At 61.3% G+C, this 57,671-nt stretch carries 49 protein-coding genes (1 of these 49 running past the window's edge); 29 read left to right on the top strand and 20 right to left on the bottom strand.

From position 1 onward, the window contains the following. The 7 genes in view from Q8O96_RS10605 to argS are tightly spaced (at most 54 nt apart) and all read left to right on the top strand, a layout consistent with a single transcriptional unit that may run on beyond the window. Positions 1-821, top strand: the 3' portion of a protein-coding gene (locus Q8O96_RS10605) for a CoA ester lyase (protein ID WP_123393369.1). The gene continues 43 nt to the left of window position 1, outside the view; 821 of the gene's 864 nt are visible here — the last part of the coding sequence; its start codon lies off the left edge, out of view; it ends in the stop codon at positions 819-821. Further along, entirely contained in the window at positions 818-1,345 is a 528-nt protein-coding gene (locus Q8O96_RS10600; RefSeq protein WP_207816244.1) for a MaoC family dehydratase, read from the top strand. The genes Q8O96_RS10605 and Q8O96_RS10600 overlap by 4 nt, the downstream gene beginning before the upstream one ends. Continuing rightward, complete coding sequence (locus tag Q8O96_RS10595) at positions 1,342-2,331, top strand: ornithine cyclodeaminase family protein (RefSeq protein WP_305948770.1); 990 nt, start codon at positions 1,342-1,344, stop codon at positions 2,329-2,331. The genes Q8O96_RS10600 and Q8O96_RS10595 overlap by 4 nt, the downstream gene beginning before the upstream one ends. 41 nt (positions 2,332-2,372) lie before the next feature. After that, positions 2,373-3,140 carry an SDR family NAD(P)-dependent oxidoreductase gene (locus tag Q8O96_RS10590; RefSeq protein ID WP_102861672.1) on the top strand — a complete coding sequence of 256 codons (768 nt, stop codon included), beginning with the start codon at positions 2,373-2,375 and terminating at the stop codon, positions 3,138-3,140. 49 nt (positions 3,141-3,189) lie between these two features. Beyond that, on the top strand, positions 3,190-4,503 hold the full coding sequence (locus tag Q8O96_RS10585; RefSeq protein ID WP_305948769.1) for a hypothetical protein: 1,314 nt from the start codon (positions 3,190-3,192) through the stop codon (positions 4,501-4,503). Positions 4,504-4,554: 51 nt separating this feature from the next. Then, the gene (locus Q8O96_RS10580) at positions 4,555-5,757 is read left to right on the top strand and encodes an MFS transporter (protein ID WP_102861674.1); all 1,203 of its coding nucleotides are present in this window, start codon (positions 4,555-4,557) and stop codon (positions 5,755-5,757) included. A gap of 54 nt (positions 5,758-5,811) precedes the next feature. Beyond that, complete coding sequence (gene argS / locus Q8O96_RS10575; RefSeq protein ID WP_305948768.1) at positions 5,812-7,524, top strand: arginine--tRNA ligase; 1,713 nt, start codon at positions 5,812-5,814, stop codon at positions 7,522-7,524. Positions 7,525-7,575: 51 nt separating this feature from the next. On the opposite strand, the gene Q8O96_RS10570 is transcribed toward argS, so the two are convergent. Then, positions 7,576-7,977 carry a DUF4440 domain-containing protein gene (locus tag Q8O96_RS10570; RefSeq protein WP_305948767.1) on the bottom strand — a complete coding sequence of 134 codons (402 nt, stop codon included), beginning with the start codon at positions 7,975-7,977 and terminating at the stop codon, positions 7,576-7,578. Further along, positions 7,958-9,325, bottom strand: a complete 1,368-nt coding sequence (locus tag Q8O96_RS10565) for an MFS transporter (protein WP_305948766.1) — start codon at positions 9,323-9,325, stop codon at positions 7,958-7,960. Before Q8O96_RS10565 ends, Q8O96_RS10570 begins: the two co-directional genes overlap by 20 nt. A 226-nt stretch (positions 9,326-9,551) precedes the next feature. Here Q8O96_RS10565 and Q8O96_RS10560 point away from each other — a divergent pair, with 226 nt between their 5' ends. Continuing rightward, positions 9,552-10,457, top strand: a complete 906-nt coding sequence (locus Q8O96_RS10560) for a LysR family transcriptional regulator (RefSeq protein WP_115581826.1) — start codon at positions 9,552-9,554, stop codon at positions 10,455-10,457. Between the two features lie 85 nt (positions 10,458-10,542). Continuing rightward, complete coding sequence (locus tag Q8O96_RS10555; RefSeq protein ID WP_115581827.1) at positions 10,543-11,667, top strand: GNAT family N-acetyltransferase; 1,125 nt, start codon at positions 10,543-10,545, stop codon at positions 11,665-11,667. 16 nt (positions 11,668-11,683) lie between these two features. Here the strand turns inward: Q8O96_RS10555 and aqpZ are convergent, their stop codons facing one another. The 5 genes from aqpZ to Q8O96_RS10530 all read right to left on the bottom strand — a co-directional run bounded on the left by aqpZ (position 11,684) and on the right by Q8O96_RS10530 (position 16,977). Next, a complete protein-coding gene (gene aqpZ, locus Q8O96_RS10550) occupies positions 11,684-12,382 on the bottom strand; it encodes an aquaporin Z (protein ID WP_115581828.1) in 699 nt (232 codons plus the stop codon). A 346-nt stretch (positions 12,383-12,728) separates the two neighbouring features. Beyond that, positions 12,729-14,561 (bottom strand): ABC transporter ATP-binding protein, encoded by a 1,833-nt coding sequence (locus Q8O96_RS10545; RefSeq protein ID WP_102861681.1) that lies wholly within the window; start codon positions 14,559-14,561, stop codon positions 12,729-12,731. A 91-nt stretch (positions 14,562-14,652) separates the two neighbouring features. After that, the gene (locus tag Q8O96_RS10540; RefSeq protein WP_102861682.1) at positions 14,653-15,216 is read right to left on the bottom strand and encodes a peptidylprolyl isomerase; all 564 of its coding nucleotides are present in this window, start codon (positions 15,214-15,216) and stop codon (positions 14,653-14,655) included. Between the two features lie 3 nt (positions 15,217-15,219). Continuing rightward, positions 15,220-16,023: an alpha/beta fold hydrolase gene (locus Q8O96_RS10535; protein ID WP_250329282.1), complete on the bottom strand. Its 804-nt coding sequence runs from the start codon at positions 16,021-16,023 to the stop codon at positions 15,220-15,222. Positions 16,024-16,053: 30 nt separating this feature from the next. Next, entirely contained in the window at positions 16,054-16,977 is a 924-nt protein-coding gene (locus Q8O96_RS10530) for a LysR family transcriptional regulator (RefSeq protein WP_102878799.1), read from the bottom strand. A 49-nt stretch (positions 16,978-17,026) separates the two neighbouring features. On the opposite strand from Q8O96_RS10530, the gene Q8O96_RS10525 reads away from it, so the two are divergent. The 3 genes from Q8O96_RS10525 to Q8O96_RS10515 all read left to right on the top strand — a co-directional run bounded on the left by Q8O96_RS10525 (position 17,027) and on the right by Q8O96_RS10515 (position 19,208). After that, a complete protein-coding gene (locus Q8O96_RS10525; protein WP_102861685.1) occupies positions 17,027-17,341 on the top strand; it encodes a 3-phosphoglycerate kinase in 315 nt (104 codons plus the stop codon). 158 nt (positions 17,342-17,499) lie between these two features. After that, on the top strand, positions 17,500-18,099 hold the full coding sequence (locus Q8O96_RS10520; protein WP_102861686.1) for an FMN-dependent NADH-azoreductase: 600 nt from the start codon (positions 17,500-17,502) through the stop codon (positions 18,097-18,099). A 245-nt stretch (positions 18,100-18,344) separates the two neighbouring features. Continuing rightward, positions 18,345-19,208, top strand: coding sequence for a carboxylate/amino acid/amine transporter (locus tag Q8O96_RS10515; RefSeq protein WP_102861687.1), 864 nt, complete (start codon positions 18,345-18,347; stop codon positions 19,206-19,208). A 193-nt stretch (positions 19,209-19,401) separates the two neighbouring features. On the opposite strand, the gene Q8O96_RS10510 is transcribed toward Q8O96_RS10515, so the two are convergent. Then, on the bottom strand, positions 19,402-20,700 hold the full coding sequence (locus Q8O96_RS10510) for a mechanosensitive ion channel family protein (RefSeq protein WP_115581831.1): 1,299 nt from the start codon (positions 20,698-20,700) through the stop codon (positions 19,402-19,404). 193 nt (positions 20,701-20,893) lie between these two features. On the opposite strand from Q8O96_RS10510, the gene Q8O96_RS10505 reads away from it, so the two are divergent. The 9 genes from Q8O96_RS10505 (at position 20,894) to Q8O96_RS10465 (ending at position 36,438) form a co-directional block, all read left to right on the top strand. Continuing rightward, positions 20,894-22,234 (top strand): DEAD/DEAH box helicase, encoded by a 1,341-nt coding sequence (locus tag Q8O96_RS10505; RefSeq protein ID WP_042941946.1) that lies wholly within the window; start codon positions 20,894-20,896, stop codon positions 22,232-22,234. 420 nt (positions 22,235-22,654) lie between these two features. Then, positions 22,655-24,397, top strand: coding sequence for a ShlB/FhaC/HecB family hemolysin secretion/activation protein (locus Q8O96_RS10500; protein WP_305948765.1), 1,743 nt, complete (start codon positions 22,655-22,657; stop codon positions 24,395-24,397). A 27-nt stretch (positions 24,398-24,424) separates the two neighbouring features. Next, positions 24,425-32,206, top strand: coding sequence for a DUF637 domain-containing protein (locus tag Q8O96_RS10495; RefSeq protein WP_305948764.1), 7,782 nt, complete (start codon positions 24,425-24,427; stop codon positions 32,204-32,206). Then, complete coding sequence (locus Q8O96_RS10490; protein ID WP_305948763.1) at positions 32,203-32,550, top strand: DUF3969 family protein; 348 nt, start codon at positions 32,203-32,205, stop codon at positions 32,548-32,550. The genes Q8O96_RS10495 and Q8O96_RS10490 overlap by 4 nt, the downstream gene beginning before the upstream one ends. A 38-nt stretch (positions 32,551-32,588) precedes the next feature. Beyond that, positions 32,589-33,509, top strand: coding sequence for a hypothetical protein (locus tag Q8O96_RS10485; protein WP_305948762.1), 921 nt, complete (start codon positions 32,589-32,591; stop codon positions 33,507-33,509). Positions 33,510-33,631: 122 nt separating this feature from the next. Next, the gene (locus Q8O96_RS10480; RefSeq protein WP_273907087.1) at positions 33,632-33,949 is read left to right on the top strand and encodes a hypothetical protein; all 318 of its coding nucleotides are present in this window, start codon (positions 33,632-33,634) and stop codon (positions 33,947-33,949) included. Between the two features lie 446 nt (positions 33,950-34,395). Continuing rightward, positions 34,396-34,806, top strand: coding sequence for a hypothetical protein (locus tag Q8O96_RS10475; protein ID WP_305948761.1), 411 nt, complete (start codon positions 34,396-34,398; stop codon positions 34,804-34,806). Between the two features lie 186 nt (positions 34,807-34,992). Beyond that, on the top strand, positions 34,993-35,385 hold the full coding sequence (locus Q8O96_RS10470; RefSeq protein ID WP_305949020.1) for a DUF2846 domain-containing protein: 393 nt from the start codon (positions 34,993-34,995) through the stop codon (positions 35,383-35,385). A 612-nt stretch (positions 35,386-35,997) separates the two neighbouring features. Next, positions 35,998-36,438, top strand: coding sequence for an RDD family protein (locus Q8O96_RS10465; RefSeq protein WP_305948760.1), 441 nt, complete (start codon positions 35,998-36,000; stop codon positions 36,436-36,438). Positions 36,439-36,622: 184 nt separating this feature from the next. Here the strand turns inward: Q8O96_RS10465 and Q8O96_RS10460 are convergent, their stop codons facing one another. Then, the gene (locus Q8O96_RS10460) at positions 36,623-36,895 is read right to left on the bottom strand and encodes a hypothetical protein (RefSeq protein ID WP_305948759.1); all 273 of its coding nucleotides are present in this window, start codon (positions 36,893-36,895) and stop codon (positions 36,623-36,625) included. A gap of 288 nt (positions 36,896-37,183) precedes the next feature. Between Q8O96_RS10460 and Q8O96_RS10455 the strand changes: the two genes are divergently transcribed. Beyond that, a complete protein-coding gene (locus Q8O96_RS10455; RefSeq protein ID WP_305948758.1) occupies positions 37,184-37,765 on the top strand; it encodes a hypothetical protein in 582 nt (193 codons plus the stop codon). A gap of 137 nt (positions 37,766-37,902) precedes the next feature. Here the strand turns inward: Q8O96_RS10455 and Q8O96_RS10450 are convergent, their stop codons facing one another. Continuing rightward, positions 37,903-38,850: a GyrI-like domain-containing protein gene (locus tag Q8O96_RS10450; RefSeq protein ID WP_102861693.1), complete on the bottom strand. Its 948-nt coding sequence runs from the start codon at positions 38,848-38,850 to the stop codon at positions 37,903-37,905. Positions 38,851-38,995: 145 nt separating this feature from the next. Continuing rightward, on the bottom strand, positions 38,996-39,742 hold the full coding sequence (locus Q8O96_RS10445) for a thioredoxin family protein (protein ID WP_305948757.1): 747 nt from the start codon (positions 39,740-39,742) through the stop codon (positions 38,996-38,998). 195 nt (positions 39,743-39,937) lie between these two features. Here Q8O96_RS10445 and Q8O96_RS10440 point away from each other — a divergent pair, with 195 nt between their 5' ends. Beyond that, a complete protein-coding gene (locus tag Q8O96_RS10440) occupies positions 39,938-40,330 on the top strand; it encodes a transcriptional regulator (protein ID WP_102861695.1) in 393 nt (130 codons plus the stop codon). Positions 40,331-40,340: 10 nt separating this feature from the next. On the opposite strand, the gene Q8O96_RS10435 is transcribed toward Q8O96_RS10440, so the two are convergent. Both Q8O96_RS10435 and Q8O96_RS10430 read right to left on the bottom strand, forming a co-directional pair. Further along, a complete protein-coding gene (locus Q8O96_RS10435; RefSeq protein ID WP_305948756.1) occupies positions 40,341-41,210 on the bottom strand; it encodes a DUF6279 family lipoprotein in 870 nt (289 codons plus the stop codon). Between the two features lie 256 nt (positions 41,211-41,466). Continuing rightward, positions 41,467-41,655 carry a hypothetical protein gene (locus Q8O96_RS10430; protein ID WP_016962619.1) on the bottom strand — a complete coding sequence of 63 codons (189 nt, stop codon included), beginning with the start codon at positions 41,653-41,655 and terminating at the stop codon, positions 41,467-41,469. Between the two features lie 354 nt (positions 41,656-42,009). Here Q8O96_RS10430 and Q8O96_RS10425 point away from each other — a divergent pair, with 354 nt between their 5' ends. The 3 genes from Q8O96_RS10425 (at position 42,010) to Q8O96_RS10415 (ending at position 44,265) form a co-directional block, all read left to right on the top strand. Then, positions 42,010-42,846, top strand: a complete 837-nt coding sequence (locus Q8O96_RS10425; protein ID WP_060838083.1) for a S1 RNA-binding domain-containing protein — start codon at positions 42,010-42,012, stop codon at positions 42,844-42,846. A gap of 176 nt (positions 42,847-43,022) precedes the next feature. Further along, positions 43,023-43,946: a DMT family transporter gene (locus tag Q8O96_RS10420; RefSeq protein ID WP_102878814.1), complete on the top strand. Its 924-nt coding sequence runs from the start codon at positions 43,023-43,025 to the stop codon at positions 43,944-43,946. A gap of 190 nt (positions 43,947-44,136) precedes the next feature. Beyond that, entirely contained in the window at positions 44,137-44,265 is a 129-nt protein-coding gene (locus tag Q8O96_RS10415; protein ID WP_011059908.1) for a PA1414 family protein, read from the top strand. A gap of 88 nt (positions 44,266-44,353) precedes the next feature. Here the strand turns inward: Q8O96_RS10415 and Q8O96_RS10410 are convergent, their stop codons facing one another. The 4 genes from Q8O96_RS10410 to speB all read right to left on the bottom strand — a co-directional run bounded on the left by Q8O96_RS10410 (position 44,354) and on the right by speB (position 47,745). After that, positions 44,354-44,614 (bottom strand): hypothetical protein, encoded by a 261-nt coding sequence (locus tag Q8O96_RS10410; RefSeq protein WP_110595135.1) that lies wholly within the window; start codon positions 44,612-44,614, stop codon positions 44,354-44,356. 26 nt (positions 44,615-44,640) lie between these two features. Further along, complete coding sequence (locus tag Q8O96_RS10405) at positions 44,641-44,772, bottom strand: hypothetical protein (protein ID WP_277989234.1); 132 nt, start codon at positions 44,770-44,772, stop codon at positions 44,641-44,643. Positions 44,773-45,070: 298 nt separating this feature from the next. Further along, positions 45,071-46,459, bottom strand: a complete 1,389-nt coding sequence (locus Q8O96_RS10400; protein ID WP_115581844.1) for a sodium:solute symporter — start codon at positions 46,457-46,459, stop codon at positions 45,071-45,073. Between the two features lie 335 nt (positions 46,460-46,794). Then, positions 46,795-47,745 (bottom strand): agmatinase, encoded by a 951-nt coding sequence (speB, locus tag Q8O96_RS10395; protein WP_011059912.1) that lies wholly within the window; start codon positions 47,743-47,745, stop codon positions 46,795-46,797. Between the two features lie 357 nt (positions 47,746-48,102). Here speB and Q8O96_RS10390 point away from each other — a divergent pair, with 357 nt between their 5' ends. Continuing rightward, positions 48,103-48,996 (top strand): LysR family transcriptional regulator, encoded by an 894-nt coding sequence (locus tag Q8O96_RS10390; protein ID WP_102861700.1) that lies wholly within the window; start codon positions 48,103-48,105, stop codon positions 48,994-48,996. Between the two features lie 9 nt (positions 48,997-49,005). Next, positions 49,006-49,605 (top strand): tRNA-uridine aminocarboxypropyltransferase, encoded by a 600-nt coding sequence (locus tag Q8O96_RS10385; protein WP_102861701.1) that lies wholly within the window; start codon positions 49,006-49,008, stop codon positions 49,603-49,605. Positions 49,606-49,708: 103 nt separating this feature from the next. Here the strand turns inward: Q8O96_RS10385 and Q8O96_RS10380 are convergent, their stop codons facing one another. From Q8O96_RS10380 to Q8O96_RS10370, 3 genes are read right to left on the bottom strand one after another with little or no spacing between them, the layout of a single operon-like run. Beyond that, positions 49,709-51,064 (bottom strand): HlyD family type I secretion periplasmic adaptor subunit, encoded by a 1,356-nt coding sequence (locus Q8O96_RS10380; RefSeq protein WP_305948755.1) that lies wholly within the window; start codon positions 51,062-51,064, stop codon positions 49,709-49,711. A gap of 11 nt (positions 51,065-51,075) precedes the next feature. Continuing rightward, on the bottom strand, positions 51,076-53,235 hold the full coding sequence (locus Q8O96_RS10375; protein WP_250329291.1) for a type I secretion system permease/ATPase: 2,160 nt from the start codon (positions 53,233-53,235) through the stop codon (positions 51,076-51,078). An 18-nt stretch (positions 53,236-53,253) separates the two neighbouring features. After that, positions 53,254-54,630, bottom strand: coding sequence for a TolC family outer membrane protein (locus Q8O96_RS10370; RefSeq protein ID WP_102861704.1), 1,377 nt, complete (start codon positions 54,628-54,630; stop codon positions 53,254-53,256). 578 nt (positions 54,631-55,208) lie between these two features. Between Q8O96_RS10370 and Q8O96_RS10365 the strand changes: the two genes are divergently transcribed. Beyond that, positions 55,209-57,671: retention module-containing protein (locus Q8O96_RS10365; RefSeq protein ID WP_305948754.1), on the top strand; the 2,463-nt coding region annotated here is incomplete at its 3' end.

The raw sequence follows: 57,671 nt of genomic DNA, 5'->3' as shown, positions 1-57,671 counted from the left end.
CCCGTTCGATCCTCTACACCCCGGCCTTCAACCTCGAACGGCTGCAAGGCGCTCGGGAGGCGGGGGCCGATGTCTGTCTGATCGATCTGGAAGACTCGGTGCCCCCAGCCAGGAAAGCCCTGGCCCGGGAGCATTGTCTGCAATTGCTCAAGGCTCCGGCGTCGGCGTCCCGGGTGGCGGTGCGGATCAACGAACTGCGCTCGCCCCAAGGCCTGCTGGACCTTGAGGCCTTCATCCGCCATGGCCTGGCGCCGGACATCGTGATGCTGACCATGGTCCGCGATGCCTGCGAACTGGAGATCGTGCGTGCCCAGCTCAGCGAGCTGCAGCACCCGGTGGAGCTGTACGTCACCGTGGAGACCCTGGAGGCCATCGATGCCATCGACCCGATTGCCAGCCAGTGCTCGGGGCTGGTGTTCGGCTCGGCGGACTTTGCGGCCGAGCTGGGGGTGGAAATCGGTTGGGAAAACATGCTCTACGCCCGCCAGCGCATCGCCAACGCAGCGGCGCGCTACGACATCGCCGCCATCGACACCGCCTGCTATCACCTGGACGACCCGCAGCTGCTGCTGCAGGAAAGCCGGGCGGTCAAGGCCCTGGGATTCCATGGCAAGGCCATCGTCCACCCGCGCCAGCTGGCCACGGTCATGGAGGTGTTCAGCCCCAGCCCCGGCGAGCTGGAACGGGCCCGGGAGATCCTGCGTCGGGCGGAGCACAGCCAGGGCGAAATCTTCACCCTGGATGGCGACATGATCGGTCCTCCATTCATCAAGAAGGCCCGCAAGCTGCTGAACAATTTTACCCAGGAGCCACATCCATGATCGCGACCCTGCAACGGCTGGACAACGGTGAGTACCTGGAGTCGCCGGGGATGTTCTTCGAGGACTTCAAGCCCGGCGACGTGATTCGTCACTGGCCCGGGCGCACCGTGCTGGAAACCGACAACACCTGGCTGACCCTGCTGTCGATGAACCATCACCCGCTGCACTTCGACCAGGAGTACGCCAAGGACACGGAGTTCGGCAAGGTCCTGGTCAACAGCGTGGTGACCTTCGCCATCATCAATGGCATGTCGGTGCAGACCATGAGCTTTCGCACCCTGGCCAACCTGGGCTGGGATCAGGTGCGGCTGTCGGCCCCGGTGTTCATCGGCGACACCCTCTACGCCAAGTCGAAGGTCCTGGCCATCCGCCCCAGCCGTTCACGGCCGGGGCAGGGGATCGCCACCATCGAGACCGAAGGCTTCAAGGCCGATGGCAGTGTGGTGCTCAGTTACCAGCGTTCATTCCTGGTGCCCCGGCGCGAGCCCCTGGCCCTGCCCGCGGTCGAACAGGAGGTGCCATGAATTTTCTCAGCCTCGATCGCCAGGCCATGGCTCGGGCACTGTCCATGGGCGAGGCCATCGAGGCCCTGCGCCAGGCCCTGGCACCGGCCATGGCGGACGGTGTGCAAGTGCCGCCGCGAACCATCATGACCCTGGGCGACAGTGCCGAGAGCAACCAAGTGCTGGTAATGCCGGCGGCCCTGCCCTTGGCCCAGGCGGTGGCGGTCAAGGTTTCGACCATCACCCCGGACAACCCCCGCCACGGTCGGCCGCTGATCCATGCCCTGGTGATCCTGCTCAGCAGCCAGACCGGGGAAATCCTGGCGCTGATGGAAGGCGCCCATCTGACGGCCCTGCGCACCGGGGCCATGGCCGGGCTGGCCACCGACCTGCTGGCGCGGCCCGCATCCCGGGTGCTGACGGTGATCGGTGCCGGGGTCCAGGCCCGCAGCCAGATCGAGGCGGTCTGTGCGGTGCGCCCCATCGAACAGCTGTTGCTGCATTCCAGGAGCCTGGACAAGGCCCGGGCCCTGGCGGCCTGGGTCAGCGATCGTGGGTTGTGCCCCCAGGTCATGGTGACCGACAGCGTGGCCCGGGCGGTGTGCATGGCGGACGTGATCTGCACGGCCACTTCCACTGCCAGCGCCGAGCCGCTGGTGCGGGCGGCGGATGTGCGCCCCGGGACCCACATCAATGCCATCGGCGGGGTCGATGAAATGGCCTGCGAGATCGATCCGCTGCTGCTGGGACAGGCGGCGGTGTACGTCGAGGAGCGCGATGCCGCTCTGCGTGAGGCCGGCGAGCTGATTCAAAGCCTGCGCCTGGGGGTGCTGATGCCCGGGGATGTGCAGGAAATCGCCAGCCTGCTGGGCGGCTCCGTCGTCCCGCGAGGCACCGCCAGCAGCCTGTTCAAGTCAGTGGGCACGGCGATTCAGGATGTGGCGGTGGCGGCAGCCCTGCTGCGCTCGGCACGTACCAAGGGGCTGGGCACACGCGTCAGCCTCTGAAACCACAGTGCCTGGGGCCCAGGCATGACAAGGATGAATACATGGCAGAACAACGATTGTCCGGCAAGAACGCGCTGATCACCGGCGCCAGTCATGGCATTGGCCAGGCCATCGCCCTGGCCATGGCGCGAGAAGGGGCCAATGTGGCGTTTACCTATCAGCGCGATGAGGCCGCCGCGACCCAGGTGCTGGGTCAACTGCAAGAGTTGGGGGTGAAGTGCCAGGCCTTCCAGGTGGATGCGGGGGAGGCCAGTGCCGCGCCGCAACTGGCCGGTCGAGTCCTTGCCGGGTTCGATGAGCTGCATGTGCTGGTCAACAATGTCGGCATCACCACACGCACGGGGTTTCTCGAAACCAGCGTCGAGGACTACCACAAGGTGATGAATGCCAACCTGCGGTTTCCGTTCTTTCTGACCCAGGCGGTGATCGCCCACATGCTCGAACGGCGGATCGCCGGCAGTGTGATCAACGTGTCTTCCATCAGTGCCTTCAAGGCCATCAGCCAGATGGCCCACTACCAGTCATCCAAGGCCGGGCTGTCGATGCTGTCCAAGAGCCTGGCCTACGAGTTCGCTGCCCAGGGCATCCGGGTCAATACCCTGTCACCCGGACTGACCGCCACCCAGGGCAACCGCAACCAGTGGCACAACGATCCGCAGTTGTGGCGCGAACGGGGCAAGGACATTCCCATGGGCCGTGCCGGCACGCCCCAGGATCACGCCGGCGCGGCGGTGTTTCTGGCCAGTGACGAAGCCGCCTGGGTGACCGGTGCCGACATCGTGATCGATGGCGGCGAAGCGACCCTCTGATCATTCCCACCGAGGGCTTGCCCCTCATTTGCATCAGGAAGCGCGATCCATGAATTTTGAAGAGCTCAATCGCCCGTTGTTCGATGTGTTTGGCCAGCGCAATCCGCAGTTGATCAAGCCCCAGGGATACAAGGCGACCCCCTTTCCCCTGGCCCTGTTTCCCGCCACTGCCTTTCAGGCGGTGGCCGCCGACCTGCGCCTGATCCTGGCGGCGCAGTCGCGGATGCTGGCCCATTTGCTGACCCTGCACAGCCGCGAGCACATCCTCGAATTGTTCAATGTGCCGGTTCAGGTCCGCGACCTGGTGGATTGGTCGCTGCTGGAAAAGGGCGGGCGGCTGATTGGCCGTGCGGACGTTCTGCTGAGCGAGGATGGCCAGTACCAACTGTGCGAACTGAATATCGGCCCGGCCATCGAAGGCCCGCAGTTGCACGAATTCTGCTCGCGTTTTCTGGAGTCGCGAGGGGTGCAGCTCAGTGGCTTCGAACACGGGCAATCGCCCTATGTCGATCTGGCGCGGCTGATCCAGCGCCTGTGCAAGGAGCAGCGGCGCAGTCGGGTGGTGCTCCTGGATCTTCAAGCCTATGACCACTGGGCAGGCGCTTCGGCCTACCAGCCGTTGTTGCGCCATGTGCGTCAGGCCTGTGCGGATCTGGAAGTGGTGCTGATCAAGGAGCATCAGTACCAGGCGCAGTGGTTGAGCGCCGAAGAGGGCGCGCGAACCCTGGTCTATCGCCTGTTCCTGGAGGAGGAGATCGTCGATGGCGGCGATCTGGTGCGGCGTATCTGCGATTCGGGCGCCTTGCTGCTCAACACCTTTGAAAACTACGTGAGCGGCTGCAAGTCATGGTTCTCGCTGTTTCATGAGCCGGCGCTGCGGGCGGTGCTGGACGCTGAACAGCGCGCCGCCATCGATCGCCGGATACCCATGACGGTGCGGGTCAGTGCGCAAAACCTTGAGGGTTTGCTGCAGCGGCGCCAAGAACTGGTGTTCAAACCCTGCAACTCCACCGGTGGCAAGGGGGTGATCCTCGGTGAGGAAGCCACTGACGAACTGATCCGCGCCTGCGTCGGTCCAAGACCCGGTGAATGGATTGCCCAGGCCACCATCCGCCAGCGCTCCTATGCTTTGCCTCAGGCCTTCTGGAACCAGCCGGTGGAGCAGTTCGTGGTGTTTGGCCTGTACTACATCAATCAGCAGATGTCGGGCCTGTATTTGCGCTGCAACGGTCGCTCCAGGGCGGTCAATGTGCTGTCCGGCGGCATGCCGGGCTGGGCGCTGCCGATCACCGACCAGGAGCACCGACTGCTGCTGGCGCAACTCAAGACCCAGGAGCCTGAACCGTGCCCTCTAGCGCAATGAACCAGGGCCGGGGAGGACAGGCTCCCCCTGGCGGGAGAAGTGGGCCGGCCCATGATTGAAAGAACCTTCAGCTGGGCGCGCTACGCCACCCTGCCCAGGGAGATCCATGTGGTGCTGTTCGGCACCCTGTTGACCCGTAGCGCGTTCTTCATGATCTGGCCGTTCCTGGCGATCTTCCTGTACCAGGACTATCACCTGGGAGCGACCTTGATCGGCACCCTGCTGGCGGTGGCCATGGTCGGCGGCGCACTGAGCAGTATCTACACCGGCTGGCTCTCGGACCGCTTCGGACGCCGGCGCCTGATTCTGGCGGGCGCCTTGTTGAGCGCGCTGTCGTTCTTGCTGTTCATCGAGGCCGGCTCGGTGTTCTGGTTCGGCGTGGCAGTGGCGGGGGTGAGCATCGGCTGTTCGCTGCTGGAGTCGACCTGCAAAGTGCTGATCGGCGATTACGTGGAGGACCTGCAGTCCCGGGAGCTGGCACTGTATGCCAACTATTTTCTGGTGAACGTCGGCGGCTCCATCGGGCCGTTGATCGGCATGTTGCTGCTGTCCAGCGTGCGCTCCCTGGTGTTCGCCGCCTGCGCCCTGGTGTACACGGTGTTCGGCCTGCTGCTGTGGCGTCTGCTGCGGGACAAGGAGGCCCGAGTGCAGCGACATGCCAGCGCTCCGACCCCCAACTTCCTGGTGGCCTTCGGTGCGGTGCTCAAGCATCGGCGATTTACCCTGCTGATGCTGTGCAACACCGTGGCGGCCTTTGTCTATGCCTCGTTCGACTCGACCCTGCCGCAGTACCTGGCGCGTAGCGAAGTGCAGGACCCGGTGACCCTGCTGGTGATCCTGATCACCCTCAACTCGCTGATTGTGGTCTTTACTCAGTTTCCTCTGTTGCGCTTGCTGGAGGTTTATTCCACTCGCTGCCGGCTGTTCTGGGGCATGGCCCTGATGCTAGCCTCACAGCTGGTGTTCGCCGGCTCGCCGGTGACGCTGTTCTGGGGGCTGGCGCTGGCCACGCTGCTGTTGAGCGTGGGCGAGTTGATCGTGTTCCCGATCTTCAGCATCGAGGTTGACCGGCTGGCTCAGGAGAGTCTGCGCGGCACCTATTTCGGGGTCTCCAGCCTTTATCGAGTGGGCATTGCGCTGTCGCCGATCTACGGCGGCGCCATGCTCGACCTGGTGGGGGGGCAATGGATGTTCATAGGACTGGCCGCGCTGTGCGGGCTGGTCATGGTGGTACAAAACTACGCCGTCAGGTAAAGGGCAGGGTTGCCGCCTGAGGTTCGAAATCTTCAAGGATGAGGTGTATCCGACATGTCTGTAATGCGCATTCTGGACCAACGTTTCGCGGCCGCCCTCAACGGCCTGGGCGCCACTGACAGTCCGCCGGTGATTCAACTGGCCAGCCGTCCCGAGTTTGGCGACTTCCAGATGAGTGGAGTGATGGCCGCGGCCAAGAAACTGGGCCTGGCGCCGCGCGAGCTGGCCCTGCAACTGGTGGAACGGGTGGATCTGCGGGGCATCGCCGAGCACCTGCAGATCGCCGGGCCGGGCTTTATCAATATTTCCCTCAGCAAGGACTTCCTGCGTGAACGCCTGGAGCATGCGCTGCTGACCCGCAACCTGGGGGTCGAGCCGCAGCCGGCCAAGCGGGTGATGGTGGAGTACGCTTCGGTCAACCTGGCCAAGGAAATGCACGTCGGGCACCTGCGCGGCAGCATCATTGGCGACGCCCTGGCGCGGATCAATCTGTTCATGGGCCAGGACGTGATCCTGCAGAGTCATGTCGGCGACTGGGGCACTCAGTTCGGCATGCTCCTGGCCTATATGAAAGAGGCCACCGATACCCGCCAGCAGGACTACGAACTGCGGGACCTGAACCGCTTCTACCAACAGGCCAAGCGGCGCTTCGATGAATCGGAGGATTTTGCCCGCCGTGCCCGGGATTATGTGGTCCGGCTGCAACAGGGAGACGCCGAGGTGCTGCGCATGTGGCACACCTTTGTCGAGGTGTCGCTGTCCCACTCCCTGGATATCTTCCAGCGCCTGGGCCTGTTGCTCAAACAGTCGGACATCCGTGGCGAGAGTTTCTACAACGATGACCTGCAGCCCCTGGTCCAGGCCCTGCAGGACAAGGGCCTGCTGACCGAAAGCCAGGGGGCCAGGGTGGTGATGCTGGCGGAGTACGCCAACAAGGAGGGCCAGGAGGCGGCCTTTATCGTGCAGAAGCAGGGCGGTGGCTTTCTCTATGCCACCACGGACCTGGCGGCGATCCGTTTTCGCATTCGCCAGCTCAAGCTCGACCGCTGCCTGTATGTGGTGGATGTGCGTCAGTCCCTGCATTTCCAGCAGTTGTTCCTGGTGGCGCGCAAGGCCGGCTTCCTGCCGCCCCAGGCGGATTTCGAGCATGTCAGCCATGGCACGATCAAGGGCGCCGATGGCAAGCCGTTGAAGACCAAGTCCGGCGAGTCGGTCAAGCTCGATGCGTTGCTGACCGAGGCGGTGGAGCGGGCCGAGGTGCTGATCGCCGCGAAGAACAACGGGCTGGACCCCGAGGCCCGTCGACACGTGGCCCGGGTGGTGGGCATCGGCGCGCTGAAGTACGCCGACCTGTCCCGTCATCGCAACACCGACTACGTGTTCGACTGGGACGCGATGCTGTCCTTCGAGGGCAATACCGCGCCTTACCTGCAATACGCCTACACCCGGGCCAACCGCGTGCTGACCCGGGCCGGGAGCGTCAAGGAGCAAGGCCTGCAGATCATCGAGCCCCATGAACACAGCCTGGCCATCGAGCTGTTGCGTTTCGAGGATGTGATGTTGCAAGTGCTGCGCGAAAGCCTGCCCCACGTGCTGTGTGCCTATCTGTACGGGCTGGCCACGGCATTTTCGCGTTTCTACGAGTCCTGCCCGGTGATTGCTGACGAGCGTGTCGATGGTTCGCGGCTGAAACTCTGTGAACTGACTGCCCGCACCCTGAAGGAGGGCCTGGGGCTGCTGGGGATCGAGGTGGTCGACACCATGTGATGCCCAGAGCATGGCCGAGGCGGGGCGCGTGCCGCGCCTCGGGCAAAGGGCTCAGGGGCAGGCGGTTTCGTGCAGGTACAGCCACTGCACCGCATCGTCCTGGACCCGGATGATCGCCAGTGACAGGCGCGAGGTCTGGCTCTGGTTCAGGCAATGGGTTTCCTTGTAGCGGATCGCCGCGCTGTGGCCTTCCTGCCACAGGCAGTGCAGATCGCTGACGATGATCTCCAGCCCGGCGCGGGTGCCCAGGGCACCGCGAAACAGCTGCTCCACCTGTGCCCGGCCAACCAGGGCGCCGCTGGTGGTCACCATCTGGAAATCCTTGGCGAACAACGGCAGCAGTTGCTCGATGCAGGCCGCGCCATCCCCCCGTTGATCGGTGAAGACACGGTGAATCAGTTGATGAATCCAGTGCACGCTGTGCTGTGCCTGTTTAACGATCGAGTTGGGCATGGGAGGCCTTTTGTGGAGTGAGTCTGCCGAGGGCCGGCAAGGGAAGCAGGCCGGCCAGGGCGGCCAGCAGCAGGCTCAGGTGATAGGCCGCGACAGCGTCCAGGTACCTGAGCAGGAGGTTGTAGAGCATCAGCAACAAGGCCGCGCCAAGGCTGAAGGCCAGCTGCCGGTTGATGTTCCAGATCACGCTGGCCTTGTGCGTGTCGCTGCCACTGAAGTCCAGCAGGGCGGTGGTCTGGGCGGTGTTGGCACCGGCGCCGCCGCCAAGACCCATCAGCAGGTAGGCCAGCATGATCAGCGGCAGGTCGGATGTCGCGTTGACCCAACACAAGGTGGCGATGCCGGCGCTGTGCAGCACCAGGGCGATGGCGAACAGTCGCGGGGCGCCGATGCGGTGGTAGTAACGCCCGCAGGCCAGCATCGCCAGCAGGGCACCGGCGGCATACAGCAGCATGAACATGCCGCTGTGTTGCGCGCTCAGGTGCAGGCTGTCCTGCAGGAAGAACAGGCTCAGCAGGTTGACGCCGGTGAAGACCCCGGGAATCGCGTGGTAGATGCCCACCGACAGGCCGAGGCGGGGATTTTTCAGCAGGTGCAGATCGACGATGGGCTGTGGGCAAGCCTGGCAGTGCCTGCGGTACAGCGCGGCCAACAGCAGGCCGGCCGCGAGGCACAGCAGGGCCTGATGGGCCGGGTAGCCGCTGCCGTACAGCGACATGCCCAGCAGCAGGCTGCCCAGGCTGGCGCTCACCAGCAGCAGGCCGCGCAGGTCCGGTCGGGCCGGATGCGCCGTGCGTTCGCTGCGGACCCAGCGCCAGGACAGCAGCGCCGCCAGCAAGGACAGCGGCAGGCTGGCGAAGAACACCCAGCGCCAGGAACTGTGGTCGACGATCGCGCCGCCCAGGGTCGGCGAGAGTGCCGGCGCCAGCAATGCCACGGCCATGATCAGGGTCGAGATGCGCGCCCGTTGCGGGCCCTGGAACAGGTTGAAGGTCAGGGCTTGCCCGAGGGGAATCAGCAGGCCGCCGGCCATGCCCTGCACCAGTCGCCAGAACACCAGCCACCTGAAGTCGTCGGCCAGCCCGCAGAGCAGGGCCGCGCCACTGAACAGCAGCATCGAGGCGCTGAGGATCTCCCGGCTGCCGAAGCGTCCTGCCAGCCAGGTGCTGATGGGAATCACCAGGGTCAGGCCGAGAATGTAGGCGTTGGCCACCCAGGCCACGCTGGCGCTGGAGACCTGCCAGTGCGCGGCGATGCTCGGCAGGGCCACCGCCGACATGAAGATGTTCACGCAGTCGATAAAGAACCCGAGAAGAAATACCACCGCCACTTTGTATCTGTAGGTCATGCCGCCTCCGTTTTGCCCGCAGCTTAAGCTCTGTACGAAAAGTGTTGAGACGAAGGTCAGGCAAGGCGAAAACGGTCGAGGAAGCGGAGTTTACGGGTTGTAAATGAGCATTCCGAGACCGTTTTCAACGCAGCATCACCGAGTATCAAGGCTTTTCGTACAGAGCTTAGGGAGGCTGGGCGGAGACTGTCGAGGTACCTATACTTGACGCATTGTTTAACAGGATTTGACAGTGAGCGAGACCTTTCACGGCCAACTGCACCGGGTGCAGACCTTTCTCGCGGTGGTGGACTTTGGCTCCTACACCCGCGCCGCGCAGTACCTGGGCATCAGCAAGGCCATGGCCAGCCTGCATATCAAGGCGCTGGAGCAGGCCCTGGCCAGTACCTTGCTGATCCGCACCACGCGGCATATCGCCCTGACGGAAAGCGGGCAGGACCTGTATGACGAATTCAAGGGGATTGTCGCCAATATCGATACCGCCTTTGACAACGTGCTGCACGGACGCAACCGGGTCAGCGGCAAGTTGCGCATCAGCTCCACGGCGGAGTATGCAGAGACCTTCGTGCTGCCGATCCTGCCGTTGTTCACCGCGCGCTACCCCGAGGTACGCCTGAGTTATCACTTCAATTCGTCGTTGAATGACCTGGTGGCGGAAAAGCTCGATCTGGTGATTCGCCTCGGCCACCTGGCGGACTCGGGGTTCAAGGGGCGCAAGCTGGCGGACTACGGCATCGCCCTGGTGGCCAGCCCGGATCTGCTCCAGGGCGTGGAACTGGCGCAGGCCGAGGATCTCTGCCGCTTGCCGTGGATCGGCAACAGCAATCTGGCGGGGCCGCCTTGCTGGACTTTCAATCATCCGCGTCGGGGCGAGGTGGAGGTGCGGGTCAACCCCGGGCATGAGTCCAATTCGGCGACGGCGATTCGCGCCCTGGCCCTGGCCGGCCTGGGGCTGGCGGTGCTGCCCGAATGGCTGGTGCTCGACGACCTGGCCAACGGGCGCCTGGTGCGGGTGCTGCCGCCGTACAGCCTGGCGCCGCAGCCGGTGCATGTGCTGTTTCCCAACAGCGCCCACTTGCCGCGCAAATCCCGGGTGTTCATCGATTTTCTCGCCGAACACCTGGGGCATTGAGGGGGGGCAGGGTGCTGGCGGTTTCGGTGAGTCCGGGGATGGAGGATACTCGCCGGGTCGTTCGATCTGAATTCCGGGGACCCCCATGCCGCTGCAATCCTTGAACAGTCTGTCTGCCGTCGATCCTGTGCAATGGGATGGCCTGCTCAAGGACGGGCAACCCTTTGTCCGTCACGCCTTTCTCAGTGCCCTGGAAGACAGCGGCAGCCTGGGCCCGCGCTCCGGTTGGCAGGCCGAGCACCTGCTGCATGTAGAAGACGGCCGGCTGCTGGCGGCCCTGCCCAGCTATCGCAAATGGCACTCCTACGGTGAATACGTGTTCGATCATGGCTGGGCCGATGCCTGCGCGCGGGCCGGGATCGACTACTACCCCAAGCTGCTGACCGCGGTGCCGTTCAGCCCGGTGAGCGGCGCCCGGGTGTTGGCGGCGACCCAGGCGGACGCCTTCGAGCTGCTGAAAAGCCTGCCCGGTTACCTGGAGATCGAAGGGCTTTCCAGCGCTCACATCAACTTCACCGACGACTTCAGCGATCAGGCCCTGGAACAGCAACCGGGCTGGTTGCAGCGCCTGGGCTGTCAGTTCCACTGGCAGAATCGCGGCTACCGGGACTTTCAGGATTTTCTCGACGCCTTGAGCTCGCGCAAGCGCAAGCAGATGCGCAAGGAGCGCGAACAGGTGGCGGGGCAGGGCTTTGATTTCCAGTGGTTCGAAGGCCATGAACTGGACGAGGCACTGTGGGATTTCGTCTATGCCTGCTACGCCAACACCTATGCGGTGCGGCGCCAGTCGCCCTACCTGACCCGGACCTTCTTCAGCCTGCTGGCCGAGCGCATGCCCGAGGCGATTCGCGTGGTCCTGGCCAAGCAGGGCGGGCGCCCGGTGGCCATGGCCTTCAGCCTGGTGGGGGGCGACAGTTTCTACGGCCGCTATTGGGGCTGCCTGGCGGAGTTTGACCGCCTGCATTTCGAGACCTGTTTCTATCAGGGCATGGACTACGCCATCGCCCAGGGGCTGCAGCGCTTCGACGCCGGGGCCCAGGGCGAGCACAAACTGATTCGGGGCTTCGAGCCGGTGATCACCCGCTCCTGGCACTACCTGCGTCACCCCGGGCTGAATGCCGCGGTGCAGGATTTTCTGCATCGGGAGCGGGTCGGGATTCGCGCTTATGCCGAGGAGGCGAGGGACGCCTTGCCCTATCGGCAGGCGTGATCCTCGCCGCCGTTGCTCAGCCGTCTTCCTTGCCCAGCCAGCGGTAGAGCACGGCGCCGATCACTGCGCCGAGGATCGGTGCCAGCCAGAACAGCCACAGTTGCTGCAGGGCCCAGCCGCCGACGATCAGCGCCGGGCCGGTGCTGCGGGCCGGGTTGACCGAGGTGTTGGTGACCGGGATCGAGATCAGGTGGATCAGGGTCAGGGCCAGGCCGATGGCGATGGGCGCCAGCCCCGCCGGGGCGCGTTTGTCTGTGGCGCCCAGAATGATCACTACGAACATCCCGGTCATCACCAGTTCACAGACAAACCCCGCAGCCATTGAATAGCCGCCGGGGGAGTGCTCGCCATAGCCGTTGGAGGCCAGCCCCGCGGCCAGCTCGAAGCCGGGCTTGCCGCTGGCAATGAAATACAGCAGCGCTGCGGCGATGGCCCCGCCGATGACCTGCGCCACGATATAGGCCGGCAGCTCCCTGGCCGGAAAGCGTCCGCCCACCACCAGGCCCACGGACACGGCGGGATTGAGGTGGCAGCCGGAAATATGGCCGATGGCGAAGGCCATGGTCAGCACCGTCAGGCCAAAGGCCAGGGCGACGCCCAGCAGACCGATGCCGACATTGGGAAACGCCGCCGCCAGCACGGCGCTGCCGCACCCGCCGAGAACCAGCCAGAAGGTCCCGAGCAATTCAGTCATGGAACGTTTGAACAAAGACATGAGTGATTCCTTGATAGGTCAACCTATCAACGCGATACAACTGTTATGCATCCCGCGGGTTAACTGCAGGTTCTGTCCCGGAACCTAGGCTCAGTACAGCAGGCTTTTGGCGCAATTCCAGCCCGCAAAAAAACGCCAGGGCCCCTGGAAACAGGGCCCTGGCGTCGCGAGGCACAACCTTCTGCACCTGATTGCTGTAGCCGCTGCCGCAGGCTGCGACCGAGTCCGCAGGACTCGCAAGGCGATTACCACGATTGACCAGGCAAACCGCGGATGCAGGTTCTGCGGCCCCTGCGGTGCCGATCGCAGCCTGCGGCAGCGGCTACAGATCAGTCGCCGCCGCGGGTCAGTCGATGCCGACGAATCCTCCAGTCTGGTGCTGCCACAGGCGCGCGTACAAACCACCATGGGCCAGCAGTTCGGCGTGGGTGCCGGCTTCGGCAATGCGCCCCTGTTCCAGGACGATCAGGCGGTCCATGCGGGCGATGGTGGAGAGGCGGTGGGCGATGGCGATCACGGTCTTGCCCTGCATCAGGGTCTCCAGGCTTTCCTGGATCGCCGCTTCCACTTCCGAGTCCAGGGCCGAGGTGGCTTCGTCCATGATCAGGATCGGCGCGTCCTTGAGCAGCACCCGGGCAATAGCGATGCGCTGGCGCTGACCGCCCGACAGCTTGACCCCGCGTTCGCCAACGTGGGCATCGAAGCCGGTGCGGCCCTGGGCATCGGACAGTTGCGGGATGAACTCGTCGGCCCGGGCCTTGCGCACCGCTTCCCAGAGCTCCTCGTCGGTGGCATCGGGGCGGCCGTAAAGCAGGTTGTCACGGATCGAGCGGTGCAGCAGCGAGGTGTCCTGGGTGATCATGCCGATGCGCTCGCGCAGGCTTTCCTGGGTCACCTCGGCGATGTTCTGGCCGTCGATGAGGATCTGTCCGCCCTGCAGGTCGTAGAGGCGCAGCAGCAGGTTGACCAGGGTCGATTTACCGGCCCCGGACGGGCCGATCAGGCCGATCTTCTCCCCGGGACGGATGTCCAGGTTGAGGTCGCTGATGACCTTGTTGGCCTTGCCGTAATGGAACTCCACATGCTCGAAGCGCACGCCGCCCTTGGCCACGGCCAGCTTGGGCGCCTGTTCGCGGTCGGTGAGTTGCAGCGGCTGGGCGATGGTCTTGAGGCCGTCCTCGACCATGCCGATGTTCTCGAAGATGCCGTTGATCACCCACATGATCCAGCCGGACATGTTGACGATGCGGATCACCAGACCGGTGGCCAGGGCGATGGCCCCGGCGCTGATCAGCGACTGGCTCCACAGCCACAGGGCCAGGCCCGTGGTGCTGACGATCAGCAGGCCGTTGAGGCTGGTGATGGTCACGTCCATGGCGGTGACCACGCGGCCGGCCAATTGGCTTTTCTCGGTCTGCTCGGCGATGGCTTCGCGGGCGTAGCTCTGTTCGAAATGGGTGTGGGCAAAGAGCTTGAGGGTGGTGATGTTGGTGTAGCCGTCGACGATCCGCCCCATGAGTTTGGAGCGGGCGTCGGAGGCGTCCACCGAGCGCTTCTGGATGCGTGGCACGAAGTAGCGCATGGCACCGATGAAACCGGCGATCCACAGCAGCAGGGGGATCATCAGGCGCCAGTCGGCGTCGGCGAACAGCACCAGCGAACCTATGGCGTAGATGGTCACGTGCCACAGGGCGTCGATCACCTGCACCGAGGAGTCCTGCAGCGAATAGCCGGTCTGCATGATGCGCTGGGCGATGCGCCCGGCGAAGTCATTCTGGAAGAAGTTCAGGCTCTGGCGCAGCACGTAGCTGTGGTTCTGCCAGCGGATCAGGCTGGTCATGCCGGGGTTGATGGTCTGGTGCATCAACAGGTCGTGCAGGCCCACCATCAGCGGCCGGAACAGCAGGGCCACCACCGCCATCCAGGCCAGCTCCAGGCCGTGGTCGGTGAATACCTGGACGCTGGGCGTGCCCTGGGCCAGGTCGATGATGGTGCTCAGGTAGCTGAACAGCGACACCTCGATCAGGGCCACGAACAGGCCCACCACCAGCAGGGCGACGAAGCTGGGCCAGACTTGCTTGATGTAGTGGAAGTAGAACGGCAGGACCCGATTGGGCGGGGTGGCGCTGGGGGCGTCGCGGAAGATATCGATCAGTTGTTCAAAACGACGAAAGAGCATGGGGGTCTTGAAGCCCGGGGTACGGGCTCTCCTGTTCTGAAAGCGGACGGGGCGCCGGGTAGGGCGCCGCCGTCGGGACAGGCTGGCGGATTCAGTCGATGCGCTTGGCCGACTTGATCAGCACCGGGTCCACAGGCACGTTCTGCATGCCTTGCTTGGTGGTGGTTTGGGAATTGACGATCTGGTCCACCACGTCCATGCCGCTCACCACCTTGGCGAACACCGCGTAGCCGGCATCGCGGCCCGGGTCGAGGAAGGCGTTGTCGGCGACGTTGATGAAGAACTGGCTGGTGGCCGAGTTGGGGTTGGAGGTGCGGGCCATGGACAGGGTGCCGCGAACGTTATGCAGGCCGTTGGAGGCTTCGTTCTTGATCGGGTCGCGGGTGTCTTTCTGCACCATCTGCGCGGTGAAACCACCGCCTTGGGCCATGAACCCCGGGATCACCCGGTGGAAGATGGTGTTGTTGTAGAAGCCGCTGTCGACGTAGTCGAGGAAGTTCTTGCTGGAGATCGGTGCCTTGACCGGGTCCAGTTCGACTTCGATCTTGCCGAAGCTGGTGTCCAGCAGGACGTGAGGCGCCTTGGCCGGTTGGGCGGCCATCAGGTTGGCAGCGAACAGCACGGAGCCGGCGACGAGGGCGATTTTTTTCAGCATGGTTCAGTGATCCTGAGTGGTGGTGTCGACTGTGGTTATGAAGTCCAGCAGGGTGTGGTTGAAGCGCTGCGGCTGGTCCAGCGGCGTGGCGTGTCGGGAGTCCTCGATCACCACCAGCCGTGCATCCGGCAGCAGTTTGACATAAGCCTCTTTGACCGCCACCGGGGTGTAGTCGCGGTCGGCGCTGACGACCAGGGTTGGACAGGTGATCCGCCCCAGACGTTCCTGCACTCCCCAGCCGACGATGGCGTCGAAGCTGGCGAGATAAGCACGTTTGTCGTTTTTTGCCCAGCGCTCGGCCATCTTTTGCCGCAGCTCACCCTGCTCCGGCTTGGGAAACAGGCGTGGCCCCAGGGCCTTGCCGATGGCGGCCGGGCTCAACACCCGGGCCAGGCTCCAGCGCTTGAACCACTGCCAGTAGTCATTGGCGCTGCGTAGCTTGACCTCGGGGGCGCTGTTGACGATGCACAGGCTCTTGAGCAGTTGCGGCTGATCCACCGCCAGTTGGAAGCCGATCATGCCGCCCATGGACAGCCCGGCGTAGTGCGCGGGGCCCAGGTTCAGGTGCTCGATCAGCGCCACGATGTCGGCGCTGAAGCCCGGGATGCTGTAGCGCTCCCGAGGTTTGTCGGAGCGTCCGTGACCGCGAATGTCCGGGATGATCAGCCGGTAGCGGGCCGCGAGCTCGGGGATCTGTTTTTCCCAGTCCAGGGCGCTGGAGCCCAGGCCGTGAACCAGCAGCAGGGGTTCGCCCCGGCCGTATTCCTCGTAGTGCAGGGTGCAACCTTCATGCTCGAAATACGCCATGGCAGAACTCCTGTTCTGGTGGGTGGGACGTCAGGCTTGCTCGGGGGCGGCAAAGGGCGCATCCAGGGGCGCGGTGTCGAAGGTGCGCAGCAGTTCCACGAGGATCTGCGTGGCCGGGCCCAGGGGTTTGTCCTTGTTGGAATAGAGGAAGAAGGTCGGATGGCGGCTGCCGCCCTGGTCCAGGGGCAGGACCTTGAGCAGGCCTTCGCGCAGCTCCCGTTCGATCAGGTGCCGGGGCAGCCAGGCAAACCCCAGGCCGCTGCTGACGAAGGTCGCGGCGGTGGCCAGGCTGCCCACGGTCCAGCGTTGTTCGGCGCCGAGCCAGCCCACATCCCGCGGCTGCTGGCGACCGGAGTCGCGGATCACCACTTGCAACTGGCTTTCCAGGTCCTGGAAATGCAGTTCCCGTTGCAGGCGGTGCAGGGCGTGTTCCGGATGGGCCACGGCGACGAACTCCACCGAACTCATCTCGGTGCCCAGGTAACCGGGAATGTTGAAGCCACTGATGGCCAGGTCGGCCACGCCTTCGAGCAGCACTTCCTCGACCCCGGACAGCACTTCTTCGCGCAAGCGTACGCGGCAGCCACGGCTTTGCGGCATGAAGGCGGTCAGGGCGCGCACCAGGCGCGCATTGGGGTAGGCGGCGTCCACCACCAGTCGCACTTCGGCTTCCCAGCCCTGTTCCATATGGTGGGCCAGGTCTTCCAGCTGGCTGGCCTGCTTGACCAGTTGCCGTGAGCGGCGCAGCAACACGCCGCCGGCTTCGGTGAGCACCGCCTTGCGGCCATCGATGCGCAGCAGCGGCACGCCGAGCTGGTCCTGCATGCGCGCCACGGTGTAGCTGACCGAGGACTGCGAGCGGTGCAGGGCTTCGGCGGCCTGGGCGAAGCCGCCGTGATCGACCACCGCCTGCAGGGTGCGCCATTGATCCAGGGTCACGCGGGGCGCTTTCATGAGGGACTCCTCTTGTCCTAAGCTGGCGCTCCTTATTGGAGACTGCCGAATGAGAAAATTCTGTTGTGTGTTGCTGGCGCTGTTGCCCCTCTGCGCCTGGGCCTATCCCATCGATGTCGAGAAGCAGTTGAACGGCCAGAGCATCGACTACACCACCTTCGATACCGATGAAGACATCGGCTCCATCCAGTTGAACAACTACGGCAAGAACGACGCCGTGTGTTCGGTGGTGTTTCGCAATGGCCCCGAGGCGCCCCGCACCCGCAAGGTGGAAGTGGCGGCCGGTAAGAGCAAGAACGTGACCGCCAAGTTCAATCGCAAGATCATCAAGCTGCGCCTGGACCTGAACTGCCAGGCCAAATGATGGACTCTGGGCCGGCCCGGCGTACTGCGTTAGGGCTGGCTCCGCTTATAAACGAATTTGTTGATTGGTTATAGCAGTTATTTGCGCTTTTTCATCGATATCACTCTGTTTAATCTGCGCTCCATCGACTTACGCATACCCCGATGGAGGCTTCAGCCATGTCCCGCGTCCTGATCATTGAAAGCAGTGCCCGCCAGCAGGATTCCGTATCCCGGCAATTGACCCAGACCTTTATCCAGCAATGGCAGGCCGCTCACCCCGGCGACTCGATCACGGTGCGTGACCTGGCCCGCAACCCGGTGCCGCATTTGGACGCCAACTTGTTGGGAGGCTGGATGAAACCTGCCGAGCAGCGCAGCGCCGCCGAGCAGGAGTCGCTGCAGCGCTCCAATGAGCTGACCGAGGAGCTGCTGGCCGCCGACGTGCTGGTGATGGCCGCGCCGATGTACAACTTCGCCATTCCCAGCACCCTGAAAGCCTGGCTCGACCATGTGCTGCGTGCCGGGGTGACCTTCAAGTACACCGACACCGGGCCCCAGGGCCTGCTGACTGGCAAGCGTGCCTACGTGCTCACTGCTCGGGGCGGCATCTACGCCGGCAGCAGCGCCGATCACCAGGAACCCTACCTGCGTCAGGTCATGGGCTTTATCGGTATCCACGACGTCGAGTTCATCCACGCCGAAGGTCTGAACCTGGGCGGCGACTTCCACGAAAAGGGCTTGAACCAGGCCAACGCCAAGCTGGCCCAGGTGGCCTGAGCCCCGTCGGGCGAAGCGGCGCTGCAAGATGGGCGCCGTTAATCCGCAGATAATCCGCCAGTGTTCAAGTAGCGCCTGCGGATCCCCTTCAAGCCGGTTCGCGCATCGAACCTCCCTTTGCACTGGTTGCTTCTTCAGTGCCGACGCCCGATTGCACGCCTAGCGAGATCGGGCTTTTTTTTGCCCGGGATTTCATCTGTACCGGCAAAACCGCTATCGTCGCCGCCATTCAAGATGAGGCGAACATGGGCTATCTACTTTTTGTCACTCTGATCCAGGCGTTTTCCTTCAGCCTGATCGGCGAATACCTGGCCGGGCATGTCGACAGTTACTTTGCGGTGCTGGTGCGGGTGTTGCTAGCGGGGCTGGTGTTTCTCCCGCTGACCCGCTGGCGCCGGGTGGAACCGGCCTTCATGCGCGGCATGCTGCTGATCGGGGCCCTGCAGTTCGGCATCACCTACGTGTGCCTGTACCTGAGCTTTCGGGTGCTGACGGTGCCGGAGGTGCTGCTGTTCACCATCCTCACGCCGTTGCACGTGACCCTGATCGAAGACGCCCTGAACCGGCGCTTCAACCCCTGGGGGCTGCTGGCGGCGCTGGTGGCGGTGGCGGGCGCGGTGGTGATCCGCTACGACAGCGTCAACCCGGACTTCTTCATCGGCTTCTTGCTGCTGCAACTGGCCAACTTCACCTATGCCGCCGGGCAAGTGCTGTACAAGCACCTGGTGGCGCGCTACCCCAGCGACCTGCCGCATTACCGGCGCTTCGGCTACTTCTACCTGGGGGCGTTGCTGGTGGTACTGCCGGCGTTCCTGCTGTTCGGCAAGGCCCATTACCTGCCTGATGCGCCGCTGCAATGGGCGGTGCTGCTGTTTCTCGGCCTGGTGTCCACGGCATTGGGGATGTACTGGTGGAACAAGGGCGCGTGCCTGGTGACCGGCGCCACCCTGGCGGTGATGAACAACTTGCATGTGCCGGTGGGGCTGCTGGTCAATCTGCTGATCTGGAACCAGCATGAAGACCTGGGGCGCTTGTTGCTGGGCGGGTTGGTGATCCTTGGGGCGGTGTGGATCAGCCGCCGCGGCTCTACGGTGCTGGCGACTCGCTGAGGCAGCGATCCAGGGGCTGGATGCTGGCGGCGCTGCCGGGCTGGTTGTAGCCGCTGCCGTAGGCTGCGACCGAGTCCGCAGGACTCGCAAGGCGGCCGCCGCGTATGACCAGGCGAACCGCCAACACAGGTTTCACGGCCCCTGCGGGGCCGATCGTCCGAACGCGGCCCGAATCTTCGGCAGCGGCTACAGGTTAAAGCGCGTGCTTTTCTGGTTGTGGAACATGGCTGGCGCCCGCTATCGCCGGCAGCAAACCGGCCCGCAGATCGGTGCCGCTGGGCTGCTGGTAGAGGTTCAGGCCAAATTCCGGCATTACCGCCAGCAAGTAATCGAAGATATCCCCCTGGATGCGCTCGTAATCCACCCAGGCCGTGGTGCGGGTGAAGCAGTAGATCTCCAGCGGAATGCCCTGGGCCGTGGTCTGCATCTGGCGCACCATGCAGGTCATGTTCGGCTGGATCTCCGGGTGGCTCTTGAGGTACGCCAGGGCATAGGCGCGGAAGGTGCCGATATTGGTCATGCGCCGGCGGTTGGCCGATAGCGCGGCGACGTTGCCCTGGGCTTCGTTCCAACTCTTGAGCTCGGCCTGCTTGCGCCCGATGTAGTCGGTAAGCAGGCGCACCTTGCTCAGTCGCTGTTCTTCGTCGTCATGCAGAAAGCGCACGCCGCTGGCATCGATGTACAGGCTGCGCTTGATCCGCCGGCCGCCGGACTGCTGCATGCCGCGCCAGTTCTTGAACGACTCGCTCATCAGGCGCCAGGTCGGGATGGAGACGATGGTCTTGTCGAAGTTCTGCACCTTGACCGTGTGCAGGGTGATGTCCACCACGTCGCCGTCGGCACCCACCTGGGGCATCTCGATCCAGTCGCCGACCCGCAGCATGTCGTTGCTGGTCAACTGCACGCTGGCGACGAAGGACAGCAGGGTGTCCTTGTAGACCAACAGGATCACCGCCGACATGGCGCCCAGACCGGACAGCAGCAACAGCGGCGAGCGGTCGATCAGGGTGGCGACGATGATGATCGCGCCAAACACATACAGCACCATCTTCGCCAGTTGCACGTAGCCCTTGATCGAGCGGGTGCGGGCGTGTTCGGTGCGCGCGTAGATGTCCAGCAGGGCATTGAGCAGGGCGCTCAGGGCCAGGAGCTGGAACAGGATGGTGAAGGCCATGGCCAGGTTGCCGAGGAACAGCAGGCTGGTCTTGCTCAGCTCCGGCACCAGGTGCAGGCCGAACTGGATCACCAGGGACGGGGTCATTTGCGCCAGGCGGTGGAACACCTTGTTGTGGCGCAGGTCATTGAGCCAGTGCAGGGACGGCTGGCGGCCCAGCAGCCTGACGGCGTGCAGGACCAGGTAGCGGGCCACTCGTCCGAGCACCAGGGCGATCACCAGTAACAGGGCCAGGCCGATGCCGGCGTGCAGGAGAGGGTGTTGATCGAGGGCTCCCCAGAGGTCCTGGGTATTGAGCCAGAGCTGTTTGAAATCCATGGGCTAAAACGATTCTTCTATGAGGCACAAGGGCAGGATTAGAGCATTTAACCCTGACAAAGTTACGGTTAAGGGCAAATCGGCTAACAAAAAACCAACTCTTTGCCACCGTTTGCACAAAGAAACTCGGCCTGCGCGCTCGAAACCGTTACCCTATGCAGCTGTTTTTTTGCATATCTTCGAGGTAGCACCCGTGTTTTCCCAATTCGCCCTGCACGAACGCCTGCTCAAAGCCGTGGCCGAGCTTAAATTTGTCGAGCCGACGCCGGTGCAAGCAGCGGCTATTCCGCTCGCGCTGCAAGGGCGTGACCTGCGGGTGACGGCACAGACCGGCAGCGGCAAGACCGCGGCCTTTGTCCTGCCAATCCTTAACCGTCTGATCGGCCCGGCGAAGATCCGCGTCAGCATCAAGACCCTGATCCTGTTGCCGACCCGGGAACTGGCCCAGCAGACCCTCAAGGAAGTCGAGCGTTTCTCCCAGTTCACCTTCATCAAGTCCGGCCTGATCACCGGCGGTGAAGACTTCAAGGTCCAGGCCGCCATGCTGCGCAAGGTGCCGGACATCCTCATCGGCACCCCCGGGCGCATGCTGGAGCAACTCAACGCCGGCAACCTGGACCTCAAAGAAGTCGAAGTGCTGGTGCTCGACGAAGCCGACCGCATGCTCGATATGGGCTTTGCCGAAGACGTGCAGCGCCTGGTGGACGAATGCCCGAACCGCCAGCAGACCATGCTGTTCTCCGCCACCACCGGCGGTTCCGGCCTGCGGGAAATGGTCGCCAAGGTCCTCAACAACCCTGAGCACCTGCAACTCAACAGCGTCAGCCAGCTCAACGAAACCACCCGTCAGCAGATCATCACCGCCGACCATAACCAGCACAAAGAACAGATCGTCAACTGGCTGCTGGCCAACGAGACCTACCAGAAGGCCATCGTCTTCACCAACACCCGGGCCATGGCCGACCGCATCTACGGCCGTCTGGTGGCCCAGGATTACAAGGCGTTCGTCCTGCACGGCGAAAAGGACCAGAAGGACCGCAAGCTGGCCATCGACCGCCTGAAGCAGGGCGGGGTCAAGATCCTGGTGGCCACCGACGTCGCCGCCCGTGGCCTGGACGTGGACGGCCTGGACCTGGTGATCAACTTCGACATGCCGCGCAGCGGCGACGAATACGTGCACCGCATCGGTCGTACTGGTCGTGCTGGCAATGATGGCCTGGCCATCTCGCTGATCTGCCACGGCGACTGGAACCTGATGTCGAGCATCGAGCGCTATCTCAAGCAGAGCTTCGAGCGCCGCACCATCAAGGAAGTCAAAGGCACCTACAGCGGCCCGAAAAAGGTCAAGGCGTCCGGCAAGGCCGTTGGCGTGAAGAAGAAAAAGACCGACGCCAAGGGCGACAAGAAAAAGTCCGTGGCCAAGGCCCCGACCAAGCGCAAGACCGCCAACCGGCCGAAAAGCGACAGCCTGGTCAGCCAGGACGGTCTGGCGCCGCTCAAGCGCCGCAAGCCTCAGGCGCCGGCAGCCGAATAAGCCAGCGGCCAGCGGTAAACGAAAAACCCGGACCTGGTCCGGGTTTTTTTTGGCTGGCTTTCAGAGCTACTCCGGGCCTCGATGGCTCAACTGGCCTTGGGTTTCCCGGCCCATTCCGGCATCCCGGGCAATCTGGGTAATCTGGGCCATGCCCCCGAGTTTTGGCTAAGTGGCCAAAGCTCGAAGAGACGCTTCTGGCGGATCAACAGCCCGCTGCCAAGAAACCTTTCCTGAAAATTCAGAAGTGTCTGATTTGTCGGTTATTGGGGTTAATCCAGTATCGGCACCCACTGCAAGGCCCGGATTCCGGGGAGTGTACGCAGTTTTTCGGGGCGTTCAGCGCTTATTTGACGCCAAGATGATGGCACATTAACATCGCCCGCCCTGTCTGACCCTTGCTGCCCTTTCGAAGGACCGAATATGTCTATCCCCACCCTCGGGATGAGGTTGTGCCGTGCCTTGTCCTGCCTGCTGCTGACAGTCCCGCTGTCCATGGCGATTGCCGCGCCCTTGCCCGCACCGACCTTCAACCCCGGTGACCAGGACCTGATCCGCGACCGGCAGAACCGCCTGCTGGAAGAACAGCAGCGGCGTCTCGAAGAACTCAAGGACTTGCCCGGCAAGAGCGCCGCGCCTGTAGCGCCCAGCGCGCCCAGCGATAGCCGCTGCTTCCCGATTCAGGATATCCAGCTCAAAGGCGCCGATTCGCTGTCCGCCAGCGAACGCGAGAGCCTGCTCAAGCCCTATATCGGCCAGTGCCTGGGGGTGGCCCAGCTCAACGAGCTGCTCAAGGTCATTACCAACCGCTACATCGAGAAGGGCCTGGTCACCAGCCGCGCCTATCTGCCGCAACAGGACCTGTCCAGCGGCCACCTGCAGGTGCTGGTGGTAGAGGGCAAGCTCGAAGGGCTCAAGGCCGCCGAGGGCAGCAAGCTCACAGCCCGCGAACTGAACATGGCCTTTCCCGGCAGCAGCGGTGAGCTGCTCAACTTGCGGCAGATCGAACAAATGGTGGACCAGCTCAACCGCCTGCCGTCGAACCAGGCGCAGATGGAACTGGCCCCGGGGCAGGCCGTGGGCGGCAGTGAAGTGCTGGTCAAGAACAACCCGCAAAAGCCCTGGCGCGTCGGTCTGTCGCGCAGCAACGAGGGCCAGAAGAGCACTGGCGAGCAGCAGTGGGGCAGCTCTTTCGAATGGGACAGCCCTCTGGGCCTGGCCGACCAACTGGTGTTGCGCGGTGGCCACGACGCCGTCAGCGACCACCAGAAAACCTCGCGCAACGCCATGCTCTACTACAACCTGCCGTTTGGCTGGTGGAACCTCAGCTACAGCTACAGCCAGAGCGAATACCGCTCCCTGGCCCAGGCCGTGGGCTTCAACTTCAAGCAGACCGGCGACAGCCAGAACCATCAACTGCGCCTGGAGCGGGTGATCCACCGCGACGCCCTGAGCAAGACCTCGCTGAACAGCGGCCTGAGCTACCTGCGCACCAACAACTACATCGAAGACAGCAAGCTGAGTAACAGCAGCAACCGCCTCAGCGAAGCCCAGTTCGGCATCAACCACGGTCGGCGCATCGGCGGCGCCTTCCTCAACCTCGACCTGGGGCTGCAGGACGGTATTGGCGCCTTCGATGCCCAGCGCGAAAACCAGCGTGACCGATACGGCAATCGCCAGGCCAACGCCCGCTACCGCAAGTACACCGCCACCGCCAGCTACCTGCAGCCGTTCAAGCTGTGGGACGAGTCCCTGGTGTTCAGCAGCCTGGTCACCGGCCAACGCAGCGAGGATGTGCTGTTCAGCTCGCAACGCATGAGCCTGGGCAGCCAGTCCTCGATCCGTGGCTACAAGGACCAGAGCCTCAATGGCGACAGCGGCTACTACTGGCGCAACGACCTGCGCTGGAGTCGCCCGGTGGCCTGGGACTGGCTGCGCCCGGTGTTCGCCGAGTACGGCACGGGGCTGGGCTATGACCTCGGCGCGATCCGCAACGACCGCTACAACGCCGAGCAGCATGGCCGGGTCTCCAGCGACTCCATCGAGTTCTTTGCCCGCGGCAAGAACCTCGCCGCCAGCGTGACTTTTGCCCATTCCCTCGAACGGCCCGAAGCCCTGAGTGAACGCGAAGCGCCGATCTATTTCCGTTTGGACCTGTTCCTTTAATTCCGCTCTTTACCCGAGATACATGACATGGACGTTCGTCAGTTTGCCTTTCTGGCCCGCCAGCCTTCCGCCACCCTGCAAGCGCGGGATACGTTCTGGGGGCTGTCCAAGCGCGGACTGGCGTTCATCCTGGCCAACATGATGTTCTGGCAGCCCGTGGTGGCGATGGCCGACGGCATCGTGGTCAACGGCAGCGGCACCACACTGGGTCAGGCCGGCAATGGCGTGCCCATCGTCAACATCGCCGCCCCCAATGGCGGTGGCTTGTCCCATAACAAGTTCAGCGACTACAACGTCGGCCAGCAGGGCGTGATCCTCAACAACGCCATCAACCGCACCCAGGAAACCCAACTCGGCGGGATCATCCTCGGCAACCCCAACCTGGGTGGCCGCGCGGCCAATGTCATCCTCAACGAGGTCAACGGCGGCAGCCCCAGCCAGCTCAAGGGCTACACCGAAGTGGCCGGGCAATCGGCCCATGTCATCGTTGCCAACCCCTACGGCGTCAGCTGCAACGGCTGCGGCTTCATCAACACCCCGAAAGCCACCCTGACCACCGGCAAGCCGGTGATCGAGAACGGTCAGATCCAGCGTTACCAGGTGGACCAAGGCAGCGTCGCCATTGAAGGTGCGGGGCTCAACGCGAGCAATATCGACCAGTTCGAAATCATCACCCGCAGCGCCAAGATCAACGCCGAGATCCAGGCCAAGCACCTGGCGGTGATCGCCGGGGCCAACGATGTCGACGCCAAGACCTTGAACGCCACGGCGCGGACCGCCAACCCGGCGGATGCGCCGCAACTGGCCATCGACAGCAGTGCCCTGGGCGGCATGTATGCCGGGGCGATCAAGCTGGTGGGCACTGAAGCCGGGGTGGGGGTGAAACTCGACGGCAAACTGATCGCCAGTGGCGGTGATATCCAACTGGATGCCAACGGCCAGTTGCGCATGGCTGACGCCACCGCCGAAAAGGGCGCGGTGGCGATCAAGGCCGGCAGCCTCGATGCCCAGGGCGCGGTCTACGCCGGCACCGAGCTCAGGGTGCAAACCCAAGACGACCTGAACAACCACAGCACCCTGGCAGCGGCCAACAGCATCAATCTGGGCAGCGGCGGGCAACTGAACAACCACGGCATCATCGAAGCCGGGGTCAACCTCGACAACAGCCGCAACCCGAACGGCGATGTCACCCTGACGGCGCAAAACCTGAACAACAGCGGCAAGAGCGTGGTGGCCAGCCGTGATCTGACGGTCACGACCAAGCAGACCCTGAACAACCAGGGCGGCACCCTGAGTGGGCAGCGCCAGGTAACGGTCAGCGCTGGGACTCTGGATAACAGCCTTGAGGGCAAGCTGCTGAGCGCCGAGCGCCTGCAACTCGATGCCGATCAGGTGCGCAATGGCCAGGGCGGCCTGATCAAGAGCCAGCAGTCCCTCAACGCCACCCTGGGCCACCTGGGCAACAGCGGTGGCGAGCTGTCGAGCCAGGGCAGCAGCACCCTGGTGCTGGCCGGCATGGACAACCTCACCGGCGTGGTGCTGGCGCAACAGACCCTGGAGATGACCGGTACTGCGGAACTGGACAACCAGGGCGGGCTGCTATCGGGCTGGCAGGGCCTGACCCTCAAGGGCACTGGCCTGAACAACAGCAACAAAGGCACCGTTTCCAGCCTCAAGGGCGGTGTCGACATCACCCTCAGCGACGCCTTGAACAACAGCCAGGGCGGCGCCCTGGTCAGCCAGCAGGCCCTGGACGTCAAGGCTGCGAGCCTCGACAACAGCCTCAAGGGCGTGATCTCCAGCGCGGGTGCACAGAGCCTCAAACTCAGCGACCGGCTGGACAACAGCCAGGGCGGTTCCATCGACAGCGCCGCCACCCTGACCCTGCAGGCCATGGCCCTGGGCAACCAGAGCGGCACAGTCAACGCCACCGGCGACCTGGAATTCATCGGCAGTGACCTGGACAACAGCCACGGCACCTTCACCGGCAAGCAGGGCGTCACCCTTGATCTGCTGGGGCACTTGATCAACAACCAGGGCACGCTGTCTGCCGCCGGCCCTTTGCTGCTCAAGCGCAGCACTAAGGTTGAGAACCAGGGCGGCGAACTCTCCAGCCAGCAGTGGCTGCGGCTGTTCACCGAACACTTGGACAACCGTCAGAAAGGCCGTGTCGCGGCCAATGACTCGGTGTTGATCAGCGCCAGTGGCGAAGTGCAGAACAGTGATGGCGGCGAGATCCTCAGCCGCGAAGCCGACCTGCAACTCAATGCCGATCACTTGGATAACGCCAAGGGCCTGCTGCAGGCCAAGACCACCCTGGGCCTTGAGGTTGCCGCCGCTACCGGCAACCAGGGCGGGCAGATCATTGCCCAGCAGGGCGACCTGACGCTCAAGGCGGGCCACCTCGACAACAGGGCCGGCAAGGTGTCCGCTCTCAACGGCGGCGCCACCCTGGAAACCGCTGCCGATGGCCGCCTCGACAACCGCGACGGCGCGCTCTTCGCCCAGCAGGGCCTGCATATCAGCGCCAAGGACCTGGACAACAGCGCCGGCCAGATCAGCGCCCGGCAGATTGAGCTGGAGCTGGCTGGCGCCCTGGACAACCGCCAGGGCCTGATCGAAAGCCGCAGCACCCTGGCCACCGCCGCCGCCAGCCTGGACAACCAGCGCGGGCAACTGCGGTCCCTGGGCCTGGTGAGCAAAACCCGCTTCGATATCGGCGGCACCTTCGACAACCGCGACGGCCTCCTGGAAACCGCCAACCACGACCTGGACTTCGACGCCGGCGGCTTCAACAACCGCGGCGGCAGCCTGCTGCACAGCGGCAGCGGGGTGTTCGGCATCTCCATGGCCAACCTCGAAGACGTCGGCGGCCGCCTGAAGACCGCCGGCCAACTGACCCTGGAGGCCGAGCGCTGGACCAACAGCAGTGCAATCCAGGCCGACCAGTTGCTGGTCAAGGTCGACCACCTGACCCAGACCGCCGATGGCCAGCTCCTGGCGGGCAACGGCCTGACCGGCAGCGGCAGCCACTGGAGCAATGACGGCCTGATCGGCAGCGACGCCGCGCTCAACCTCGACCTGAGCGGTAACTACAGCGGCAAGGGCCGCCTGAGCAGCCTCGGGCAACTGGACCTGCATGCCGCCCAACTGGATCTGGCGGACAGCGCCAGCATCGCCGGCGGCGCCAACAGCACCCTGAAGATCGACGGCGCGCTGAACAGCGCCGGGCGCATCACCGCCAAGCAGAACCTGCACCTCACGGCCGCCAGCATCAACAACCACGGCACCCTGGGCAGCGGCGAAGACCTGAACCTCACCGCCGCCACCCTGCTCAACGACCACGGCCTGATCTCCAGCGGCGGCAATATGCAGCTGCTGACCACCAGCTTCACCAACCGCTACGCCCAGGTGTACAGCCTGGGCACCGCGCTGATCGCCAAGGACGACCAGCAAACCCGCGCCGACCTGCTGGACAACCGTTCCGGGGATATCGAAAGCCTCGGCAAGCTGAGCATCGCCGCCAGTACCGTCAACAACGTCATGGACGTGCTGGAGTACACCGAGCACGAAAAGAGCGCGGCCAGTATCACTCGCCTGTCCTGCACCCTGATTCCCGGCGCCGGCTGCGACGACCGCGGCGGCGGCCGCATCAACGGTCTGTGGGAAGTGGCCGAGACCGACCGCCTGCGGGTGACCAACAGCAGCGCCGCCGCCAGCCTCAACAGCGGCGCCGACTTGCAGATCGACACCCAGACCCTGACCAACACCAGCAGCCTGATCACCGCGGCCGGCGACATCAACGTCAAAGCCGAGACCGTCCACAACCAGGGCCTGCAACCCCAGGAAATCACCACCCTGCGGCGCTACTGGAGCTTCGTCAACGAAACCGGCAACGCCGCAGCCCATGCCGCCGCGTTCAACGCCCGCAACAACCCGACTCCGTCTGCCAGCTTTGCCTCCGACCTCAGCGCCTTTATCGCCTGGACCGGGGTAATGCTGTCCTCCAGCAGCAAAGTGGTGGATGGCGACCAATCCTTCGCCGCCACCATCCAGGCTGGCGGCAAGGTCAACCTCAAGGCTGACAAAACCCTCGACAACAGCGTGATCCGCTCCTTCTACGAGTACGTCGGCGCCGGCAAGACCCTGACCGACACCGGCGTTGGCAACGGCTACTCGACGCCGATCCGGATCAACCCGCAACTGCCCCCGGAACTGGCCCAGCAACAGGTCAACCCCCTGATACTGCCGGGCTTCACCCTGCCCACCAGCGGCAACGGCCTGTTCCGCCTCAGCGGCCAGGGCAGCACCTTGGCCCAGGCCCCGACGCCTGCGCAGATCGCCGGCCTGCCGGACGCCGCGAGCCTGTCCCGGCCGCACAAGTACCTGATCGAAACCAACCCGGCGCTGACCAACCTCAAGCAGTTCATGAGCTCGGACTACCTGCTGTCCAACCTCGGCTACAACCCGGACGAAAGCGCCAAACGCCTAGGGGACGGTTTCTACGAACAGAAACTCATCCAGCAAGCCATGGTGGCCCGCACCGGCCAGCGCTTTATCGACGGCCAGGACAGCAACGAAAAGCTCTTCAAGCACCTGATGGACAACGCCATCCAGAGCAAGCAACAGCTTGACCTGTCGGTGGGCGTGACCCTGACCTCCGAACAAATCGCCGCCCTGACCCACGACATCGTCTGGCTGGAAAGCCATGAAGTGAACGGCGAACAAGTGCTGGTGCCGGTGCTGTACCTGGCCCAGGCCAACAACCGCCTGGCGCCCAACGGCTCCCTGATCGCCGGCAAGGACGTGAGCCTGATTGCCGGCAAGGACTTGAACAACGTCGGCACCCTGCGCGCGGCCAATGACCTGTCGTCGGTGGCGGGGGAGAACTTGGTCAATAGTGGGTTGGTGGAGGCGGGCAACCGCCAGGACCTGCTGGCGGGCAACCATCTGGTCAACCGCGCCGGCGGCATCATCGCCGGGCGCGACGTGACCCTGACCACCACCCAGGGCGACGTGATCAACGACCGCACCCTGACCACCCACCAGAGCAGCAGCGAAGACTACGTCCGCGAGCAGCGCCGCGACTTCCTCGACAGCGCCGCCCGCATTGAAGCCGGCAACAGCCTGAGCATCGATGCCGAACGGGACTTCGACAGCAACGGCAGCGTCCTGCACAGCGGTGGCGACACCCGCATCAAGGCCGGTCGCAACGTCAGCCTCAACGCCGTCGAGCAAGTGGTCAGCAACGACCGCGGCATCGGCAACCTCGACCAGAGCAAAACCCAGCACGGCGCCACCCTGGACAGCGGCGACCTGAGCATTGAGGCCGGAGGCAACGTCACCGCCACCGCCAGCCAGATCGACGCCAAGGGCGACGTCTCGATAACGGCCAAGGACCACCTGACCCTGGCCTCGGCCGCCAATGAACAACACTGGGCCAGCAAGACCGGCACCACCAAGAGCGAAGAGGATAGCGTCCACCAACAAGCCACCACGGTGACGGCGGGCGGGGATGTGATGCTCAAGGCCGGCCAGGACATGACCCTGATTTCCAGCAAGGTCAAGGCTGGGGATGAAGCCTATCTGGTGGCTGGTGGTCAGTTGAACCTGCTGGCGGAGCAGGACAGTGAGTACTCGCTGTATGACATGAAGAAGAAGGGGGGCTTTGGCAACCTGCAGACCCAGCGTGACGAAGTCACCCGCACCACACATATCGGCAGCGAAATCAGTGCCGGTGGCAACCTGACGCTTAAGAGTGACGGTGACCAGAAGTATCAGGTCGCCAAGTTACAAAGCGGCAAGGACATCACCCTGGATAGCGGCGGCGCTATCACATTCGAAGCTGTCAAGGATCTACACCAAGAGAGCCACGAGAAGACCAATAACAACTCTTTCTGGGTGTCCTCCAAAGGCAAGGGCAATACCGACGAAACCCTGCGCCAGACCCAGATGGTGGCGGCCGGCAATATCGTGATCAAGGCCGTTGATGGCCTGAAGATCGATGTGAGGCAGGTCAACCAGCAAACCGTCAGCCAGAGCATCGACGCGATGGTCAAGGCCGACCCGCAACTGGCATGGCTCAAGGAGGCCGAGAAACGCGGCGATGTTGATTGGCGGCTGGTGAAGGAGATCCACGACTCCTACAAGTACAGCAACTCCGGGCTGGGGCCGGCTTCGCAGATCATTATTGCGATTGTGATGGCGGCGGTGGTTGGGCCTATGGCAATGGGAGCTATGGGGACTGCCACTGGTGGAGCGGTTGTTGCGGGGACCATGAGTTCGGGAACTGCTGGAATGCTGGTGTCGGGTGCAGGAGCTATTGCTACAGGCGCTGCGACTAATGCAACTGTTAGCTTTATCAACAATGGTGGAAACCTGGGGGCGGTCTTCAAGGATGTGACCTCTTCGGATGCAATGAAGGGGTATGTGATTTCAGGGGTGACAGCTGGTTTGACTACTGGTTACTTCGACAAGTGGGTTGGAGGTAAAACCAACGTATTGACCGGCAAAGTTGATCTGCAATTAAACACTTGGGCAGGTGTTGGGAAGTTTGCGGCCAACCAGACCTTGCAAGGTGGGACCTCGATGTTGCTGAGCAAGGCGCTGGGGCAGGGTGGCAATGCCAGTGATGTGCTGAAGAATGCCCTGTTCAACACCTTGGCGGCAGCCAGCTTCAATGCGGTGGGTGATTACACCCTAGGTGTGTTTGACGACGGCTCGCTGCCGAAAATAGCCATTCACGCGATGGTCGGAGGACTACTGTCGGAAGCTACCGGTGGGGACTTTAAGACTGGCGCTCTGGCGGCAGGTGCTAGCGAAGCTTTGGTCGTGGAACTAGGCCAGTTGGTCAAAGGTGATGAAAACCTATTGGTCATGAGTTCACAAATTGTCGGTGTATTAGCAGCTGCCTCGCAAAAGGATGCCGATGCACAGTCAATAGAGAAGGGCCGCTGGGTCGCACAGCAGGCAATCCTTTACAACAACCTCAATCATGCGGCGGCAGAAAAGCTGCTCAAGGAGATCAAAGACTGTCGTGCCGCGGGAGGCTGTAGCGAAAGCAAACTTAAAAGCATTCTGGGGAAATATGAGAGCTTGTCTGCGGAACGTTCCAATGCCATCAATGCATGTGGTACCCGCGCGTGTGTAGACAAAATCCTAAATAGCTCGATCCGAATGGACGACCCCGTTTCTCAGGAGCTTCTTGGGCTGTTACGGCAGACAACCTATGACACCCCTGGCTTGTTGCAGGGAAATCCAGATTTGGTTAGTTGGCAGAGTCCTAACCCAAGCGGTTGGGGAGATACTTTTGCACTGGACAAGCAACAGGCGTTTGCGAAGAACCTCAAGGAGGGATGGCTGACTCCTCAGGAGTTGGCTGACCTCGACCGTTGGAATGACTCTACCTCTTGGGTGGATAGATCCGCAGGACGGAAGTTAGAGCCTAAAGAAAAAGCTAGTATTCTGTTGGAACTGGGCACAACGGCCGCGATGGCGCTGATGGGAGGCAGGGGAAGCGTTGGGGCTAGTGGGAAAGAAACAGGGATAAAATATCTATATGACTCTATTAGAAAGGCGCCGCAATTTCCGGAGGGGTTTAGAGAGAAGGTTGGTGGTACTACTAAGAATGTAGTGAACGATAAGTCGCTGTTGGCTGAGTTGCGAGCAGCTGAGCCGGGGAAGTGGTCTAAAGTATATAAGGATGGATATGATTCAAAAGGGGGGATAATGTCTCTTCATTACTTTCAAAGCGAAAGTGGGAAAGTGTTTAACTTGAAGACTAAAGACTATTGGAGTAACAGCAAGTGAAAGATTTTTCATTGGTGATTGAACTTTTTGATGCTGAAGAGGCGGCTAGGTTTTTATCCGCTACCTCTATTGGGCTGTTAACTATGGTTGTTAATGGTCTTATGAGTTTGGATGAGGCAGAAAGACTCATGTTTACCCCAAGGACATCCAGAGTTTTGAAGGGGAAAGGTATTTCTCAAGAGTTTTGTAATCTCGTGATGAATTGCTGTGAACTAGAAGATGTTCTTGATTTGATCCCTCTAAAATTTGAGGATTCAGTAAGGGAAAGAATTTTTGAGTTTTTAGAGTTTCTGAAGAAGACAAAGGCTCAAGATCCCAAGTTGGAGCACTTGGATCTTCGATAGGGGGTGCTCTGGCGGCAGGTGCTAGCGAAGCTTTGGTCGTGGAACTGGGCCAGTTGGTCAAAGGTGATGAAAACCTATTGGTCATGAGTTCACAAATTGTCGGTGTATTAGCAGCTGCCTCGCAAAAGGATGCCGATGCACAGTCAATAGAGAAGGGCCGCTGGGTCGCACAGCAGGCAATCCTTTACAACAACCTCAATCATGCGGCGGCAGAAAAGCTGCTCAAGGAGATCAAAGACTGTCGTGCCGCGGGAGGCTGTAGCGAAAGCAAACTTAAAAGCATTCTGGGGAAATATGAGAGCTTGTCTGCGGAACGCTCCAATGCCATCAATGCATGTGGTACCCGCGTGTGTGTAGACAAAATCCTAAATAGCTCGATCCGAATGGACGACCCCGTTTCTCAGGAGCTTCTTGGGTTGTTACGGCAGACAACCTATGACACCCCTGGCTTGTTGCAGGGAAATCCAGATTTGGTTAGTTGGCAGAGTCCTAACCCGAGCGGTTGGGGAGATACTTTTGCACTGGACAAGCAACAGGCGTTTGCGAAGAACCTCAAGGAGGGATGGCTGACTCCTCAGGAGTTGGCCGACCTCGACCGTTGGAATGACTCTACCTCTTGGGTGGATAGATCCGCAGGACGGAAGTTAGAGCCTAAAGAAAAAGCTAGTATTCTGTTGGAGTTGGGCACAGCAGCCGCGATGGCGCTGATGGGAGGCAGGGGAAGCGTTGGGGGGGCTGCAAAAGGAATACTTACACCAAAAGACTTTCCTGAGGTCTCAACAAAAATAAGCCAGAGGCAGAATCGTCATACTGCAGGGACACAGCAGCTTGAGGAGCGGGGGGGCGTTGGTTTCGTGAACAGTGTTTCAGATGCTCAAAAAGTGCTTGACGCTTACCACTCCGGCCAAGTGAAAATCCTAGGAAAGAATGGTCAAGGTTTTCCAGTGGTTAAATTTTAGGGTGTTGCTGGAACTAACGTTAATCTCGGCGTTGGTATAACTAATCAGCCGACTAACGTATTTGTTATCAAGGGTACAACAAAGCCGAGCATTGTCCCCACAAATCCAAACTGGAGTCAGAAATGAGTGATCAGCCTGTGCTGGAAGATTGGAACTTTCAAGTGCTAATGCTTGTTCAGGCGTTGGTAGGGGCGGTCTCTGCCAACTTTAGAATGGTCGCATTGCTGTGGTGTGGCGATGAGTGGGTATTGAGGTTCTATCTTGAAGAAAACCTTGAGGATGACGTCGAGGAGATTGAAGATATTGTTTGTCAATATACTGCATATCAAAATTCTAGCTTGAGATGCCGTTCTGAATTGATTGTGGGTAGCGAAAGACTTCCGGTGTTATCTGAGCTTGGGCGGGTCGTGTACCGTCGCAGAGAGGCCATTGGCAGTTAGTTGTTGCAAAGGAATTAGCAGTTCCTTCGGGTGCTAAGTGGAACACTTCTGTATCACAAACGGATGGAAATTTTGGCGCTCTGAATCAACTGGCTCCAATATATAAACCAGCCTTTTTTGATCCTAAAAATTCAGCTGCTGGATTTATAAGTAATGGTAGGATTAAAGCGGCTGATTTAGAAAAGCTAATTCCGCCAGGTGTTCCTGATAGCTTTAAGTCCTCAGCAATGATAGTTGATGGAAGTAAATTTCAGTATAGTTTTGGTGGGCAGAAGGTTGAGATAAAGTGGCATTCTCAAGATTTGAATGCGGCAGTGAAATACCCAGGATCTAACTCAGGGGCGGGATGGACTGCTCAGATAAAAATAGGTAATAAATTGTTAGGTCAAGATGGTAATGTTTATAGGAAGGCTTCAAATTTGACTCATATTCCAGTGGGTTTTTAGATGAAAGATATTTCCTACTATGAATCATTGCCTGAATTGTTGGGTGAGGAAAATTTGCACTCTGAGTTTGTGGAGGTTTTAGATGCCTACGGTCATGAAAAATATGGGAGAGGGGTGGTTATAAAAAATATTCTCGAGCTTAGTGATCGCCAATGGAACTCGTATTCTTATATGGATGAAATTCTGAAGGCTAGAGTGGAAGACGTATTGTTGAAAGTCTGGGATGGCACTGATCTAGAGTATGTTGAGGACGTTATCGCTATTTCTGCACGGCTAGGTCTTGTTCGGTTTTTTGAGTTTTTGTCTACTCGCCAAGATTGTGAGATGTCGGATGAAGTTGCGGCGGAAATTAAAAGTGCAGTTGTCGAGCTCAGAGGAAATATTGATGATCCGTATAGTGGTATGAAATGATTTTTTGTGCTGTTGTTTGGTAGGAGGGGGACTTTCGGCAGTAGTACGATTTTTCTAGTTTATATAAAATTACAAAGGCTATGTGAAATAGGGATGGATAACATGGTTAAGATTTTCTGCAAGACTGCTGCTGTTCTCTCGATAGCCCTGCTTTATGGCTGTGCCTCAGCCCCATCAATGGAAAAAATGCAAGCCGAAGTCGCGCAGTACTCGTTGCCCAAACCTGCAGTTGCCGATAAAGGGCTGGTATACGTCGTTCGCCCCAGCAATGTGGGAATGATGGTGCGTTTCAATGTCTTCTTGGATGATAAAGAAGCCGACTCGGAAATGGGCTACAACCGTGGTAACCAGTACATCTATTTTTACGCCACTCCTGGTCAGCACGTGATCAGTTCCAAGGCTGAAAACTGGTCAGATATGCCTGTGACGGTTAAGGCTGGCGAGGTTATCTACCTCAAGCAAGAAGTTGAAGTCGGCATGATTATGGCCCGCAACAGCTTGAAGGTGTTAAGTGATATAGAGGGGCGTTATCTGGTCAAAGATGCAGGCCTGGGCACTATTGCCAAAGAGAGCAAGTAGCCTTTGATCGATCGGTATACGATCTACTGAGAGCGAAAAAGGGCGACCTTTAAACCATCCTTATGTTGATAGGCTTTTGATGGGCGATGCAGCGCCAGCAATTGACATGGATGGAGATGTGATTGCTGAAGGGGATCATAGACATATAGCCGAAAAAATCATCAGGCAGGGAACCTAGTGTAAGGCCTGGAGCGTTATCTTCAAAAAAATTGATCTAAAAAGGCCTATTGGTGATTTAAGATTTTATCCAGTGGTTTGATGAGTGGCGCTAAAATGATTGGGTCGCATTAGTGAACGCTACATTGACCTGTTCAGTAATGAGAGGTGCTGACCTTTCAGGTTAAATCGCTGCTTATGCTGATTTTTCTTAGGCTGATCTTTTAATGGCGAATTTGAAAAATGCAGATTTGGGGGGGGCGCTAAAGATGCTGACTTGTGTGGAGCTAATTTTGACGTCAGGCGAATATAAGAACTAAGTGTGATGAAAAAGATTCTATGGCCAGAAGGGTTTTATCCTGCGCTCCACGGTGCGGTTAAGGTTAAGGCTTAGTGTTGGGTTTTTAAGTAAGTGTTTACAGTTATAGCCCTATTTTATCGATGGAGAGATACATTGTGAGTCAGGTAGAGTCAACTAGTCCAATAGGTACTTATGATCTGGCAGGCCCTATAAAGCGCCTAGCTGGATACGTTGTTGATATGGCGGTTGTATTTTTTATTCTGTTTTTGAAAAGCTTCATGCTGCATTTGTCTGTTCGCTTCAGCTCAGAACTGGGTCTGACGGTTTTTCAGGGGGTTGATTATTTCTTGACTTTGCTTGCTCTCGCCTACTTTTTGTTTTGCGATGCACTGCCCAATGGGCAAAGTCTGGGGAAGCGTCTATTCAAGATGACTGTGGTTGGCTTTCCTTATGGACCATCCTGTACCCCGCTTCAATCAGCTTTGAGAAATTTGCCTAAAGCGTTATTCAGTATTTTGGATGGTGTATTTGTATTATTTGGTTTGCGTCGACGACTTGGCGATATGTTGGCTAGAACTGTTGTTATCAATTTGTGAAAAAATAGAGTCGAAAAGAGCGGGATAAAGGTAGAGTCGAGGTGTTTGAAAAGTATTGGACTTGTCTTGCCGATGCGGAGTGTTTGACGAAACACTGAAGGTGCTGAGTGATCGAGAGACTATCATCTGGTCTACTACTATGTACCAAGACTAAAGGGGCGGCTCTAATACCGCCCCTTTTTGCTTATGCTGATAGCTGACCTTGCATCCTTCGCCCTGCCACATCCATCAAATCACACCCATCTCGCAGCAAAATGCTGCACACCAGCGACAGTTCCTGCAGCACCACTGCACCTCTGGGCGCGTCATCAGAAATCGCGAGGTTCTCCAGCAGTTGAGTCACAGCGCGAATGCGATACGCCGCTGCATCGTGCAGGATGTCTATGGGAGCTTGGGTATCGATCAGCAGGGATGGAATGTTGCAGTCGTGACCGGTTATAGCTTGATAACGCGTCATTTATTGAGCCTCTTTAGTTTGACTGAGGACTCTGTAGATCAGGTCGCCAAACCCGGTCGTCCTTTCAACGACCCCTCGACTATATCCAGCGCTCCCCCTGTCCTTAAAGCCCCATTCCTACTGGATCGTCTGCTTCTGCCGTAAGGCAATTCCTAATTTGCCGAGCGTATCTTTTCGAGCCGGTCCTCCGCGATTTTCCTGGCTTACAATGCCGCCGCTTATCGCCATGCCACAGTTGGTTTTCAGGTGGCGGTGCGTTGTTGAAAACCCTCTCAAGGAAGATCTGTTATGCGTCTTTTGTCTCTGCTGTTCAGCTTCGTTCTGCTCGCCGGTTGTGCTTCAACCCCGGACTATTACATCTCGCCCAAACCGGTGCAGATTCCCGCCACCGCCACTTATTGGATCGACACTTTCAACCTGCAACTGGTTGGCGAGAGCGAGCGCTTTCTGCCCGAGGACAAGCTGCGTCAGCAACTGGGCATGGAGTTGATCCGGCAATTGGGTAATGCCAATCGCTACGCCGCCACCAAGGACAGCGCCGACTACCTGCTGGATGTGAATGCGGTGTACAAACGTCGGCTCAGCGATTCCCAGGGCGGGCTGGTGTCGATGGTCGTCGATGACAATACGATCCTGGCCAGTGTCGATTTCGGCTACAAGGTCCAGGTCAAGCGCGACGGCGCCGAGGTGTTGCATTTCGCCCAGGAACGCAATGGGTTGCAGCCTGCCGGGGCCATGGGTCAGTTGCGCAATATGAAGACCATGTTGGGGGCGATCACCAACAGCGGTAACTCGGATGTGGAGAACTTCTACATTCGTGCTCTGCCGAAGTTCATCGTTCGTGATATCACGGCCATTCCTTCTCGTTGAGTGGGGATGTAGCGGGATTGTAGGAGCGAGCTTGCTCGCGATGAGCCCCAGGGTGTCGCGCTCTGTCAGTAACAGCGCGTGATCGTTGGCGTTCTTCGCGAGCGAGCTCCTACATGGGGATCAACGTGCTTTTTGGGTTACAGCTTTTTGACCGGAATGCAGATCTCACACTCCAGCTCTCCCGTCTTGAGGTCGTAATACGCATCCGCCGGGTAGCGCTCGAAGGCCGGGCGTGGGTCGAACTGCAGGCCGCTCTTGGGTAGCCAGTCGCGGCACAGTTCGATCCAGGCGTCGGCGATAGCCGGGCCCAGGCCGCGGTAGTGGGCCACGGCGTAGAGGCCGCCGGGCAGGGTGGTGACGACGGCGGGGGCGCTGGCCTTGAAGTCCTTGGGCACTTCGACGCAGGCGTCGTAGCGGCATTTGTCGGCGGGGGTGAGGTCCGGGTCGTCGTGGCCGATGCCGTAGCGCACGTGGTTGAACAGCTGGTGTTCGAGCATCCAGGGCATGGCGGTTTCGCGCCAGAACAGGCCGATGCCGGGCCCGTAGGCGCCGATGTAGCGCAGGTAGGCCACGCGGGTGGCGGGCAGTTGCTGCAGGGTGACGTTCATGCTGGTTTCCTTCAGATGAATGAAGGCGTCAGGATCGTCGAAGGCCGGGATGTGGGTCTGATCAGGATTGCTCAATTCACGCAGGCGGCGTTCGCGGATGTCGTCGAGGCGGCGGTGCCAGCGTTTGGGTTCGGTGTCGCGCCAGGTGCTGGGTGAGACCGAGAAGTGTTGCTTGAAGGCCCGGGAGAAGGCTTCGCCGGAGCCGAAGCCGACATCCATGGCGATTTCCAGGATTGAGGCTTCGGGGCGGCTGGCCATCAGATAAGCCCCACAGGCCAGGCGCCGACGCCGCAGGTAGGCCCCGAGGGGCTCTCCGACCCAGGCGCTGAACAGGCGGTGGAAGTGGTAGGGCGAGAAATGCGCCACCCGCGCCAGATCAGCCAGCTCCAGGGGCTGGTCCAGGTGTTGGTCGATATGCTCCAGCACCCGGCTCATGCGCAGGGTGTATTCGTGGAGGCTGTGGTAGGCGGCGCTCATGTTTGCAGATTAGTTCGCTGTGGGGCGGACGTTGCAGTCTGCCGCAGATTTGTGCCGTTTGTGAGAGCCAATCGCCTGTCGGTACGATTCGCCGGCAGCCGGCTCCTACAAACGCCCCGTAGCCGGCTTGCCGGTGAACAGGATCTTAAGCGTCACCACAGCAAGGGTGGCTTCCCTTGCCTTCGGGTGTCTGTTCGTAGCGGTCATGGAGGCGGACCCAGTCCATGATCTGCTCTTCATTGCGCCCTTTGGGCGTCAGGTCGAGGAAGTTATAGGCTCCCACCAGCAGGTCCAGTCCGCGGGCATAGGTGGAGTAGGTGTGAAAAATCTCACCTTGGTCGTTGCGATAGAACAGGCTCAGGCCGGGTAACTCGGCTTCATCGCCACTGGCCTGTTCATAGTTGTAGGTCGCGGTGCCCGCGGCTAGCTGCTGGGCGCTGAGGCTGACACCGAAGTCCTGGTTGAAGTCGTCACCGGCGCTGGAATACCAGTCGAAGCGCCAGCCCATGCGTCGACGGAAGTTCTGGAATTGGGCATAGGGCGCGTGGGAGACAGCCACCAGCGTTACGTCGTGATGGGCCAGGTGCAGGTTGGCGCCGTCGAAGTGGTCCGCAAGAAAGGAGCAGCCCTTGCAGCCTTCTTCCCAGCCGGCGCCGAACATGAAGTGGTAGACCAGCAACTGGCTACGCTCGCCGAACAGTTGCGCCAGGCTCAGGGCTCCGTCGGGGCCTTGAAAGCGGTAGGGCTTGTCGATCTTGACCCAGGGCAGCGCCCGTCGCTCGGCACTGAGCTGGTCGCGCTGGCGGGTCAAGGCCTTTTCATGGATCAGGTGCTGCTTGCGTGCGAGCAGCCATTGTTCCCGGGAGACCACGGGGTGATCGGTAGTGCTCATGGCGTTTCTCCTCAAGGCAGGGGGCATGGGTCTTACACACGCTAGTCGTTTGGCGCAGGGCTGGATCGACAAGCTGCCCAGCGGTTTTCCGATCAGGGGTCAGGCTGGCGCGGCGTATTTCCTGAACGGCTGAAAACCCGGTCGGTCACAACCTATGAACGGCATTTCATTCTCATGTCTGGAGGTTGAACCGCAATGACCACATATAACTGGGATCTGATTGAACGACTGCTGCACGAAGTGCAGAACGGCGCCGGCCACAGTTTCACGCCTCGCCCCTACGCCGAGCAGCATGCGGCGGCCAAGGAGGCGGAGGGTGAGCCCACTGGCAATCTGGATGAGCTGAAAGTCACCGCCACCCAGTACGAAAAGTTGCTGCTGGACCGGGGCTTTATTGAAACCAGGCCCGAGGAAGAGGGCGGCAACGGCGAGAACTTTGTACTGACGCCTCGTGGATCAAGCCTGCTGTGTCTGATCGACAGCAGTATTCCGGGCAACGATCACCCGCGTCAGGTGCTGGATGAACAGGCTGATGCCCTGGCTGCGGATACCTTTGACGAGGTGGCCTCCAAGGCGCAGATCGCCTAGTTTCGCGATGCTAGCCCTGGCTTGCGTTGTGCAGGCATTTCAGGGCGGCGAAGTCCTTGCGTACACCGTCGATTTTCTTCAGCAGGTGCTGGCGTTGGTCCACGCTGCTGGCGGCCATCAAGTCAACCAACAGGCTGCGTGCGGCCTGTTCGGTGTGGGCGTAGGCCTGGCGGTAGTCGTCTGTCCATAGACTCTCGCGGTTGACCAGCAACTGCTCGATGCGCTGTGGGAAATCGCTGTCTCGGCGTTGCGCCACTGCGGCGCTGAATTGCGTCTGCCAATGGACGCGATTGGCGATCCACTGCTGGTTCTGCTCTCCCAGGGAGGCAGACCATTGCTCGATTCGTTGTTGCTGGCTGGGGGTCAGGGGGCCGAGCCAGGCATTCAGGCGCTTGCTCATGCGCTGACTGCGCTGCTGGATCTGTTGCGCCAGTGATGGCGTGAGGTACTGCTCGCGGTGTTCTTGCTGGTCCTTGGCGAAGGCGTTGTTCATCTCTTTGACTTGCCCGTCGTCCAGGCCCTGGAGCAGTTCTACAGCGGAAGGGGTGATCTGCCTTACAGTCTCGGCGATGGCCTGCTTGGCTTCCCGGGTTCGTGCTTGCAGGTCCTGATCACTGACCTGATTGCTCTGCACCATCAGTTGCAGGCGATCGAGCCAGTCCAGATAGCCGGGCAACTGGGTGCTGCAATGCCAGCTCAGGTGCTGCTGCAGACGCTGGTTGAACCAGCTTTTCTGCTCGCTGTTCATGTCCAGGTAGTCGTTGAGGGTCCAGGGGATGATTACATCCAGGTTGCGATAGGCCAGGCCGACTCGGCTGCAGGCGCCGAGCAGCAGGCTGAGGATCAGCAACGAGATAAGCAGGGGCCACTGGCGCGCCATGTTCGAGTCCTTGCGAGTTCGGGTTCCTGCATCTGAACCCGGAAGGCTGCCAGCCGTTCAGTCGCAGGGCGGAAGGCCGGCAGTGATGAACTGGGAGTTGGCTGAAACTATTGATCCAGAGAGCTGAAAGGATAGCGGCCAGGAACAGCGGATAAGGGCCGTTGGTCGACTTTTAGTGCTAGGGGGAGGAGAGAAGGGGTGCCAGTCCTAGCGCTTTGAGGGCAAAGCGCTAAGGGACCAGGATAATGCGGGGGAATTACTTTTTGCCGAGGCTGATCTGCTTGGATGGGCCGAAAGTCTGGCCGCTGACGCCTTTGGCAATTTGCTGGATTTCGCCGCCCGATTTCAGGAAGGCCGCGATTTGTTCGTTGATCGATTCGCTGGTTTCAACGGCGGGAGCTGGTTTTGCTTTGCTGTTGGAGGCTTTTACTCGCATGGCGGCCATTTAACCTTTTGGGAAAATTAATTTGGCCAGGCATCTTATCAGAAATACTTGACAATTGCTTGGTAAATATCCTCTGAAACAAAGGGGCGTTTTTTGGGCTTTTTCCTTAAGTTGATCTTGCTGACATCTTCCTAAGTGGCTGTTTTAAATAAAGACCCGTTACTGAAAATGCGGCCTGGTGGCTGTTTGCCCTTACCCGGCAGGTCGCTGTTGGCCTGACGAATGGCCGCTTGAGCGCCAGTGATGCTAGAAAAACCAAGGCTCTTCACGGAATTTTCCGGTCCGGGACTCAGGAGCGTCAACCTGGGCGTGGAAAACAGGTAGAATGCCGCCCACGCAATGAGGGTATTGGAAATGGCTTTAGTCGGGCGCTACAACAGTTTGCAAGTGGTTAAACACACTAACTTTGGTTTGTATCTGGACGGAGGGGCGGACGGCGAAATATTGCTGCCCAATCGTTATATTCCCAAGGACATTCCCAGTGAAGATGAAGACTGGTTGAATGTTTTTGTTTATCTGGACAGTGCCGACAAGTTAATCGCAACTACCGAAAAGCCGAAAGTTCAAGTTGGCGAGTTTGCCAGCCTTAAAGTCGTCGAAGTTAACAGTATCGGGGTATTCCTGGATTGGGGATTGCCCAAGGACCTGCTGCTGCCCTACTCGGAAGAGAAGCGCCAGATGAATGCCGGCGAGTACTGCGTGGTGCATGTCTATCTGGACAAGCACACCCGTCGTATCACGGCCACGGCTCGCCTGGACCGCTACCTGGACAAGACTCCGGCTAACTACAAGGTTGGTCAGGAAGTCGACCTGTTGGTGGCTGAATCCACCGACATGGGTTTCAAGGCGATCATCAACAACAAGCACTGGGGCCTGATTCACAAGAACGAAGTGTTCAAGTTCCTGCGCTCCGGCATGCAAGAGAAGGGGTTCATCAAGGAAGTGCGGGCCGATGGCAAGATCAGCCTGAGTCTGCAACCGGTGGGTGAAGAAGCGGCCACCAGCCTGAACTCGAAGATCCTCGCCAAGTTGCGCGAAAACAATGGCTCTCTGGCGGTCAGCGACAAGAGCGATCCGGCCTTGATCAGCAGTTTGTTCGGGGTCAGTAAAGGCAACTTCAAGAAGGCCATCGGCGCGCTCTATAAACAGGGCCAGATTGTCATTCACGCAGATCGTATCGAGCTAAGCTGATTCTTGTTTCGCTCTGGGGTGGATGTGCTTAAAGCCCCACCTCTTCTATGTCTCGTGTTGCCTGTCTTTCCTGGTGCGGCCGGCCTTGCAGCACGACGGCTGGGCGCGCGCCTGGGGGCGTTGTCTTTTCCACAGCGGGTAGCTGTCATGTCGATGAATCAATCTGAGGGACTGCGGTGAGCATCGAGCGGCGCAACGCCGATGGTTTTGCCCTGCAGGTGATGCTGGGGTTGTGCCTGATCTGGGGCGTGCAGCAGGTGATGATCAAATGGGCGGCGGCGGATATTGCCCCGGTGATGCAGGCGGCTGCTCGTTCCGGGATTTCGGCGCTGCTGGTGGCCCTGCTGATGTGCTGGAAAGGGGGCTGGTCCCAGGTCTCCAGTACCTGGCGCGGCGGTTTACTGGCCGGCGCCCTGTTCGGCCTGGAGTTCCTGTTCATTGCCGAGGGGCTGAAGCTGACGAGCGCCGCGCATATGTCGGTGTTCCTCTACACCGCCCCGATCTTCACTGCCCTTGGGGTCAATTGGTTGCTGCCCAGTGAGCGGCTGCGGCCGTTGCAATGGTTGGGGATCATCCTTGCTTTCATTGGCATCAGCATCGCCTTTGCCGGTGGAATCTCCCTGGACAATCTGGATCGGCGCATGCTCCTGGGCGATGTATTGGGATTACTGGCGGGGCTGGCCTGGGGCGCGACCACGGTGGTGGTACGCGCCTCGCGATTGTCGGAAGCGCCAGCCACACTGACCCTGTTCTATCAGTTGATCGTCGGGTTCGTCGGCCTGCTGCTGATTGCGGTGCTCAGCGGCCAGGTGACCCAGGTCAGCCTGACCCCGGTGGCCGTGGCCAGTGTGTTGTTCCAGGGGCTGGTGGTGTCGTTCTTCAGCTACCTGACCTGGTTCTGGCTGCTGCGTCGCTATCTGGCGGCGAACCTGGCGGTGTTTTCGTTCATGACACCGATGTTTGGCGTGACCTTCGGCGTGCTGTTGCTGGGTGAACCCTTGAGCCTCAACTTTGTGCTGGGGGCGCTGCTGGTGTTGTTGGGCATCACCTTTGTCAGCGCCGAGCAATGGCTGCGTCGGCGGATCAAGCGCTTTCTATAAGCCGCTGCCCATGCGCCTGTCGGGCAGGCGGCACAGGCGCTGCGGGCCAATGGCTGAATAGCCTTGGCCGATTCGCTTCAATCCAGTAACAGTTCATTGCTATTGCGAGGCAGCGCGCGGGAAAAGTTAGGACTATTATCTGCTTGAGGCGGCGCAGTATCGCCGCTCGGCACGACCCTGAGGGGGCACTATGAAAGACAAACTGCAAAGCTGGCTGCACGACCTTGGTGTCGCACTGGGCCTGATCGAGCCACCGCTGCAACCGGTGCCGATTCCTACCGACGAAGAACTGCGGCGCCGTCAGCAACGTCGTCGTTGAGCTCAGGGCGAGAGCGGAGTGCAGACTCCGGCTCTCGCCAGGGTTTTCTGGCCGGCAGTCGCTCGGCCATCCACCCGAGGCAATCGGGTCAATCCTGATTTTGCCGGGACTTTTCCAGCAACCATTGCACCAGGTCGTCGACCTTTTCCAGGCGCCAGAGCGCTCGCTGCTCTTCCCGGGGGGAGATGCAGAGATCGAACCTGTCCTCCAGGCGCCAGAGCAGCGCTTCGATATCCTCCCGGTCGAGTCCGAGTGCTTGCAGAGCGCTTTGGTCATCGAAGTCGGTGCGTTCATCCAGCCCCCGACGGATGAGCAGGTGTACGGCCACGCGTGCTTCGGCCCGTTTCATCGCGTTACTCCCGAGGAGCGAGCAGGTCAGGCGGGACGGGCAGCGTCGGCGCGGGTCTTTTCCAGGATCACCTGGCTGAGTTTGCTGATGGAGTTGATCCGGTACCGATCAAGGTCTGGATCAACGCGGATGCTTGGCTGGATGTCGAAACGGTCCATAAACACCTCGGGGCAGGGGAGAGGTTCTGATTGTTTTATGACCCCGTCCAAGGGTGAAGCGATAGCGTGCCCTGAGGCTGCCAGCGATCCTTGTACTGTTCAGTAACAGTCGTCGCTGAATCAGATTACAGCAGAGGTTTTTTCCGGCGGTGGTGACCGCTCGTCCAGTGGGCGGCTTCCTGGATCGGGCTGAAGCGAGCGTCATCCGGCGTTGTGGCACTTTTTCGTGGACGAAAAAAACGGGTGCGGCCACCGACGCCGCACCCGTCGAAGAAAACTTCAGGCGTCTGACTTCAGGTCAGATCGCATTGGCCAGAGGCACCGAGCGCCGGGAGACCAGGCTCACCACCACGAAACTCACCAGGCCCACGGCCAGGCTGTAGTAAATCGGTGTGTTGGCGTCCAGGCCGTCCTTGAACATGAAGAACAGCGCGGTCATGAAGCCTAGAGACATGCTGGTGATGGCCCCGGCCGTGGTGGCGCGTTTCCAGTAGATGGCGCCGATCAGCGGAATCAGCATGCCGCCCACCAAAAGGTTGTAGGCCAGGGTCAGGGCACTGATCACGTCGCTCACTACCAGGGCGATACCCAGCACCACAACGCCCAGCAGCAACGTCGCGATGCGGTTTTCGTGCACGTCGCCATTGCCGCTTTCACGGCCACCGCGCAGCCGCGGCAACAGGTCCTGGGTCACGGTGGTGGAGGCCGCCAGCAGGCCGGCGCTGGCGGTGGACATCAGGGCTGCCAGAGCCGCGGCAATCACCAGGCCGCGAACGCCGTTGGGCAGGCTGGTCTGGACGATGCTGGCGAAGGCATTGTTGACGTTGTCCAGATCCGGCAGCAGCACCTTGGCGGCCATGCCGATCAGCGCGCCGGCCAGGCCGTACAGCACGCAATAGATGCCGGCCGCGGTCCCTGCAATCTTGGCTACTCCTTCGCTGCGGGCGGTGAACACTCGTTGCCAGATGTCCTGGCCGATGAAGATGCCGAAGAAGTAGATCAGGAAGTAGGTGAGGATGGTGTCCCAGCCGATGGCGGTGAAGTCGAAGTAGCTGGCCGGCAACTTGGCCACCAGGCTGTCCCAGCCGCCGGCGTCGACGATGGACAGCGGCATCAGCAGGAACACCAGGCCGATGGTCATGATCAGGAACTGCACGATGTCGGTCAGGGTCAGCGACCACATGCCGCCGATGGTCGAGTAGAGCACCACCACACCGCCGCCCACCAGGATCGATACCCAGAATGGCAAGCCGAACAGCACCTGCATCACTGTCCCAATGGCAATGGTGGAGGTGGCGCCGATCATCAGTGCGTAGACCAGCATGATCAGTCCGCTGGCGTGGCGTGCCGCGGGGTTGTAGCGGCGCTCCAGCACTTGGGTGACGGTGTAGATCTTCAGTTTCAGCAAGGGTTTGGCCAGAAACAGGCTGAGTCCGACGATGCCCAGGCCGATGGCGCCGCAAAGCCAGAAGCCGGAAATGCCGTGGACGTAGCCCAGGCGTACGGTGCCGATGGTCGAGGCGCCGCCCAGTACGGTGGCCGCCATGGTCCCCAGGTAGAAGCCCGGCCCGAGGTTGCGGCCGGCTACCAGATAGTCATCACGGGTCTTGGCCCGGCGCATGCCGTACCAGCCCAGGGTGATCATGCCGGCGGCATAAATCAGTACTACGAGAATATCCAAGCCCATGTTCGGGTCCTCACAAGCAAGTTGTTATTGTTGTTGCCACCCGCCGATGCGGACGGTCACCCCGTTGACCAGTGGAGGCCGGTCTTCCGGAAGAGCTGCGGTTGCTGGGGCAGGTCAGGCCAAGGGGGGCCTGTTTCGAGAGAGGTCGTACAGGGTGCTGCGTCGAGGGGCGGGAATCTGGGCGTCCCCGTTGTTCATGTCGTTAAGGCTGTTTTCTTTATTGTTATTCATGATCTGCTCCGACCACGTTGGCTAAGGTGTTGCGCTCCTTTGCATGACGGTTCCATGGCCGCGCTCGTGCTTGAGCGCGGCACCAGCCCTCCCAGGGCCGAGACTCAGCGGTGGGCCACGCCGGGCAGTACGCAGAGCATTTCGTACAGCAGGTTGGCACCCAGCAGCGAGGTGTTGCCGGTGGTGTCGTAAGGCGGCGAAACCTCCACCAGGTCGCAGCCCACCAGGTCCAGGCCCTGGCAGCCACGGACGATCTCGATGGCCTGGATGGTGGTCAAACCGCCGATTTCCGGGGTGCCGGTGCCTGGAGCCCAGGCCGGGTCGATGCCGTCGATGTCGAAACTCAGGTACACCGGACCGTTGCCGACCTTTTCACGGACTTCGGCCATCAGCGGTTCCAGGGATTTGTGCCAGCACTCTTCGGCCTGGACCACACGGAAGCCCTGCTTGCGGCTCCAGTTGAAGTCTTCGGCGGTATAGCCCTGGGCGCGCAGGCCGATCTGCACCACGCGGTCGCAGTCCAGCAGGCCTTCTTCCACGGCGCGGCGGAAGGTGGTGCCGTGGGCGATCTTCTCGCCGAACATGTGGTCGTTGACGTCCGCGTGGGCATCGATGTGCACCAGCCCGACCTTGCCGTGTTTCTTGTGGATGGCCCGCAGGATCGGCAGGGTGATGGTGTGGTCGCCGCCCAGGGTCAGGGGAATCACGTTGTGTTCGAGGATGCCGTCATAGGCTTCTTCGATGATGCGCACCGCGTCCAGCAGGTTGAAGGTGTTGATTGCCACGTCGCCGATGTCGGCCACCGACAGCGAGTCGAACGGAGCGGCACCGGTGGCCATGTTGTAAGGGCGGATCATCACCGACTCGGCGCGGATTTCCCGCGGGCCGAAACGGGTGCCGGCGCGCAGCGAGGTGCCGATGTCCAGAGGCACGCCGACGAACGCAGCGTCCAGGCCGGCGGCGGATTGCAGATGGGGAAGACGCATCATGGTGGCGATGCCGCCGAAGCGCGGCATTTCGTTGCCGCCCAGTGGTTGGTGGAGAATCTTGTCCACGGGATAGGCCTCATCGTTGTTTTATATTTATGGGGCTGAGGGCGCAGCAGGTATCGCCCGTTCAACCGATTGGGCCGATTCTGCGAAATGTAGTTCGGGGAAAGAATCGCTACGGACAAATACTTAGTTCAGATTTTTCTAAACTAATGGCCAGGGCCGCGCTAGACTCTCGCGCTGCTGCCAACGCCCTGCGAAGCGTGGCAGCCTGCCCCCTTCTGCTGGTGCAAGCAGCGTTATCCGGGTGACGGGGGCGATTGAACGTGGGCATGGATGGCATCGGGTCTGCTTCATCGCGCGGCACGAGCACGCGCACTTGTTACAGGGAAGTGGTCGTTTTGCCTGTTATCGGAGCCTGTCATGGCCAACGCTTTACCTGATCTGAAACTATTGCGCATCTTCGTCAGCGTGGTGCGCCATCAGGGGTTCGCCAATGCCCAGCACGAACTCAATCTCTCGACGTCGGCCATCAGCACCTACATGAGCCAGCTCGAAGGCGCCCTCGGGCTGGTGCTCTGCCACCGTGGCCGTGGCGGGTTCAGCCTGACCAGCAAGGGTGAGCTGTTCCACCAGGAGACCTTGCGTCTGCTGGGGGAGCTGGAGGGCTTCGAACAGTACGCCGCGGCCCTCAAGGGCGAGTTGCGCGGCACCCTGAACCTGGGGGTGATCGATTCCACCGTCAGCGACAAGGCCCTGCCGTTCGCCGAGGCCATCGGCGCCTATAGCCAGGAGCATCCGGCGGTGCATTTGCACCTGTCGGTGATGAGCCCCCACGAACTGCAACTGGGGGTCCAGGACAACCGCCTGGACCTGGCCATCGGCGCCTTTTCCACGCGCATGAGCGGCCTGGTGTACATGCCGCTGTACCGCGAGCAGCACTGGCTGTACTGCAGCAACCGGCATCCGCTGTACAGCGAGCGGCGCATCCCCGAGCAGGTCATCACCCAGCAGCGCATGGTCGGCCGTGGCTACTGGAGCCAGGCGGAACTGGCCCGGCACGGCTTCAAGCACAGCGCGGCGACTGTCGAAAGCATGGAGGCGCAGTTGATCCTGGTGCTGTCCGGCGCCTACATCGGCTACCTGCCGGAACACTATGCCCAGGCCTGGGCCGACAAGGGCGACCTGCGGGTGCTGCTGCCGGCAACGTTCGGCTACCAGGCGCCGTTCTCCCTGATCATGCGTCGTGGCCGGGGCCGTGAACCCCTGATCCAGACCTTTCGCGATCTGCTCAAGGCCCAGCTCAACCAGTCATAAGGAATTCCCATGTCCCGAGCACGCTGCGAGCGTTGCCTGCGTCCCACAGGCCATTGTTTGTGCCCGCTGATCCCGGATTTGCCCAGCCGCACCCGGGTGTTGCTGCTGCAGCATCCCAGTGAGGTCAACCACGCCTTGAACACGGCGCGGCTGGCGGCCCTGGGGCTGCACAATGCGCAGTTGCGGGTGGGTGAGGTGTTCGAGGATTTGCCGACGCTGCTCGCTCAACCCGGATACCGGGCCTGCCTGCTGTTCCCGGCGGACGATGCCCAGCCGCTGCAGGCCTATGCCGAGACCGATGAACCGCTGCTGCTGGTGGTGCCCGACGGTACCTGGCGCAAGGCCCGCAAGCTGTTGCACCTCAATCCGCTGCTGGCGGCCTTGCCGCGAGTGACCCTGGCCGCCGCGACGCCCTCGCGCTATCGCCTGCGCAAAGCCCCGGGACCGGGTGCGCTGTCGACCCTGGAAGCCATTGTCCAGGCGTTGCAGGTACTGGAGGCGCCGGCCTCCTTCGAGCCCTTGCTGCGCCCCTTCGAGGCCCTGATCGAAGGGCAGATCGCGGCGATGGGCGAAGACACCTACCAACGCAACCACGGCGCCAAACCCTGACGTCTTGCCTTCAGGTGCGGGCTTGTCCGTGAAAGCACTCTCAAGTCTGCGGCAAAGTCAGAGGGCCTCTTCGCCGGCCAGCCGGCTCCTACGTAGCCGGCAGTCAGCGTTCGCGCATGGCTTCGGTGCGGGCCTTGAGCACGGGCTTGAGCAGGTAGTCCAGCACGCTTTTCTCGCCGGTGATGATGTCCACCGTGGCCACCATGCCGGGGATGATCAGCAGTGGATTGGCGTCGCCCCCCAGGTGGTTCTTGTCGGTGCGTACCTGGATCAGATAGAAGCTGTTGCCCTTGTCGTCGGTGACGGTGTCGGCGCCGATCAACTCCAGCTTGGCGCTCAGGCCGCCGTAGATGGTGTAGTCATAGGCGCTGAACTTGACCATGGCTTTCTGTCCGGGGTGCAGGAACGCCACATCCTGAGGCCGGACCTTGGCCTCAATCAGCAGGTTGTCTTCCATGGGGACGATTTCCACCAGGTCGCTGCCGGGCTGGACTACGCCGCCGATGGTGTTGACCTTGAGCAGCTTGATCACGCCGTGCACGGGCGATACCACCGTGGTGCGGTTGACCCGGTCATCGATGGCGATCCCCGACGCGGTGATCTTCGACAGGTCAGTGCGTTTCTCGTTGAGTTCCTTGGCGGCATCGGAGCGGAAGGTCTGCACCGATTCATCGATCTTGCTCTTGATCTCGTTGATGGCCGATTCGGCCCGTGGAATGGCCAGGGTGGTGGCGTCCAGGGAGCCGCGAATCTCTACCGCGCTGCGCTTGAGCCGCAGGATTTCCACCGGTGACACGGCGCCAGTGCCCACCAGGGGGGCCGACATGTTCATCTCTTGATTGAGCAGGGCCAGGCTGGAGCTGTATTGCCCCTGCTTGGAGCGAAATTCCGCCAGTTCCTGGGTCTTCTGCCGCAACTGTTCGCTGAGGGTGCGCTGCTCGCTGGCCAGGCGCCGTTGGCGCTGGTCGTACAGAGAGCGTTCGTCTTCCGCCACTTGCGGCGCCTTGCTCAGCACTTCGGCGGATGGGGTGAAGGGCTTGCCTTCGGCTTCGGCGGACAGACGCTCGACCTGGGCCATCAAGGCGAAGCGATCCGCCTCGCTCTCGCCCTTGTTCGAGCGAAAGCGCGTGTCATCCAGGCGCAGCAGGGTCTGGCCCTTGTCCACCATCTGCCCCTCGCGGACGAAAATCTCGGTGACAATGCCACCTTCCAGATTCTGGATCACCTGGATCTTGCTCGAAGGAATGGCCTTGCCTTCGCCCGTGGTGACTTCCTGGAGCACCGCGAACCTGGCCCATACCAGTGCGCAGAGGATTAGCGCGGCGGCGATCCAGACTGTCAACCGTGATCTGCGGGGCGAGTCTTGCAACGAGGCTTCTGCGGTTTCCGGCATGAATTCGCTTTCCGCGCTTCGGCGAAAACTGCCCAGGTAACTGCGGGGTGACGATGGTGTAGACATGCTCGGCACTCCTAGACGGCTGCAGAGCCAACACGGCCCTTGCGCAGTGCATCGATAACCGCGTCTTTCGGTCCGTCGGCGACGATCCGTCCTTCGTCCAGAACCACCAGGCGGTCCACCAGGCTGAGCATCGAAGTGCGGTGGGTCACCAGCAGCAGAGTCTTGCCCTGGACCTTGGCATGCAGGCGCTGACGCAGTGCGTCTTCGCTGCTGTTGTCCATGGCGCTGGTGGGTTCGTCCAGCAGCAGGATCGGCGGGTCCAGCAGCAGGGCCCGGGCCAGCAGCACCGCTTGGCGCTGGCCGCCGGACAGCAGTTGCCCACGTTCACCCACCGGTCGGTCGAAGCCTTGGGGGTGGGCGCGGGCCAGTTCGGTGACCCCGGTGAGCTCGGCGACTTCGAGCATTCGGGCATCGCTGATGTAGCGCGCGCCCAGGGTCAGGTTGTCCCGCAGGCTGCCGGCCAGCAGCGGCAGGTCATGGGCGACGTAGCCGATCTGCTGACGCAGGTCGGCCACGTCCAGTTGCCGCAGGTCCAGGCCGTCCAGCAGCAGTTGGCCTTCCTCCGGGGTGAGAAAACCCATCAGCAACCGGGCCAGGGTACTTTTCCCCGAGCCGCTGCGGCCGATGATGCCGACCCGCTCTCCGGGCTTGAGGCTGAAACTGATGGTGTTCAGCGCAGGGGTGCTTTGCCCGGGGTAGCGAAAGCTCACTCGGCTGACTTCCAGGGCGCCGTGCAACTGGGTGCGCTCCAGAGGCCGCTGACGGGCATCGCGTTCCTGGGGCAGGGCCATCAAGGCGTCGGTGCTGCGCATGGTCAACTGCGCCTGTTGGTAGCGGGTGATCAGCCCGGCGATCTGTCCCAATGGCGCCAGGACCCGACTTCCGAGCATATAGGTGGCCACCAGGGCGCCGACGCTGAGGTTGCCGGCGATGATGCTGTAGACCCCGGCGACGATGGTGGCCATGCCGGACAACTGCTGAATGAACAGGGTGCCGTTGGTGGCCAGGGCCGAGAGGTTGCGGGCGTGGCTGTCGAGGCGGGTCAGGGCGCCGTGGGTGCTTTCCCACTTGTGCTGGCGTTCGCTTTCGGCACTGCAGGCCTTGAGGGTTTCCAGGCCGCCGAGGGTCTCGATCAACAGCGCCTGACGTTCGGCACCCAGGGCCAGGCTTTTTTGCACGGTGTCCCGCAGGCGCACCTGGATCAGCATGGCGAAGACGATGGTGATGGGGAACGCGAGTATCGGGATCACCACCAGCCAGCCCCCGAGCAGGCCGATCACCACCAGCATCAGCAGGGCGAAGGGCAGGTCGATCAGGCTGGTCAGGGTCACGGCCGTCAGAAACTCCCGCAGGCCCTGGAAGTCGTGGATGCTTTGGGCAAAGCCGCCGATGGTGGCTGGTCGGGCCTTCATGTTCATGCCGGTGATGCGTTCGAACAGGGTGGCGGAGAGGATCACGTCGGTCTTTTTCCCGGCCTGGTCCAGCAGGTGGGCCCGTACCACCCGCAACACCAGCTCGAAGCCGGTGCCCAGCAGCAGGCCCAGGGTCAGCACCCAGAGGGTCGAGGTGGCCTGGTTGGGCACTACCCGATCGTAGGTCTGCATCACGAACAGCGGCACCATCAGGCCCAGCAGGTTGATCAGGAGGCTGGCGAGAATGGCGTCGCTGTAGAGCCAGCGCGAGAGCTTCAGGGTGTCGCGAAACCAGGCGTCGACCCTGGGCACCAGGGGGCTGCGCAGGTCTTCGAGTTCATGGCGGGGGCGGGCGAACAGGGCCTGGCCGCTGTATTCCCGGGCCAGTTCATCGCGGCTCACCCACTGCTCGCCACCTTCGGCCTCGCTGGGCAGGATCAGGGCCTGGCCATCCTCGCCCCAGCGCCTGAGCACCGCGCAACGACCGCCTTGGAGGATCAGCAGCACCGGCAGGTTGAGAGCGGATATCGCCCCCAGTTCCCGGCGCAGCAGACGAGCCTGAAGGCTGGCCCGGGCCGCGGCCCGGGGCAGCAGGTCGAGGCTCAGGCGTTGCTTGTCCAGGGGCAGGCCTGCGCTGAGGCTGCCCCGGCTGACGTTGCAGCCGTGGAGTCGGCACAGGATCAGTAATCCGTCCAACAGCGGGTCATCGAAGCTGGCACGCGGATCGGCGTGCGGGCTCCCGGGTTCGAGGCTGGTCAAATCGAGTCCTCCACGGGACTACTTCATTTCCGGCAGGCGCGCCTCGCTTTTCACTTCGCTTTGGGCGATGGCTTCGGCCGGTACCACGACTTTTTCCTTGCTCAGCAGTTCGCCCATGTTGGCCAGTACCCGGTACATGGAGAACTCTTCGGTGTAGCGCACTTCGGTGTAGCGGCGGTTGGCGTTGTACAGCTCATTTTCACTGTCCAGAACGTCGAGCAGGGTGCGTTGGCCGAGGCCGAACTGGTCCTGATAAGCGGCCCGCACCCGGGTGGTGGTTTCCGCATATTCCCGGGCGGTGGGGGTCTGTTTCTTGGCGTTGAGCATGGCGTTCCAGGCCAGGGTGATGTTTTCGTTGAGCATGCGCAGGGCGTTGTTGCGGATGTCCATGGCCTGGTTGATCTTGTGCGCGTTGGACTGCAGGCGGGCCTTGTCACTGCCGCCGCGGAACAGGTTGTAGTTCATGATCACCCCGACCCGCCATTCGTTGTCGTGGCCCAGGTCGCCCTGCACATTGTCGTTGGCGTTGACTGCGGCCTCGGCGTCGAAGCGTGGATAGAAGGGCGACTTGGCCACTTCGTACTGACTCTCCGCCGCCTGGATGTCAGCCTGGGCGGACTTCAGGTAGGGGTTGTTCAGCAGCATGCTCTGCTTGGCGTCGTTGAGGTTCTGCGGGATTTCGCCGCGGATCGACGGCAGGCTTTCCAGCTCGTCGGGCAAGCGTCCGACTGCGCTGTAGAAGTTGGCCTCGGCATCGGCCAGGTCGACCTGAGCGGTGTCGTAGTTGTTCTCCGCCAGGGCACGCCGGGCCTTGGACTGGTCGAGGTCGGCGGTACTGCCCACGCCTTGCTGGCTGCGCAGGCCGATCTGGTCGTTGACCCGCAGGTGGGCCTGCAGGTTGTTCTTGGCCAGGGTCAAGAGTTCACGGCGCTTGAGCACCTCCAGGTACACCTCGATGGTGCGCAGGGCGAGGCTTTCGGCGGTGCCGCGGGTGAAGTAGGCCCGGGAGTTGACCACCGACTGGGTGCGGCCCACTTCATTGGCCGTGTTGAAGCCGTCGAAGAGCATCTGCCGCAGGCGCAATTCCGACTGGGTGTAATTCAGGGTCTCGGTGTTGTGGTTGCCGGTACCGCGTGCCACCCCATAGCCGCGGGTGGTGCTGTTGTCGCTGTAGCCACGGCCGTAGCCGGCATTGAGGTCCAGGCTGGGATAGAAGCCACCCTTGGCCACCTTCACATCCTCATCGGCAGACAGCCGGTTGTTCTGGCTGGCGCGAAGTTCAGGGTGATTGTCCAGAGTGCTCTGGATGGCTTCAGTCAAAGACATGGCCTGAGCCGGGCTGACGCAGATTGAGGCCAAAAGAATTGCACCGCTGAGGGGGGTGAAAACGCGCATGGGTGTCTCTCCCTGATCCAGTGAAACAGTGTTTTCGTCAAAAATATGACTAAAAAATTGAGACTTAACCGTCTCATCTTGTTTACAACAGAGCTAAGAACATCCAGAAGGATAGCTAAGAAAAAAAATTCATAAGTTTTATGCCAAAAAAAACTTATGCATGTTTGTCAAAGCAAGACATTGTTCCAATCGCAAGCCCGGAATTTTCAGGCGTTGAGGCATTTCCTGAAGTTTCTGGGGACGTTCAAATTTCAGGTAGTTCAGGGCGGGGAAGTGGTTACAAGGAAGAAGGTACGGAACAGGATATGGCGGCATTTTTTTGGCGATTTCGCCTTTTGACCTGTTTCGCACAATGTAGTTGGTGAGCGATCCGAAGGCACGGATGAGGCTGTTTTGTCCGGCGCCCTGCGGTATCAGCCGTCCGACTGGTAGCAAGGGAGGGCGGGACATCAAGACTGGCGCGCTTCGCCATGGGGGCGGAGCGGCCAGGCACAGGGTCTGTTCAACCACGGGTTAACGCTGTCTGCGCTGCCGCTAGCAAGCGGATGCCGATTGTTCTCGGCATCGGAGGAGTGCACATGGCAACGTTAATCGGCATTGTGACCAAGGTGATCGGGCAGGTTTACGCGGTAGGCGCGGATGGCGCCCGTCGTCTCCTGGTGGAGGGGGACCGGCTGTTTGTCGGTGAGCAGTTGGTCACTGGAGCCGAAGGTGCGGTGGCAGTGCATCTGCAAAATGGCCAGGATCTGACCCTGGGCCGTGACAGCAGCCAGCAACTGACGGCGCAGTTGCTTGACCAGCAGGCCACTCAGGTCGATACCCCGCAAGTGCTGGCACCCAGCGATGCGCAACTGAGCGATGTCGAACAACTGCAACAAGCCATTGCCGCCGGTGATGACCCAACCCAAACCGCCGAAGCCACTGCGGCGGGCCCCACCGGTACCGGTGGCGCGCCGGGTGCCGAGGGCGGCGGTCACAGCTTTGTTCTGCTGGAGGAAGTCGGGGGCCGGGTCGAGCCGGTGATCGGCTTTCCGACAGCGGGCTTCAATGGCATCCCCGAATTTGTCCCTGAGCGCATCGATGGCCTGCTGCCGATCAATGGTGCAACCCCCAACAACCCGGTGAGCCTGAGTGGGCTTGCGGTGGAGGGCGGTGAACTCACGGTCAATGAAGCCAACCTGGAGCAGGGCTCGGCAAGCAATCCGGCGGCCCTGACCCAGAGTGGCACTTTCACAGTCTCGGCCCCGGATGGGCTGTTCAGTCTGAATGTCGGTGGCATCAATGTGGTCAGCGGCGGCGTGGCGGCGGCTTTTCCACAATCCATCGCCACCGGCCTGGGCAATACCCTGACCATCACCGGCTTCAACGCGGCCACCGGGGTGGTCAGCTACAGCTACACCCTCAATGGCAATGATCTGCACTCTGCGGCGGATGGCACCAACAGCCTGAGCGAGCAGTTCAGCGTGGTTGCCATCGACAGCAATGGCGACTCGGCCAGCAACACCCTTGACGTCAATATCACCGACGATGTGCCGACGGCAGTCAATGACAACAACGCAGGCACCGCCTCGGAAAGCCAACTGACCCTGAGCGGCAATGTGCTGACCAATGATGTGCAGGGCGCTGATCGGGTGGCGGCCGGACCTGTTACTGCCGGCACCTTCAATGGCACCTTCGGCACCCTGGTGCTGGCGGCGGACGGTAGTTACACCTATAGCGTGAACACCAGCGATCCGGCCTTCCTGGCGCTCAAGGGCGGCGGCAGCGGCACTGAAACCTTCGCCTATACCCTGACTGATGCCGATGGCGACGCCAGCACCGCCAACCTGGTGCTGCAGGTGAACAACAATGACGACCCTGTGCTGCTGCGGGGCTTGGAGGTCGAGGGAGGCGAGCTCACTGTCTATGAGAAGAACCTGACCACCGGCAGCGGCCCGGATACCCCGGCCCTGACCCAGAGCGGCACCTTCACGGTGACCGCCCTGGACGGCCTGCAAACCTTGACTGTCGGCGGTATCACCGTGGTCAGCGGCGGCGTACCGGCGGGCTTTCCGCAAAGCGTCACCACTGGCCTGGGCAATACCCTGACCATCACCGGTTTCAACCTGGCCAGCGGAGAGGTCAGCTACAGCTACACCCTCAATGGCAACGATGCCCATCCGAACGCCAATGGTGCCAATAGCCTTGGCGAGCAGTTCGATGTAGTGGCCACTGACGTGGATGGCAGCAGTGCCAGCGCCTCACTGGATGTGAACGTGGTGGACGACCTGCCCACGGCGGTCAACGACAGCAATCCCGGGACCGCTTCGGAAAGCCTGTTGAGCCTGACAGGCAATGTGCTGGGCAACGACGTGCAGGGCGCCGACCGGGTCGCTTCCGGGCCGATCACGGCCGGCACCTTCACTGGAACCTATGGCACCCTGGTGCTGGCAGCGGATGGTTCGTACACCTATACCTTGCATCCCACCGACCCTGCGTTCCTCGCGCTGGGCGGGGGCGGCAATGCTACCGACACCTTCACCTACACCCTGACCGACGCCGATGGCGACCCCAGTACGGCCAATCTGGTGCTGCAGGTGCACAACAATGACGATTCGGTGACCTTGAACGGCCTGGAGGTCAATGGTGGCGAACTCACCGTTTACGAGAAGAACCTGACCACTGGCAGCGGCCCGGATACCCCTGCGTTGACTCAGAGCGGCACGTTTACTGTAACGGCCCTTGATGGTCTGCAGAGCCTGAACGTGGGTGGCATCAGCGTGATCAGCGGCGGAGTGGTGGCGGGTTTTCCGCAATCCATCGCCACCGGCCTGGGCAACACCTTGACCGTTACCGGTTATGACGCAGGCACCGGGGTAGTCAGCTACAGCTATACCCTCAATGGCAACGATGCCCATCCGACGGCCAATGGCGTCAATAGCCTCAGCGAGTATTTCAGTGTGCTGGCCACTGATGTGGACGGCAGCACCGCCAGCGGCTCTCTGGACGTCAACGTGGTGGACGACCTGCCTAGTGCGGTCAACGACAGTAATCCGGGCACC

The organism is Pseudomonas sp. LPH60 (assembly GCF_030718165.1).
Classification (GTDB): domain Bacteria; phylum Pseudomonadota; class Gammaproteobacteria; order Pseudomonadales; family Pseudomonadaceae; genus Aquipseudomonas; species Aquipseudomonas danubii.
The sequence above is the reverse complement of the archived record's forward strand: the minus strand, read 5'-3'. Positions and strand labels throughout refer to the sequence as shown.

Coding starts and splice junctions, on each gene's coding strand:
- Q8O96_RS10600 (WP_207816244.1), top strand. CDS start 818: ATGATCGCGACCCTGCAACGGCTGGACAACGGTGAGTACCTGGAGTCG.
- Q8O96_RS10595 (WP_305948770.1), top strand. CDS start 1,342: ATGAATTTTCTCAGCCTCGATCGCCAGGCCATGGCTCGGGCACTGTCC.
- Q8O96_RS10590 (WP_102861672.1), top strand. CDS start 2,373: ATGGCAGAACAACGATTGTCCGGCAAGAACGCGCTGATCACCGGCGCC.
- Q8O96_RS10585 (WP_305948769.1), top strand. CDS start 3,190: ATGAATTTTGAAGAGCTCAATCGCCCGTTGTTCGATGTGTTTGGCCAG.
- Q8O96_RS10580 (WP_102861674.1), top strand. CDS start 4,555: ATGATTGAAAGAACCTTCAGCTGGGCGCGCTACGCCACCCTGCCCAGG.
- argS (WP_305948768.1), top strand. CDS start 5,812: ATGTCTGTAATGCGCATTCTGGACCAACGTTTCGCGGCCGCCCTCAAC.
- Q8O96_RS10570 (WP_305948767.1), bottom strand. CDS start 7,977: ATGCCCAACTCGATCGTTAAACAGGCACAGCACAGCGTGCACTGGATT.
- Q8O96_RS10565 (WP_305948766.1), bottom strand. CDS start 9,325: ATGACCTACAGATACAAAGTGGCGGTGGTATTTCTTCTCGGGTTCTTT.
- Q8O96_RS10555 (WP_115581827.1), top strand. CDS start 10,543: ATGCCGCTGCAATCCTTGAACAGTCTGTCTGCCGTCGATCCTGTGCAA.
- aqpZ (WP_115581828.1), bottom strand. CDS start 12,382: ATGTCTTTGTTCAAACGTTCCATGACTGAATTGCTCGGGACCTTCTGG.
- Q8O96_RS10545 (WP_102861681.1), bottom strand. CDS start 14,561: ATGCTCTTTCGTCGTTTTGAACAACTGATCGATATCTTCCGCGACGCC.
- Q8O96_RS10540 (WP_102861682.1), bottom strand. CDS start 15,216: ATGCTGAAAAAAATCGCCCTCGTCGCCGGCTCCGTGCTGTTCGCTGCC.
- Q8O96_RS10535 (WP_250329282.1), bottom strand. CDS start 16,023: ATGGCGTATTTCGAGCATGAAGGTTGCACCCTGCACTACGAGGAATAC.
- Q8O96_RS10530 (WP_102878799.1), bottom strand. CDS start 16,977: ATGAAAGCGCCCCGCGTGACCCTGGATCAATGGCGCACCCTGCAGGCG.
- Q8O96_RS10525 (WP_102861685.1), top strand. CDS start 17,027: ATGAGAAAATTCTGTTGTGTGTTGCTGGCGCTGTTGCCCCTCTGCGCC.
- Q8O96_RS10520 (WP_102861686.1), top strand. CDS start 17,500: ATGTCCCGCGTCCTGATCATTGAAAGCAGTGCCCGCCAGCAGGATTCC.
- Q8O96_RS10515 (WP_102861687.1), top strand. CDS start 18,345: ATGGGCTATCTACTTTTTGTCACTCTGATCCAGGCGTTTTCCTTCAGC.
- Q8O96_RS10510 (WP_115581831.1), bottom strand. CDS start 20,700: ATGGATTTCAAACAGCTCTGGCTCAATACCCAGGACCTCTGGGGAGCC.
- Q8O96_RS10500 (WP_305948765.1), top strand. CDS start 22,655: ATGTCTATCCCCACCCTCGGGATGAGGTTGTGCCGTGCCTTGTCCTGC.
- Q8O96_RS10495 (WP_305948764.1), top strand. CDS start 24,425: ATGGACGTTCGTCAGTTTGCCTTTCTGGCCCGCCAGCCTTCCGCCACC.
- Q8O96_RS10480 (WP_273907087.1), top strand. CDS start 33,632: ATGAGTGATCAGCCTGTGCTGGAAGATTGGAACTTTCAAGTGCTAATG.
- Q8O96_RS10475 (WP_305948761.1), top strand. CDS start 34,396: ATGAAAGATATTTCCTACTATGAATCATTGCCTGAATTGTTGGGTGAG.
- Q8O96_RS10470 (WP_305949020.1), top strand. CDS start 34,993: ATGCAAGCCGAAGTCGCGCAGTACTCGTTGCCCAAACCTGCAGTTGCC.
- Q8O96_RS10460 (WP_305948759.1), bottom strand. CDS start 36,895: ATGACGCGTTATCAAGCTATAACCGGTCACGACTGCAACATTCCATCC.
- Q8O96_RS10455 (WP_305948758.1), top strand. CDS start 37,184: ATGCGTCTTTTGTCTCTGCTGTTCAGCTTCGTTCTGCTCGCCGGTTGT.
- Q8O96_RS10450 (WP_102861693.1), bottom strand. CDS start 38,850: ATGAGCGCCGCCTACCACAGCCTCCACGAATACACCCTGCGCATGAGC.
- Q8O96_RS10445 (WP_305948757.1), bottom strand. CDS start 39,742: ATGAGCACTACCGATCACCCCGTGGTCTCCCGGGAACAATGGCTGCTC.
- Q8O96_RS10440 (WP_102861695.1), top strand. CDS start 39,938: ATGACCACATATAACTGGGATCTGATTGAACGACTGCTGCACGAAGTG.
- Q8O96_RS10435 (WP_305948756.1), bottom strand. CDS start 41,210: ATGGCGCGCCAGTGGCCCCTGCTTATCTCGTTGCTGATCCTCAGCCTG.
- Q8O96_RS10430 (WP_016962619.1), bottom strand. CDS start 41,655: ATGGCCGCCATGCGAGTAAAAGCCTCCAACAGCAAAGCAAAACCAGCT.
- Q8O96_RS10425 (WP_060838083.1), top strand. CDS start 42,010: ATGGCTTTAGTCGGGCGCTACAACAGTTTGCAAGTGGTTAAACACACT.
- Q8O96_RS10415 (WP_011059908.1), top strand. CDS start 44,137: ATGAAAGACAAACTGCAAAGCTGGCTGCACGACCTTGGTGTCGCACTG.
- Q8O96_RS10410 (WP_110595135.1), bottom strand. CDS start 44,614: ATGAAACGGGCCGAAGCACGCGTGGCCGTACACCTGCTCATCCGTCGG.
- Q8O96_RS10405 (WP_277989234.1), bottom strand. CDS start 44,772: ATGGACCGTTTCGACATCCAGCCAAGCATCCGCGTTGATCCAGACCTT.
- Q8O96_RS10400 (WP_115581844.1), bottom strand. CDS start 46,459: ATGGGCTTGGATATTCTCGTAGTACTGATTTATGCCGCCGGCATGATC.
- Q8O96_RS10390 (WP_102861700.1), top strand. CDS start 48,103: ATGGCCAACGCTTTACCTGATCTGAAACTATTGCGCATCTTCGTCAGC.
- Q8O96_RS10385 (WP_102861701.1), top strand. CDS start 49,006: ATGTCCCGAGCACGCTGCGAGCGTTGCCTGCGTCCCACAGGCCATTGT.
- Q8O96_RS10380 (WP_305948755.1), bottom strand. CDS start 51,064: ATGTCTACACCATCGTCACCCCGCAGTTACCTGGGCAGTTTTCGCCGA.
- Q8O96_RS10370 (WP_102861704.1), bottom strand. CDS start 54,630: ATGCGCGTTTTCACCCCCCTCAGCGGTGCAATTCTTTTGGCCTCAATC.